53 protein-coding genes and 1 riboswitch (2 of these 54 running past the window's edge) are annotated in these 56,020 nt (G+C 71.9%); of the genes, 34 read left to right on the top strand and 19 right to left on the bottom strand.

Features of this window, described 5'->3' with window-relative positions:
• Positions 1-789, bottom strand: the 5' portion of a protein-coding gene (locus tag DMB42_RS30560; protein ID WP_125639201.1) for a cation:dicarboxylate symporter family transporter. The gene continues 534 nt to the left of window position 1, outside the view; only the first 789 of its 1,323 coding nucleotides appear in the window; the start codon lies at positions 787-789; its stop codon lies off the left edge, out of view.
• A gap of 107 nt (positions 790-896) precedes the next feature.
• Between DMB42_RS30560 and DMB42_RS30555 the strand changes: the two genes are divergently transcribed.
• The 5 genes from DMB42_RS30555 to DMB42_RS30535 all read left to right on the top strand — a co-directional run bounded on the left by DMB42_RS30555 (position 897) and on the right by DMB42_RS30535 (position 7,405).
• A complete protein-coding gene (locus DMB42_RS30555) occupies positions 897-2,390 on the top strand; it encodes an ATP-binding protein (RefSeq protein WP_125639200.1) in 1,494 nt (497 codons plus the stop codon).
• A complete protein-coding gene (locus tag DMB42_RS30550; RefSeq protein ID WP_125639197.1) occupies positions 2,387-3,070 on the top strand; it encodes a response regulator in 684 nt (227 codons plus the stop codon). The genes DMB42_RS30555 and DMB42_RS30550 overlap by 4 nt, the downstream gene beginning before the upstream one ends.
• 82 nt (positions 3,071-3,152) lie before the next feature.
• On the top strand, positions 3,153-5,180 hold the full coding sequence (locus DMB42_RS30545; protein WP_260478037.1) for an N-acetylneuraminate synthase family protein: 2,028 nt from the start codon (positions 3,153-3,155) through the stop codon (positions 5,178-5,180).
• A gap of 3 nt (positions 5,181-5,183) precedes the next feature.
• A complete protein-coding gene (locus DMB42_RS30540) occupies positions 5,184-6,170 on the top strand; it encodes a glycosyltransferase family 2 protein (protein WP_125639191.1) in 987 nt (328 codons plus the stop codon).
• Entirely contained in the window at positions 6,170-7,405 is a 1,236-nt protein-coding gene (locus tag DMB42_RS30535; RefSeq protein WP_125639188.1) for an alpha-2,8-polysialyltransferase family protein, read from the top strand. Before DMB42_RS30540 ends, DMB42_RS30535 begins: the two co-directional genes overlap by 1 nt.
• Here DMB42_RS30535 and DMB42_RS30530 read toward each other — a convergent pair.
• Both DMB42_RS30530 and DMB42_RS30525 read right to left on the bottom strand, forming a co-directional pair.
• Positions 7,389-8,555, bottom strand: coding sequence for a DUF6716 putative glycosyltransferase (locus DMB42_RS30530; RefSeq protein WP_125639185.1), 1,167 nt, complete (start codon positions 8,553-8,555; stop codon positions 7,389-7,391). The genes DMB42_RS30535 and DMB42_RS30530 overlap by 17 nt on opposite strands.
• The gene (locus DMB42_RS30525; protein ID WP_125639120.1) at positions 8,552-9,496 is read right to left on the bottom strand and encodes a hypothetical protein; all 945 of its coding nucleotides are present in this window, start codon (positions 9,494-9,496) and stop codon (positions 8,552-8,554) included. Before DMB42_RS30525 ends, DMB42_RS30530 begins: the two co-directional genes overlap by 4 nt.
• Before the next feature lie 97 nt (positions 9,497-9,593).
• On the opposite strand from DMB42_RS30525, the gene DMB42_RS30520 reads away from it, so the two are divergent.
• From DMB42_RS30520 to DMB42_RS30510, 3 genes are all read left to right on the top strand, one after another.
• Positions 9,594-10,415: an aldo/keto reductase gene (locus DMB42_RS30520; RefSeq protein WP_221762412.1), complete on the top strand. Its 822-nt coding sequence runs from the start codon at positions 9,594-9,596 to the stop codon at positions 10,413-10,415.
• Between the two features lie 19 nt (positions 10,416-10,434).
• A complete protein-coding gene (locus DMB42_RS30515) occupies positions 10,435-11,388 on the top strand; it encodes a Gfo/Idh/MocA family protein (RefSeq protein ID WP_125639114.1) in 954 nt (317 codons plus the stop codon).
• Positions 11,389-11,505: 117 nt separating this feature from the next.
• A riboswitch (cyclic di-AMP (ydaO/yuaA leader) is annotated at positions 11,506-11,643 on the top strand.
• A gap of 13 nt (positions 11,644-11,656) precedes the next feature.
• Entirely contained in the window at positions 11,657-12,352 is a 696-nt protein-coding gene (locus DMB42_RS30510) for a CHAP domain-containing protein (RefSeq protein WP_125639111.1), read from the top strand.
• 51 nt (positions 12,353-12,403) lie between these two features.
• On the opposite strand, the gene DMB42_RS30505 is transcribed toward DMB42_RS30510, so the two are convergent.
• Complete coding sequence (locus tag DMB42_RS30505; protein WP_185844934.1) at positions 12,404-13,222, bottom strand: class I SAM-dependent methyltransferase; 819 nt, start codon at positions 13,220-13,222, stop codon at positions 12,404-12,406.
• 168 nt (positions 13,223-13,390) lie between these two features.
• Here DMB42_RS30505 and DMB42_RS30500 point away from each other — a divergent pair, with 168 nt between their 5' ends.
• From DMB42_RS30500 to DMB42_RS30460, 9 genes are all read left to right on the top strand, one after another.
• Positions 13,391-13,819, top strand: coding sequence for a YciI family protein (locus tag DMB42_RS30500; protein WP_260478042.1), 429 nt, complete (start codon positions 13,391-13,393; stop codon positions 13,817-13,819).
• Between the two features lie 45 nt (positions 13,820-13,864).
• Complete coding sequence (locus DMB42_RS30495) at positions 13,865-15,103, top strand: RNA polymerase sigma factor (protein WP_125639331.1); 1,239 nt, start codon at positions 13,865-13,867, stop codon at positions 15,101-15,103.
• 342 nt (positions 15,104-15,445) lie between these two features.
• On the top strand, positions 15,446-16,786 hold the full coding sequence (locus DMB42_RS30490; protein ID WP_125639103.1) for an extracellular solute-binding protein: 1,341 nt from the start codon (positions 15,446-15,448) through the stop codon (positions 16,784-16,786).
• 55 nt (positions 16,787-16,841) lie between these two features.
• Positions 16,842-17,798 (top strand): carbohydrate ABC transporter permease, encoded by a 957-nt coding sequence (locus tag DMB42_RS30485; protein WP_125639101.1) that lies wholly within the window; start codon positions 16,842-16,844, stop codon positions 17,796-17,798.
• A gap of 20 nt (positions 17,799-17,818) precedes the next feature.
• Complete coding sequence (locus tag DMB42_RS30480) at positions 17,819-18,625, top strand: carbohydrate ABC transporter permease (protein ID WP_260478036.1); 807 nt, start codon at positions 17,819-17,821, stop codon at positions 18,623-18,625.
• A complete protein-coding gene (locus tag DMB42_RS30475; RefSeq protein WP_125639096.1) occupies positions 18,622-20,031 on the top strand; it encodes a GH1 family beta-glucosidase in 1,410 nt (469 codons plus the stop codon). The genes DMB42_RS30480 and DMB42_RS30475 overlap by 4 nt, the downstream gene beginning before the upstream one ends.
• Positions 20,012-21,010 (top strand): LacI family DNA-binding transcriptional regulator, encoded by a 999-nt coding sequence (locus DMB42_RS30470; protein ID WP_125639093.1) that lies wholly within the window; start codon positions 20,012-20,014, stop codon positions 21,008-21,010. The genes DMB42_RS30475 and DMB42_RS30470 overlap by 20 nt, the downstream gene beginning before the upstream one ends.
• Before the next feature lie 64 nt (positions 21,011-21,074).
• Positions 21,075-21,902, top strand: a complete 828-nt coding sequence (locus DMB42_RS30465; protein WP_260478035.1) for an aldose 1-epimerase family protein — start codon at positions 21,075-21,077, stop codon at positions 21,900-21,902.
• 17 nt (positions 21,903-21,919) lie between these two features.
• Positions 21,920-22,912: a phosphotransferase family protein gene (locus DMB42_RS30460; RefSeq protein ID WP_125639087.1), complete on the top strand. Its 993-nt coding sequence runs from the start codon at positions 21,920-21,922 to the stop codon at positions 22,910-22,912.
• Here the strand turns inward: DMB42_RS30460 and DMB42_RS30455 are convergent.
• Positions 22,859-25,099 (bottom strand): M64 family metallopeptidase, encoded by a 2,241-nt coding sequence (locus DMB42_RS30455; RefSeq protein WP_125639084.1) that lies wholly within the window; start codon positions 25,097-25,099, stop codon positions 22,859-22,861. The two genes, DMB42_RS30460 and DMB42_RS30455, sit on opposite strands and share 54 nt — an antisense overlap.
• Positions 25,100-25,176: 77 nt before the next feature.
• Here DMB42_RS30455 and DMB42_RS30450 point away from each other — a divergent pair, with 77 nt between their 5' ends.
• On the top strand, positions 25,177-26,124 hold the full coding sequence (locus DMB42_RS30450; RefSeq protein ID WP_125639081.1) for a LysR family transcriptional regulator: 948 nt from the start codon (positions 25,177-25,179) through the stop codon (positions 26,122-26,124).
• Positions 26,125-26,154: 30 nt separating this feature from the next.
• Here DMB42_RS30450 and DMB42_RS30445 read toward each other — a convergent pair whose 3' ends face one another.
• Positions 26,155-27,225, bottom strand: coding sequence for an anti-sigma factor (locus DMB42_RS30445; protein WP_125639078.1), 1,071 nt, complete (start codon positions 27,223-27,225; stop codon positions 26,155-26,157).
• A 119-nt stretch (positions 27,226-27,344) separates the two neighbouring features.
• Between DMB42_RS30445 and DMB42_RS30440 the strand changes: the two genes are divergently transcribed.
• The 3 genes from DMB42_RS30440 to DMB42_RS30430 all read left to right on the top strand — a co-directional run bounded on the left by DMB42_RS30440 (position 27,345) and on the right by DMB42_RS30430 (position 30,901).
• Positions 27,345-28,541 (top strand): FAD-dependent oxidoreductase, encoded by a 1,197-nt coding sequence (locus tag DMB42_RS30440; protein ID WP_125639075.1) that lies wholly within the window; start codon positions 27,345-27,347, stop codon positions 28,539-28,541.
• A gap of 68 nt (positions 28,542-28,609) precedes the next feature.
• Entirely contained in the window at positions 28,610-29,947 is a 1,338-nt protein-coding gene (locus tag DMB42_RS30435) for a class II 3-deoxy-7-phosphoheptulonate synthase (RefSeq protein WP_125639072.1), read from the top strand.
• Between the two features lie 186 nt (positions 29,948-30,133).
• A complete protein-coding gene (locus DMB42_RS30430; RefSeq protein WP_260478034.1) occupies positions 30,134-30,901 on the top strand; it encodes an SAM-dependent methyltransferase in 768 nt (255 codons plus the stop codon).
• A gap of 22 nt (positions 30,902-30,923) precedes the next feature.
• Here the strand turns inward: DMB42_RS30430 and DMB42_RS30425 are convergent, their stop codons facing one another.
• Complete coding sequence (locus DMB42_RS30425) at positions 30,924-31,775, bottom strand: LysR family transcriptional regulator (RefSeq protein ID WP_125639065.1); 852 nt, start codon at positions 31,773-31,775, stop codon at positions 30,924-30,926.
• Positions 31,776-31,801: 26 nt separating this feature from the next.
• Here DMB42_RS30425 and DMB42_RS30420 point away from each other — a divergent pair, with 26 nt between their 5' ends.
• On the top strand, positions 31,802-33,223 hold the full coding sequence (locus DMB42_RS30420; RefSeq protein WP_221762411.1) for an MFS transporter: 1,422 nt from the start codon (positions 31,802-31,804) through the stop codon (positions 33,221-33,223).
• Here the strand turns inward: DMB42_RS30420 and DMB42_RS30415 are convergent.
• Positions 33,189-33,563 carry a co-chaperone YbbN gene (locus DMB42_RS30415; RefSeq protein ID WP_125639062.1) on the bottom strand — a complete coding sequence of 125 codons (375 nt, stop codon included), beginning with the start codon at positions 33,561-33,563 and terminating at the stop codon, positions 33,189-33,191. The genes DMB42_RS30420 and DMB42_RS30415 overlap by 35 nt on opposite strands.
• A 153-nt stretch (positions 33,564-33,716) precedes the next feature.
• Positions 33,717-35,420 (bottom strand): ExeM/NucH family extracellular endonuclease, encoded by a 1,704-nt coding sequence (locus DMB42_RS30410; RefSeq protein WP_125639059.1) that lies wholly within the window; start codon positions 35,418-35,420, stop codon positions 33,717-33,719.
• A 174-nt stretch (positions 35,421-35,594) separates the two neighbouring features.
• Between DMB42_RS30410 and DMB42_RS30405 the strand changes: the two genes are divergently transcribed.
• Together DMB42_RS30405 and DMB42_RS30400 are read left to right on the top strand one after the other, a co-directional pair.
• Positions 35,595-36,896, top strand: a complete 1,302-nt coding sequence (locus DMB42_RS30405) for a pentapeptide repeat-containing protein (protein WP_185844933.1) — start codon at positions 35,595-35,597, stop codon at positions 36,894-36,896.
• Positions 36,897-36,978: 82 nt separating this feature from the next.
• Positions 36,979-38,127, top strand: a complete 1,149-nt coding sequence (locus DMB42_RS30400) for a hypothetical protein (protein WP_125639053.1) — start codon at positions 36,979-36,981, stop codon at positions 38,125-38,127.
• Positions 38,128-38,170: 43 nt separating this feature from the next.
• Here the strand turns inward: DMB42_RS30400 and DMB42_RS30395 are convergent, their stop codons facing one another.
• The 3 genes from DMB42_RS30395 to DMB42_RS30385 are packed head-to-tail and all read right to left on the bottom strand — an operon-like array spanning position 38,171 to position 39,271.
• Positions 38,171-38,602: an SRPBCC domain-containing protein gene (locus tag DMB42_RS30395; RefSeq protein ID WP_125639050.1), complete on the bottom strand. Its 432-nt coding sequence runs from the start codon at positions 38,600-38,602 to the stop codon at positions 38,171-38,173.
• Complete coding sequence (locus DMB42_RS30390) at positions 38,595-38,921, bottom strand: helix-turn-helix transcriptional regulator (protein ID WP_125639047.1); 327 nt, start codon at positions 38,919-38,921, stop codon at positions 38,595-38,597. Before DMB42_RS30390 ends, DMB42_RS30395 begins: the two co-directional genes overlap by 8 nt.
• Entirely contained in the window at positions 38,918-39,271 is a 354-nt protein-coding gene (locus DMB42_RS30385; protein WP_125639044.1) for a VOC family protein, read from the bottom strand. Before DMB42_RS30385 ends, DMB42_RS30390 begins: the two co-directional genes overlap by 4 nt.
• 105 nt (positions 39,272-39,376) lie before the next feature.
• Between DMB42_RS30385 and DMB42_RS30380 the strand changes: the two genes are divergently transcribed.
• Complete coding sequence (locus tag DMB42_RS30380; protein ID WP_125639041.1) at positions 39,377-40,036, top strand: permease prefix domain 1-containing protein; 660 nt, start codon at positions 39,377-39,379, stop codon at positions 40,034-40,036.
• A 35-nt stretch (positions 40,037-40,071) separates the two neighbouring features.
• On the opposite strand, the gene DMB42_RS30375 is transcribed toward DMB42_RS30380, so the two are convergent.
• Positions 40,072-40,407 (bottom strand): helix-turn-helix transcriptional regulator, encoded by a 336-nt coding sequence (locus DMB42_RS30375; protein WP_125639038.1) that lies wholly within the window; start codon positions 40,405-40,407, stop codon positions 40,072-40,074.
• Between the two features lie 89 nt (positions 40,408-40,496).
• On the opposite strand from DMB42_RS30375, the gene DMB42_RS30370 reads away from it, so the two are divergent.
• From DMB42_RS30370 to DMB42_RS30335, 8 genes are all read left to right on the top strand, one after another.
• On the top strand, positions 40,497-41,666 hold the full coding sequence (locus DMB42_RS30370; protein ID WP_125639035.1) for a cytochrome ubiquinol oxidase subunit I: 1,170 nt from the start codon (positions 40,497-40,499) through the stop codon (positions 41,664-41,666).
• Between the two features lie 10 nt (positions 41,667-41,676).
• The gene (locus DMB42_RS30365; RefSeq protein ID WP_125639032.1) at positions 41,677-42,441 is read left to right on the top strand and encodes a cytochrome d ubiquinol oxidase subunit II; all 765 of its coding nucleotides are present in this window, start codon (positions 41,677-41,679) and stop codon (positions 42,439-42,441) included.
• Positions 42,442-42,448: 7 nt separating this feature from the next.
• Positions 42,449-44,188 (top strand): thiol reductant ABC exporter subunit CydD, encoded by a 1,740-nt coding sequence (cydD, locus tag DMB42_RS30360; RefSeq protein ID WP_221762410.1) that lies wholly within the window; start codon positions 42,449-42,451, stop codon positions 44,186-44,188.
• Complete coding sequence (cydC, locus tag DMB42_RS30355; RefSeq protein ID WP_260478033.1) at positions 44,185-45,864, top strand: thiol reductant ABC exporter subunit CydC; 1,680 nt, start codon at positions 44,185-44,187, stop codon at positions 45,862-45,864. The genes cydD and cydC overlap by 4 nt, the downstream gene beginning before the upstream one ends.
• A gap of 83 nt (positions 45,865-45,947) precedes the next feature.
• Positions 45,948-46,568 (top strand): transporter, encoded by a 621-nt coding sequence (locus DMB42_RS30350; RefSeq protein WP_125639029.1) that lies wholly within the window; start codon positions 45,948-45,950, stop codon positions 46,566-46,568.
• Positions 46,565-46,888, top strand: coding sequence for a transcriptional regulator (locus DMB42_RS30345; protein ID WP_221762409.1), 324 nt, complete (start codon positions 46,565-46,567; stop codon positions 46,886-46,888). Before DMB42_RS30350 ends, DMB42_RS30345 begins: the two co-directional genes overlap by 4 nt.
• On the top strand, positions 46,885-47,766 hold the full coding sequence (locus DMB42_RS30340) for an ABC transporter ATP-binding protein (protein ID WP_125639026.1): 882 nt from the start codon (positions 46,885-46,887) through the stop codon (positions 47,764-47,766). The genes DMB42_RS30345 and DMB42_RS30340 overlap by 4 nt, the downstream gene beginning before the upstream one ends.
• A complete protein-coding gene (locus DMB42_RS30335; protein ID WP_125639023.1) occupies positions 47,759-48,499 on the top strand; it encodes an ABC transporter permease in 741 nt (246 codons plus the stop codon). Before DMB42_RS30340 ends, DMB42_RS30335 begins: the two co-directional genes overlap by 8 nt.
• Positions 48,500-48,581: 82 nt before the next feature.
• On the opposite strand, the gene DMB42_RS30330 is transcribed toward DMB42_RS30335, so the two are convergent.
• From DMB42_RS30330 to DMB42_RS30305, 6 genes are all read right to left on the bottom strand, one after another.
• A complete protein-coding gene (locus DMB42_RS30330; protein ID WP_125639020.1) occupies positions 48,582-49,820 on the bottom strand; it encodes a S1C family serine protease in 1,239 nt (412 codons plus the stop codon).
• Positions 49,821-50,645: 825 nt separating this feature from the next.
• Complete coding sequence (locus DMB42_RS30325; protein ID WP_125639017.1) at positions 50,646-52,181, bottom strand: AMP-binding protein; 1,536 nt, start codon at positions 52,179-52,181, stop codon at positions 50,646-50,648.
• Positions 52,182-52,309: 128 nt separating this feature from the next.
• The gene (locus DMB42_RS30320) at positions 52,310-53,137 is read right to left on the bottom strand and encodes a MetQ/NlpA family ABC transporter substrate-binding protein (RefSeq protein ID WP_125639014.1); all 828 of its coding nucleotides are present in this window, start codon (positions 53,135-53,137) and stop codon (positions 52,310-52,312) included.
• 9 nt (positions 53,138-53,146) lie between these two features.
• Entirely contained in the window at positions 53,147-53,803 is a 657-nt protein-coding gene (locus tag DMB42_RS30315; RefSeq protein WP_125639011.1) for a methionine ABC transporter permease, read from the bottom strand.
• On the bottom strand, positions 53,800-54,762 hold the full coding sequence (locus DMB42_RS30310; RefSeq protein ID WP_125639008.1) for a methionine ABC transporter ATP-binding protein: 963 nt from the start codon (positions 54,760-54,762) through the stop codon (positions 53,800-53,802). The genes DMB42_RS30315 and DMB42_RS30310 overlap by 4 nt, the downstream gene beginning before the upstream one ends.
• 296 nt (positions 54,763-55,058) lie before the next feature.
• Positions 55,059-55,856, bottom strand: coding sequence for an SAM-dependent methyltransferase (locus DMB42_RS30305; RefSeq protein ID WP_125639005.1), 798 nt, complete (start codon positions 55,854-55,856; stop codon positions 55,059-55,061).
• A gap of 39 nt (positions 55,857-55,895) precedes the next feature.
• Between DMB42_RS30305 and DMB42_RS30300 the strand changes: the two genes are divergently transcribed.
• On the top strand, positions 55,896-56,020 hold the beginning of the coding sequence (locus DMB42_RS30300) for a MarR family winged helix-turn-helix transcriptional regulator (protein WP_125639002.1). Its footprint extends 292 nt past the window's final position; the window shows 125 of its 417 coding nt (coding positions 1-125); its start codon is at positions 55,896-55,898; its stop codon lies beyond the right edge, outside the window.

Raw genomic sequence — 56,020 nt, 5'->3', positions numbered from 1 at the left:
CGACAGGATCAGCAGGAACTCCCGGCCGAGGTAGCGCAGCAGCGACCACAGGTTGATCCGGGCCACCAGCCACAGCAGCGCGCCCAGCACCACGCCCACGAACAGCAGGCAGGTGACGTAGAAGGCGATCATGATGATGGCCAGGCTCTTCAGCGCCTCGATCCCGGTGGCGCCGACGACGGCCGCGATCGCCCCGAACGCGCCCACCGGCGCCGCCCACATGACCATGGCGAGGATGCGGAACACGAGCCGCTGGACGTGCTCGACGCCGCGCAGGATCGGCGTGCCCCGCTCCCCCATCGCCTGCAGCGCGAACCCGGCCAGCAGCGCCACCAGCAGCGTCTGCAGGACCGAGCCCTCGGTGAAGGCCGAGACCAGGGTGACGGGGATGATGCCGAGCAGGAAGTCCACTCCGCCGGTGGCCTCGCCCTTGGCCGCCTCGGCCTCGGCGGCCTGTTTGGCGGCGTCGGTCAGGTGCAGGCCGGAGCCGGGGTCGATGACGTTGCCGACCAGCAGCCCGTTGACCAGGGCCACGGTGGACATCACCAGGAAGTAGCCGAGCGCCAGGCCGCCGACCTTGCCGACCTTGGCGGCCTGGCGTACCGAGCCGATGCCGAGCACGATCGTGCAGAAGATGATGGGGCTGATCAGCATCTTGATCAGGGCCACGAACCCGGTGCCGAGGGGCTTGAGCTCCTTGCCCGCGTCCGGCCAGACGAATCCGACCAGGATGCCGAGCAGGACCGCGCCGATGACGGCCAGGTACAGGTAACGAGTGCGATCACGCATGGGGGGTTCTCTCCACCGCTTTGGAAAAAGGGGCTGGCCGTGCGACTATGCGCCTCACTGTGACCCACGTCACGATTGAGTTCGTTTCGTTCACGCAAGGGGGCCTCATGCGCCGCTGGAGCCTGGCGGGCCAGATGCTGGTCCTGCAGTTGCTCGTGGTCGCGGTCGCCGTGACGGGCTGCGCGGTGCTCGCGCTCGTGCAGGCCCACCGCCTGCTCACCGAGGAGGCCGGTGCCACGGCCAGGGCCGTGGCGGTCGGTGTGGCGGCCGCGCCCGGCGTGGCGGCGGCCCTGGACGACCCGGAGCCGACGCTCGCGCTGCAGCCGTACGCCGAGCGCGTGCGCGAGCGGACGGGCGTCGACTTCGTCACCATCATGAAACCGGACGGCACCCGCTACACCCATCCGAACCCGGCCGAGATCGGCCGGCGCTTCCTCGGCCACACCGGGCGGGCGCTGGCCGGGGAGACCTTCATCGAGACCTACACCGGCACGCTCGGCCCCTCCAAGCGGGCCGTGACGCCCGTGTGGTCCGGCGGCCGGGTACGGGCCCTGGTCAGCGCGGGCATCACGATCGACCGGATCAGCGCCAGGCTGCGCGGGCAGCTCGTCTGGGGCGGCCTGATCGCCGCGCTCGCGCTCGGCCTGGGCGCGGCCGGGACGTGGCTGGTGACCGTACGGCTGCGCCGTCAGACCCACGGGCTCGGCCCGGTGGAGCTGGGCCGCATCCACGACCACCACGACGCCGTCCTGCACGCCGTACGGGAGGGACTGCTGCTGGTCGGCCTGGACGGCACGCTGACGCTCTGCAACGACGCCGCCGGGCAGCTCCTGGACCTGCCGCCGGACGCCGAGGGCCGGCACGTGGCCGAGCTGGGCCTGTCGGGGCTGCTGGAGGGCCATGAGGAACGCGTGCACCTGGCCGGCGACCGGGTGCTGGCCGTCAACAGCGCGGCCAGCAGGCTCGGCACGGTGGTGACCGTACGTGACCACACCGAGTTGCAGGCGCTGGCCGGGCAGCTCGACGCCGAGCGCGGCTTCGCCGACTCGCTGCGCTCGGCCGCGCACGAGGCCGCCAACCGGCTGCACACCGTGATCACGCTGGTCGAGCTGGGACGCACCGAGCAGGCGGTCGCGCTGGGCACGGCCGAACTGCGCGCGGCGCAGGAGCTGACCGACCGGGTGGTCGGCGCGGTACGCGAGCCGGTGCTGGCCGCGCTGCTGCTCGGCAAGAGCGCCGAGGCGGCCGAACGCGGCGGCGAGCTGCTGCTCACGCGCGACAGCGACCTGGACGACCTGGGCCTGGACCCGCGCGACCTGGTGACGATCGTCGGCAACCTGGTCGACAACGCCCTCGACGCGGCCACCAGGGTCGAGGTGCACCTGAGCGCGGGCGAGGAGGGGGTGGTGATCAGGGTGGCCGACGACGGGCCGGGGCTGACCGCGCCGGAGGCGTTCGCGAAGGGCTGGACCACCAAGGGCGACGGCCATGGGCTCGGGCTGGCGCTGGTCGGACAGGCGGTGCGACGGCTGGGCGGCACGATCGAGGTGGCCGGGTCGGCGTTCACGGTGCGGCTGCCGGTCCCGGAGCGGGTCCGATGAACCGGCCGGATGCGGCGGTGTCCGTGCTGATCGTGGAGGACGAGGAGATCACGGCCGAGGCCAACCGGGTCTACGTCGGGCGGGTGCCCGGCTTCGAGGTGGCCGGGGTGACGCGCTCCGGCGGCGAGGCGCTGCGGTTCCTGCGCGGGCGGCCGGTCGACCTCATCCTGCTCGACCTGTACCTGCCCGACATGCACGGCCTGGAGGTGTGCCGCGCGGTGCGGGCCGGCGGGCTGCTGTGCGACGTCATCGCCGTCACCTCCGCGCGCGACCTGGCGATGGTGCGCTCGGCGGTGTCGCTGGGCGTCTCCCAGTACCTTCTCAAGCCGTTCACCTACGCGACCCTGGCCGAGAAGCTGGCGCGTTACGCCCGGTTCAGGCAGGACACCGGCACGATCGTCGCGCAGGGCGACGTCGACCGGGTGCTCGGCACCCTGCGCGGCACCTCCGAGCTGCCCAAAGGGCTGGCCCGCGACACCCTCGACGCCGTCTCGGCGCGGCTGCGGGAACGGCCTGACGGCAGCTCCGCGCAGAACGTGGCCGAGGCGGTCGGGGTGTCCCGGGTGACCGCCCGCCGCTACCTGGAACACCTGGTGGAGCAGGGGATGGCGGTCCGCGTCCCGCAGTACGGCGGGGTGGGCCGGCCAGAGTTGCTCTACCGGATCCCCATGGAAAGTTAATGGCGGTGACGCTGCCCGTTCAATCCGGCCCTCTAGCTTCTGGGTGCGATCCGATGCACTGAGGAGAAGACACTTGCGAGTCTTGGCCGTTGTTCCCGCCCGCGGAGGTTCGGCGGGCGTACCCCTGAAGAACCTCGCCCTGGTCGGGGGCGTCCCGCTGGTCACCCGCGCGGTACGGGCGTGCCTGCGGGCCGAGCTCGTCGACCAGGTCGTGGTCAGCACCGACCACCCGCAGATCGCCGAGACCGCCCGCAAGGCGGGGGCGTCCGTGGTGGAGCGGCCCGAGGAGCTGAGCGGCGCGACCGCCTCCAGCGAGTCGGCCGTGCTGCACGCGCTCGACGCGCTCGGCGAGGACCCCGAGGTGGTCGTGCTCGTGCAGTGCACCAGCGCGTTCATCGACCCGGCCGACCTGTCGGCCGCCGTGCGCAAGGTCCTGGACGGCGAGGCCGACTCGGTCGTGTCCGGCCTGCCGACGCACGAGTTCCTGTGGACCGCCGCCGGCGCGGGCGTCAACCACGACCCCGCCGTACGGCAGCGCAGGCAGGACCGCGAGCCCGAGTTCCGCGAGAACGGCGCCTTCTACGTCATGCGCACCGCCGGCCTGCGCGAGCACGGCCACCGCTTCTTCGGCGAGGTCGCCGTGCAGCCGGTGCCGCCGCAGCACGCCATCGAGGTCGACAACCCCGAGGACCTGGAGCTGGTACGCGCCCTCGCGCCGTTCATCGACCGGCCCGAGCCGATCGACGTGGACGCGGTCATCACCGACTTCGACGGCGTGCACACCGACGACCGCGCCTACATCGACTCCGATGGCCGCGAGATGGTGCTGGTCAGCCGCTCGGACGGGATGGGCGTCGCGCTGCTGCGCCGCTCCGGGGTCAAGGTGCTGGTGATGTCCACCGAGCAGAACCCGGTCGTGGCCGCCCGCGCCCGCAAGCTGGGCGTGCCCGTCCTCCAGGGCCTGGCCGAGAAGCGCACGGTGCTGCGCGACTGGCTGACCATCGAGGGCCTGGACCCGGCGCGCGTGGCCTACGTCGGCAACGACGTCAACGACCTGGGCCCGATGGCCGAGGTCGGCTGGCCGATCGCCACCCCGGACGCGCACCCGCGCGTGCGCGCCGCCGCCCGCGTGGTGCTGACCAGGCCCGGCGGCTCCGGCGCGGTGCGCGAGCTGTGCGACCTGGTCGTGGCCGCCCGGCCCGAGGCGCCGGTCGCCGAGGCCAAGGTCCGGCCGCGGCTCGGCCCGGTCGCGATCGGCGACGTGCTGGTCGGCAACGGCGAGCCCGTGTACGTGATCGGCGAGATCGGCATCAACCACAACGGCGACCTCGACATCGCCCGCCGCCTGATCGACGTGGCGGCCGACGCGGGTTGCCAGGCGGTCAAGTTCCAGAAGCGCACCCCCGCGATCTGCGTGCCCGAGGAGCAGAAGGGCCAGATCAGGCAGACGCCGTGGGGCGAGATGACGTACCTGGAGTACAAGGAGCGCACCGAGTTCGGCCACGACGAGTACCGGCAGATCGCGAAGTACTGCGACGAGCGCGGGCTGCACTGGTTCGCCTCCCCCTGGGACGTGCCGTCGGTGGAGTTCCTGGAGAGCATGGACGTGCTCACCCACAAGATCGCCTCGGCCAGCGTCGCCGACCACCAGCTGCTGCGCGCCCTGGCCGCCACCGGCAAGCCGCTCATCCTGTCCACCGGCATGTCCACGCTGTCGGAGATCGACCAGGCGGTCGAGATCCTGGGCACCGACCGGCTGATCATGATGCACGCCACCTCCACGTACCCGCTGCCGCCGGAGGAGGCCAACCTGCGCACGATCACCACGCTGAAGGAGCGCTACGGCGTGCCCGTCGGCTACTCCGGGCACGAGCGCGGCCTGCAGATCTCCCTGGCCGCGGTCACCCTCGGCGCCGTGTGCGTGGAGCGGCACATCACGCTCGACCGCACCATGTGGGGCTCCGACCACGCCGCCTCCCTGGAGCCGTCCGGCCTTGAGCACCTGGTACGCGACATCCGCATCATCGAGCAGGCCATGGGAGACGGCGTCAAGCGCGTCTTCCCCGGCGAGGAGGCGCCCAAGGCCCGGCTGCGCCGGGTGACCGTCTGAGTCATGACGCCGACCACTCTCTCCGTCGTCGTGCCGGTGCGTGACGGTGAGCGCTTCATCGCCGACGCGCTCACCTCACTCGGCCGCAACGCCCGGCGCGACTTCGAGTTCATCGTCGTGGACGACGGTTCCGTGGACGCCACCCCGGACATCATCGCCGACTTCGCCCGCGACCTGCCCGGCCTGACCGTGCTGCGCAACCCCGCCCCCGTGGGACTGGCCGACGCCCGCAACACCGGGCTGTCGGCCGCCTCGGGGCGGTACGTCACGTTCATGGACGGCGACGACTGGCTGGCCCCCGGCTACCTGGCCGGGCTGGTGGCGGCCATCGACGGGCTCGGCTGCGACTTCGTCCGCGTCGACCACGTCCAGGTGGAGGGCCGCAAACGGGTGGTGCACCGGGCCCCGCTGTCGCGGCGCGGCGTGGTGCTCGACCCCCGCGGGGCGATCCTGCCCGCGGGGATGCGGACCATGGTGGACTACCCGTACGCGTGGGCCGGGGTCTACCGGCGTTCGCTGCGGGACCTGCTGCACTTCCCCGGCTCGCTGCACACCGCCGAGGACCGGCCGTGGATCTGGCGGCTGCACCGGGAGGCGGCCACGTTCGCGGTGGTGTCGCTGGCCGGGGTGTTCTACCGGCGCCTGGTGTCCGGCTCGCTGACGCAGGTCGGCGACGAGCGGCAACTGCACTTCTTCGACGCCTTCGAGCTGGTCCTGAAGGACCTGGAGCCGGAGTTCCTGCCCAAGGCGGCACGTAACTTCTGCGCGCTGCTCGCCCACCACCTGGAGCTGGCCGGCCGGTTCACGCCCGCGCTGCGCGCCCGCTTCGAGGAGCGCGGCGCGCAGATGGTCCGCGGCCTGCCCGCCGCGCTGGTGGCCGACGCGGTGTCGCGGATGGCCGTCGAGCGGGAGGCCGCGCTGCGGGCCCTGGTGCCCGACATTCCCCCCAGCCCCCACGTCCGGATCCGCCGGGATCGGGAGGACTCCTGATGAAGGTCTTCTACGCCTCGACGCTGTTCGGCGCGATGTCGCTGGCCGCGGCCATCGACGACGGCCGCTTCGGCGACGGCCGGCGCGTGCTCCTCGTGTCGAACAACGCGGCGATCCCCGAGGTGTCGGTGCCGCTCGACAACACGCCGGGCTTCGCCGTGCTGCGCTCGCGCTTCGACGAGGTGCACTCCTGGAACGACCTGATCGCGCCGCTGCACCCCTCCGACTGGCGGGCGCGGGTCATCGAGGTGCCGATGTTCGAGCGGCTGATCCGCTCGTACCTGGCCCTGGACGAGGTCGAGGAGCTGGTGCTGGAGTCGATCGCGGTGCCGCCCGCGCGGACGATCGCCGGCCTGGTGCGCGACTGCCCGATCACCGTCTACTCCGACGGGCTGATGAGCTACGGGCCGACCCGCGACCCGCTGCCGGCCGAGATCTCCCGCCGCATCGAGCGCCTGCTCCACCTGGACCTGGTGCCGGGCCTGACCCCGCTGCTGCTCAGCGAGTACGGCGTGCCGCCCGTCGTCCTGCCGGGCGAACGCTTCCTCTCGGTCGTACGCGAGGTGGCCTCCACCGCGCCCGACATGCTCGCCGGGCAGGCGGTCATCCTCGGCCAGTACCTGTCGGCCCTGGAGATCGTCACGCCGGAGGAGGAGGCCGAGCTGCACACCGCGATGCTGCGCGCGCTGGTCGCCCGAGGCCACACCAGCGTGGTGTTCAAGCCGCACCCGGCGGCCGGACGCCGGCACGCGCAACTGCTGCGCGCGGCGGCCGAGCCTCTGGGCGTACGGCTGACGGTCGCCGGGGAGAGCGTGCCCGCCGAGGTGTGCTTCGCGGCGCTGCGGCCCGAGCTGGTCGTGGGCTGCTTCTCCACCGGCCTGATGACCGCCCGCCGCTACTTCGACCTGCCGGTCGCCTCCTTCGGCGCGGACCTGGTGCTGGACCGGCTCACGCCGTACGAGAACAGCAACAGGATCCCGGCCACGATCGTGGACGCGCTGCTGCCCCGGCTGGGCGCCGACGGCGTGATCGACCAGCCACCGCGGACCGACCTGGCCGCGCTGGTACGGGCGGTCGGCTACTGCATGCAGGCCGACGCCTATCCGGAGCTGCGCCCGTCGGGCCTGGCCTTCGACGGGCGCTACTTCAAGCGCAAGCGCCTGGAGACGCTGGGGCTGGCCGAGCCGCCCTCGGCGCTCTCCAGGCTGCGCAGGAAGATCAGGTCAGCGATCTGAGGTAGCGGCGCACCCGCCGCTTGGCCCGGTAGCCCGCCCGCAACATCGTGGGCGGCACCTCGACGCGCAACCGGGCCCGGCGGCGGGCGGCGGCGTGCTCGGGCCCGTCCAGCAGCGAGCGGGCGGGCTCCCGTTCCCCGGCCGCGGCCAGGCCGGTCAGCAGCCGCGCCCAGTCGTCGCGGCCGGCCGGGTGGAAGTAGTTGGCCTCGCACCAGCCCGGCTCGGCCGTACGGAAGTCGCCCAGGGCCAGCTCGTCGAGGGTGCCGAGCAGGCCGCTGCCTTCGAACACCAGATTGATCATCTCGGCGTTGACGCCGAAGTCGCTCAGCACCAGCGACGGCACGCCCATGGCGATGGCCTCCAGCGCGGCCGTCGAGCTGACCGTGACGAACCCGGCCGCCCGCGAGAGCTGTTCGTGCATCGACCCGGCCGCGAAGGACAGCCGGCCCGGCTCGCCCATCTCGCGCCACAACCGCTGGTAGTGGTGGCGTTCGTTGTGGGTCTGCCGCTCGTGCTCCAGCGCGCGCAGCTTGACCACGACCTCCAGGCCGGGCCGGCGTGCGGCCAGCTCGGCCAGCGACAGCAGCACCCGCTCGCGCTCCTCGCGCGCCCGCGGCACCTTGGCCTGGGTGGCGAACACGATCCGGTCGCCGATGCCGGCCGCCGCGCCCGGCCGCAGGAACGGCAGCCGGGCCAGCCCGACCGCCCCTCCCCCGCCGAGCCGGGCGGCGATGCCGGAGAACTCGGCCACCTCGCGTTCGCTGTGCACCACGAACAGGTCGCAGCCGCTGCGGAACAACCACGCCTTCTCCGTCGCCGGCACCGAGATGCCCGGCAGCCCGCTGACGAACACCGGCCGCGGCCGCAGCCCGGCCAGCACGTCGGCCACCAGCACGTCCACGACCGGGCCGGTGCAGCCGACGAGGATCGCGTCGGGCCTGGTGCGCTCGGCCAGGCGGCGCAGCGACCGCGCCGACAACACCGGGGGCGCCGCGCGCCCGCCCACCGCCGCCGCGATCTGCTCCGCCGAGGGCGCGATCGGGGTACGCACCACCACCAGCTCCGTCTCGCAGCCCGCGGGCAGGTCGTCGAGCAGGCAGGCCGCCCACTTCAGATACGAGTCGGAGTCGGCTACCGCCAGCACCCTCACCTGGAAGCTCCTGTCAAATGCGATCGCAGGTCGGGGGCCGCCCTGCTGGTCCACCAATCGTCGGGCACCTCGACGGGCTCGACCTCGACACCGCGCGGGCCGAGCAGCACCCGCAGCGAGGTGATCGCGGTCGAGGGGAGGCTGAGCACCCGCTGCCCGGCGTCGAGGCCGCGCAGCGTCAGCTCGGCCGGCACGCCCGCGTCGTGCACGGTGATGCCGGGGCGCTCCCTGATCAGCGCGAGGTCGACGGGGTCCTCGCGGCGGTGCGGGTAGTAGGCCAGCGGCTCGCGGCCGGCCAGCTCGGTCAGCCAGCGCAGGTAATGGTCGCGGTGCACCAGGCCGTTGCGGACCAGGGAGGTGCCGAGGACGACCGTGCGCTCGGCGGGGCCGTGGACGCTGGGCGGCTGGGCGCGCAGCCAGGCGAAGTCGTGGCGTACGAGGTCGACGCCCGCCTCGCGGACGGCGGCGGCCAGCTCGTCGGGGACGGGCAGCGCGGTGAAGACCGACACGCGGCTCATCCGCAGCCGCAGCGCGGCGGCCAGGCCGAGCAGCGCGCGCGTCCGCGACGGCGTCGCCCGCGCCCGCAGCAGCGGCCGGTACGGCCCGGCGGCCAGCAGTTCGAGCAGCCTGAGCGTGGCCAGGCCGTCGTCCACGATGACGATGCGGCCGGGGTTGGAGGTCAGCCAGCGCATCTGGACCTTGCCGGAGAAGGCGTCGCCGACGGCCTGGACGCGGCGCGGCATGCCCTCGCGCGGCTCGTCCAGCACCAGGCCGGCGGGCAGGTCGAGGCGGCGCAGCTCCTTGCGGGTGGCCCGCAGCGGACGCAGCCCGGCGCGCGGCACGACGAGGGTCTGCGGACCGAGGAGCCCGGCATGGTGGGCCTCGACGGCGCACAGCATCTGGAGCGGAGACTCCACCCAGGCCGACGCCTGTCTGACCACTCTGTTTCCCCCAGCCGGTGGATGGCCTTGCACGACCCGCCTCAAGGTAGCCCGGCCTGCTTAAGCCGCAAGAAACGACACGTGAACAATGGAGGGTATGAACTCGCTGATGCTCAACACAGACGGTGTGCAGATCCCGCAGCTCGGCTTCGGCGTCTGGCAGGTCCCGGCCGACGAGGCCGAGCGGGCCGTCACGACCGCGCTGCGCGCCGGATACCGGCATATCGACACCGCCGCCGCCTACGAGAACGAGGAGGGCGTCGGCGGCGTCGTGCGCGCCGCCGGGATTCCCCGGGAGAAGGTGTTCGTCACCACCAAGCTGTGGAACGGCGACCACGGCCGGGCCGAGCAGGCCTTCGACGAGAGCCTGGCCCGGCTGGGCCTCGACTACGTAGATCTTTTCCTGATCCACTGGCCGGTGCCCCAGCAGGACAAGTACGTACAGGCGTGGCGCGCGATCGAGAAGATCTACCGGGACGGCCGGGCCAAGGCCATCGGGGTCTCCAACTTCACCGTCGCCACCCTGACCCGGCTGATGAACGAGACCGACATCACGCCCTCGATCAACCAGATCGAGCTGCACCCGTACTTCCAGCAGCGCGAGATGCGGGCCTTCCACGAGGCCAACGGCATCCTGACCGAGGCGTGGAGCCCGCTCGGGCAGGGCAAGGGACTGCTGGCCGACCCGGCGCTCGGCGTGTTGTCGGAGAAGTACGGCAGGACGCCCGCGCAGATCGTGTTGCGCTGGCACCTCCAGCTCGGCAACGTGGCGATCCCCAAGTCGGTCACCCCGGCGCGGATCGAGGAGAACCTCGACGTGTTCGGCTTCATCCTCGACGCCGAGGACATGGCGGCCCTCGGCGCGATGAACGCGGGGCGGCGCATCGGGCCCGACCCCGACTCGTTCAACCTGACCTGAGCGCTCTACGATCTCGGGCGTGCGAGATTTCACGTGGGGGATAGCGGCGACCGGCGGCATCGCGCGTACCGTGGGGGCGGCCATCGTGGCCGAGCCGGGCATGGGGGTGGCCGCCGTCGGCTCGCGGAGCCTGGTCAGGGCGCGGGCGCTGGCCCTGCCGCTGGGCGCCGAGTCGGCCTACGACTCCTACGAGGCCCTGTGCGCCGATCCGGCCGTCGACGCGGTCTACGTCGCCACCCCGCACGCCCAGCACCTGGAGGTGGCCGAGGCCGCCATCGCGGCGGGCAAGTCGGTGTTGTGCGAGAAGCCGCTGGCGGCCACTGTGGCCGACGCCGAGCGCATGGTGGCGCTGGCGCGCGCGGCCGGGGTCTTCCTCATGGAAGCCATGTGGATGCGCTTCAACCCGCTGATCCAGCGGGTGGCGGCCGATCCGCGCTTCGGTGAGATCCGTTCGGTGCGGGCCTCGTTCGGGTTCGCGCTGCCCTACGATCCCGCCCACCGGTTGTGGGCGCCGGAGCTGGGCGGCGGGGCCCTGCTCGACCTCGGGATCTACCCGTTCGGGCTGGCTCAGCTCCTGCTCGGCATGCCGGAGGGGCTGCGGGTGACCGGCTCGCTGGCGCCCAGCGGGGTCGACGCCGAGGCGGGCGGGGTGCTGCTCTACCCGGGCGGACGGCGGGCGCTGGTGGACGTGTCGCTGCTCGCGCACCACCCCAACGACGCGAGCGTGGTGGGCACGTCGATGCGGGCCGACATCCGGGCGCCGTTCTGGGCGCCGGAGCGGGTGTTGTTGTCGGGGCCGTCGATGGAGCCGGAGGAGCTGGTGCTCGATCCGGCGGACAACGGCTACGCCGGGGAGCTGCGCGAGGTGCGCGCCGCCACGGCCGAGGGCCGTACCGAGAGCACGATCATGCCGCTTGACGAATCCCTTGCCATGATGGGACTTCTGGCCGACGCGCGCGGACAACTCTCCTAGCTGGGCCTTTAGGCAGTTGCCACACTCTTGCCCGATGTATTACCTTGTGGGGCATCTCGTGGCAGACGTCCGGTTTGTCCGACTTTGTTCAACCATCGCACGACATTTCACAGGATCGTCCTGTGACCGCTGAATCCGCCTCCGGGCGGAACCGGGGACCCACGTCCTTTGGGGTGAATCGGCACTTCGGTGCCGTAGGGCAGCTTCCACGTCCGAACCCGTCAGCTAACCCGGTAAGCGGCATGGAAGCAAGGAGTTAATGCCCTCGATGGCCATACACCGTCTCTCCCGTGCCCCGAAGATCAACTACGCCCGCGCCCCGCTCGGCGTGACCGTCATCGCCTCCGCGCTCGGCGCCCACGCCACCGCCGCGAGCGCCGACACCACCGACCCGGCCGCCGCCTCCGCGCAGGCGGCCGTCGCGCCCGAGGCCGCCACCCAGGCCCGCATCCCCACCGAGACCCAGGTCAACGTGACCGCCGCCCAGGTGCTGGCCATGGCCAAGGCCCAGGTCGGCACCTCGGAGAACGCCTACGGCGGCGGCACCAAGTTCCAGAAGTGGTACGCCGACTCCCAGCGCGCCGACGAGACCGTCGCCCGCGACGGCGGCAGCCGCCAGGACTACATCAACGCCCCCTGGTGCTCGATGTTCGTCTCCTGGGTCGGCGAGGAGACCGGCGCCCGCCCGCAGGTCGGCTGGGACGCCTGGACCGTCGCCCACGCCAAGTGGTTCGCCGCCAACAAGCGCTGGGGCAGCCAGGCCAAGCCCGGCGCCGTGGTCTTCTTCTCCTGGAGCGGCAGCAAGAACCTGGGCGCCATCCAGCACGTCGGCTTCGTCGTCAAGGACAACCACGACGGCACGATCTCCACGATCGAGGGCAACACCGGCAACGGCAAGGTCGAGGAGCGCGTCCGTCCGAAGTCGCAGGTCGTCGGCTACGGCTACCCGCAGTACGCGGGCTGACCCCCGGCTTTCGAGCGCGTGTCCCCGTGGGGGACGCGCGCTCGCCGCGTCTCAGGGCCGCACCGCGAGCAGCGAGTACAGGATCGGCAGGTTCGTCCCGTCGACGGGGAACCGGTGGAGGCCGTCCGCGCCCGCGGCCAGCAGCCCGCGCGGGTCCATCTCGGTCGCGACGTGCTCGCCCAGCTCGGCCACCGTGAGCCCGGCCCGCGCCGCCGCGGTGACGATCTCCCCCACCGAGTACGGGTACTGCACCGACTCCTGGGCCTCGGTCACCACCCCGGCGTCGGCGTACGTGCCGGTCACCGTCTCCCGGTGGGCCTCGCCGCCGCCGTAGGGCCAGTCGGCGACCAGCGGGTCGACCGAGGCCACGGTCTGGTAGGCCGGATGCAGGTCGACCAGCACCAGCCGCCCGCCGGGCCGCAGCGCCATGGCCGCCCCGCGCATCCACGCGCCGAGGTCGCCGATCCAGCACAACACGCCGTACGTGGCCACCACCACGTCGAAGCCGCCGGCCAGCTCCTCGGGCAGCCGCTGCGTGTCGGCCTCCACGAAGGCCGCCGCCAGCCCGGCCCGCGCGGCCAGGTCGCGAGCCCGCGCGACCGCCACCGGGGAGAAGTCGACGCCGGTGACCCGCGCCCCGAGACGCGCCCAGTTCAGCGTGTCCATGCCGAAGTGGCACTGCAGGTGGAGCAGGTCCTGGCCGGCGACGTCGCCCGCCAGGCGGCGTTCGAGCGCGTAGAGGGTCTGGTGGCCGTCGCGGAAGGCGCCGACGTCGTAGAACCTGTCGGCGGCGGTGGAGCCGTGGATCCGGGCGCGTTCGTCCCACAGGGCTCGGTTGGGGGCGAGGACGTCCCCGGCGGGTTCGGACATGGGTCGAGAATGGCACATCCCGGGCCTGCCCTTCACCGGCCTTTCCCGTACCGTGCCCTGAGACGGGACGGCCCGCGTGTCGATCCGGCCGGCGCCCGTTCGACGCGCATACGGGACCGGCCCCCGGAGCGGGGGCCGTGCGACAGAAGGGACCGCAGCGTGAAATTCATGATCGTCGGCAAGGCGAATCCGGCGACCGAGGCCGGGGAACTGCCCAGCCAGGAGATCGTCGACAACATGCACGCCTACAACGAGGCGCTGGCCAAGGCGGGCGTGCTGCTGGCCGCCGAGGGGCTCTACCCCAGCTCGCAGGGCGCGCAGATCGCCTACAGCGCCGGCGGGGCGAGCGTGATCGACGGCCCGTTCGCCGAGGCCAAGGAGCTGATCGCCGGGTTCTGGCTGATCCAGGTGAAGTCCAGGGAGGAGGCCATCGAGTGGGCGCTGCGCCTGCCCGTGCCGGGTGGCCACGAGGGCATCGGGCTCGACGTGTGGCGGGTGCACGACCCCTCCGACCCGCCCGACGCGGGCTCCTCCGACCCGGCGGAGATCGAACGGGAGAGGGCCATGCGCCGGCGTCTGGGCGGACGGGAGCACTGACCTCCGCTTGCGGGCCGGGGCGCGGGCTGGTGTCATGGGCCGGTGATGGCTTCCGACACCCACCGGGCGATCGAGGCGGTCTGGCGGATCGAGGCGGCCCGGCTCATCGCCGGGCTCGCCGGGCTGGTCCGCGACGTCGGCCTCGCCGTGGAGCTGGCCCAGGACGCGCTGGTCGCGGCCCTGGAGCAGTGGCCGGAGTCCGGCGTGCCGCGCAACCCCGGCGCCTGGCTGATGACGGTGTCCAAGCGCCGGGCCATCGACCTGATCCGCCGCAACGAACGGATGGCGCGCAACCTGGCCGAGCTGGGCCACCGACTGGAGAGCGCCGGGGACGAGCCGCCCGAGGCCGACGAGATCGAGGACGACCTGCTGCGGCTGGTCTTCACCGCCTGCCATCCGGCGTTGTCGACGGAGGCGCGGGTGGCGCTGACGTTGCGGGTGCTCGGCGGGCTGAGCACCGGCGAGATCGCCCGCGCGTTCCTGATCCCCGAATCGACGGCGGCCCAGCGGATCGTGCGCGCCAAGCGCACCCTGGCCGAGCGGCGGGTGCCGTTCGAGGTGCCGCAGGGGGCGGAGCTGGCGGGGCGGTTGTCGTCCGTACTTGAGGTCATCTACCTGATCTTCAACGAGGGCTACTCGGCGACCGCGGGCGACGACTGGATGCGGCCCGCCCTGTGCGAGGACGCGCTGCGGCTGGGCCGGGTGCTGGCCGGGCTGATGCCCGCCGAGCCCGAGGTGCACGGGCTGGTCGCGCTCATGGAGATCCAGGCGTCCAGGGCGGCGGCGCGTGTGGGGCCGTCCGGCGAGCCGGTGCTGCTGCTGGAGCAGGACCGCAGCGTGTGGGACCGGCTGCTCATCGGCCGTGGGCTCGCGGCTCTGGCGCGGGCGGAGGGACTGGGCGGCGGCACGGGCGGCCCGTACGTGTTGCAGGCCGCCATCGCCGCCTGCCACGCCCGCGCGGTCGATCCCGGCGACACCGACTGGGTACGCATCGCGGCCCTGTACGAGTCGCTGGCCCGGCTGGCGCGCTCCCCCGTCGTCGAGCTCAACCGCGCGGTCGCGCTGTCGATGGCCTACGGACCGGCGGTCGGCCTGGAGCTGCTCGACCAGATCGTGGACGAGCCGTCGCTCAAGGGCTACCACCTGCTGCCGAGCGTCCGCGGCGACCTGCTGTTCAAGCTGGGCCGGCGCGGCGAGGCACGGGCCGAGTTCGAGCGGGCGGCCTCGATGACGCGCAACGCCCGCGAGCGGGCCCAGGTAGGCCAGCGCGCCGCCGCCTGCTGAGGCGGGCGGAAGGTTTGGAACGTGCCAGCAAACCGTCACACAGGGTGACAGCGGGGCGCAACCGGGAGCAAGGCCAGGCTGTCCGGGCGACATGCCCTTGATGCGGCACAAAAGATGTCTCTTGAGGTGGGAGCGCTCCCAAGCAGCCCTTTACACCCTTCATGCCGATAAATCCTGATTAGGGGCGGCAAATCGCACGGTTGGTAACGGTTCCGTTTCGGCGGATTGACGGACACAGCCGGTAAGTGCACCCTTTGTGGGAGCGCTCCCAAACACTCCCACCGCGGCGGAGCGCGTGCCGCGGTGCACCTCCCCACCATTAACCCGAGAAGGGGTCCCACCATGATGATCAGCAAGCGTCGCGGTCTGGCCGCGGCCTCAGCCCTGGCCGCGGCGGCGCTGACCGTCGCGTCGTGCGGCAGCGGCGGCGACACGCCGGCCGCCAGCAACGCCCCCGCCTCCTCCGCGGCCGCCGAGCCCGTCACGATCCGGGTGCAGACCTTCGGCGGCGGCTCCAACTTCGGCTACAAGAACGCCATCGAGAAGTGGAACGCCGAGCACAAGGACATCCAGATCAAGGAAGAGCACCTGACCGACCAGTTCGAGCAGCAGTACTGGCCGCAGATGATCCAGTGGTTGCAGTCCGGCAACGGCGCGGGCGACGTCATCGGCATCGACGAGGGCGGCATGGGCCTGGCCAAGGCGCACCCCGAGTGGTGGGCCGACCTGAAGGAGTACGGCCTTGAGGGCCGCAAGGCCGACTTCCCGGCCTGGAAGTGGGAGAACGGCGTCACGGCCGACGGCAAGATCTTCGGCCTCGGCACCGACATCGGCGGCATGAGCCTCTGCTACCGCGCGGACCTGTTCAAGAAGGCCGGGCTGCCCACGGACCGCGAGAAGGTCGCGGCGCTGTGGCCGACGTGGGACGACTTCATGAAGGTCGGCCAGCAGTTCCAGGCGAAGGTGAAGGACACCAAGTTCACCGACGGCACGAACACGCTCTACAACGTGGTGCTGTACCAGGAGGCGGCCAAGAACGGCAACGTCGCCTACTTCGACAAGGACAACAACCTCATCGTCGACAAGAACCCGGCGGTGAAGGCGGGCTTCGACTTCGCCTCGAAGCTCAGCCAGTCCGGCCTGACGGCCAAGCTGCGCAACTTCACCGACGAGTGGGCCGCGGGCACCCAGAAGGGCGCCTTCGCCACGGTCGGCTGCCCGTCCTGGATGCTCGGCGTGGTCTCCGGCAACGCCGGCGACGGCATGAAGGGCAAGTGGGACGTCGCCTCGGTGCCCGGCGGCGGCGGCAACTGGGGCGGCTCGTGGCTGGCCGTGCCCAAGCAGTCCAAGCACCCGAAGGAGGCCGCGCAGGTCGCCGACTACCTGACCGGCGCGCAGACCGAGGCGAGCATCTTCACCGACTTCGGCAACATGCCGAGCAACAGCAAGGCGCAGGCCGACACCGCCGTGCAGGGCGCGAAGAACGAGTTCTTCAGCGACGCCCCGATCGGTGAGATCTTCGCCAAGTCCGCGGAGAGCCTGCAGCCGGTCTTCCTGGGCGTGAAGCACGCGCAGGTCAAGAACGCGGTCGAGTCGGTCGTCCAGGGCATGGACGACGGCTCGGTCCCCTACGACAAGGCCTGGCAGCAGCTGGTCGACGACGCGGTGAAGGCCGCGGGCTGATCTTCCCCCGCCCGGCCCGCGAGCGCGGGCCGGGCTTGCCGCTGAAAGGTCTGTTATGAGCCTCGACACCCTTCCGCGGGCGGCGCGGAGCAATCGTCGCCGCGCCCGCCCGCCCGGCCGCCTGTGGCGTTCACGACTGGACGTCAAGGCCATGCCGTACGCCCTGGTGTCCCCGTACTTCCTGCTGTTCGCCGCCTTCGGGCTGTTCCCGCTGGCCTTCACGCTCTACTACTCGCTCTACGACTACGACCTGGCCGGCGACACCGAGTGGGCCGGGCTGGGCAACTACACCGCGCTGCTGACCGACGAGGACTTCTGGAACGCCGTCACCAACACCGTCGGCATCTTCCTGCTGGCCACGATCCCGCAGATGCTGATGGCGCTGTTCCTGGCCAACGCGCTGAACAAGAAGTTCCGCTGGCGCCTGCCGATCCGCATGAGCGTGCTGCTGCCGCTGGTCACCTCGGTGGTCGCGGTCGCGGTGGTGTTCACCCAGCTGTTCGCCCGCGACTGGGGCCTGGTCAACTGGGTCCTGGGCATGGTCGGCGTCGAGAAGACCAACTGGCGGGCCGAGCGCCTCCCGTCCTGGCTGGCCATCGCCGCGATGGTCGACTGGCGCTGGACGGGCTACAACGCCATCATCTTCCTGGCCGGCATGCAGACGATCCCCAAGGACCTGTACGAGGCGGCCGCCATCGACGGCGCCTCCCGGCGGCGGCAGTTCTGGCAGATCACCCTGCCGATGTTGCGCCCGACCATGATCTTCGTGGTGCTCAACTCCACGATCGGCGGCCTGACGCTGTTCTCCGAGCCGACCACCTTCTACAACGGCAACGTGGACGGCGGCTCGCAGGGCCAGTTCCAGACGGTGGCAATGTTCGTCGTCAAGCAGGGCTTCCGCGAGTTCGACTACGGCTACGCCGCGGCGGCCGCCTGGCTGCTGTTCCTGCTGATCCTCATCGGCGCGGCCGTCAACTTCCTGTTCGTCCGGCGGATCGGAGGCGCCAAGTGACCGGCTGGAAACCGACCGTCATGACACGGGTCATGCTGGGGCTGGCCATCTTCCTGTCGGCGTTCCCGCTGTACTGGATGCTGGTCATCGCCTCGCGCACGAACTCCGACGCCGTGTCGGTGCCGCCGAAGTTCCTGCCCGGCGGCAACCTGGGCGAGAACATCGTCGCGGTGCTCGAGAACGAGGACGCGCACTTCCTGCTCGGCCTGACCAACTCCTTCCTCACCGCGGCGATCGTGACCGTCTCGGTGGTGATCATCTCGACCCTGGCCGGGTTCGCCTTCGCCAGCCTGCAGTTCAAGGGCCGCAACATCCTGCTGCTGCTCGTGCTGCTGACGATGGCGGTGCCGCTCCAGCAGATGGGCGTGGTCCCGCTCTACCGCATGATGGTGAGCCTGGAGTGGACCGGCACGCTCAAGGCGATCATCCTGCCGTACCTGCTCAACGGGTTCGGCGTGTTCCTGATGACGCAGTACACCCGTCAGGCCGTGCCGAACGAACTGGTCGAGGCGGCCAGGGTCGACGGCGCGGCGACGTTGCGCATCTGGTGGAACGTCGTGCTGCCGGCCGTGCGTCCGGGCATGGCGGTGCTGGGCATCAACACCTTCATGCTCATGTGGAACGACTACATGTGGCCGCTGATCGTGCTGACCCCCGACAACCCGACCGTGCAGATCGCCATCAACTCTCTCAACGCGCGTTACTCCACCAGCTACTCGCTGATCTTCGCGGGTACCGCGCTGTCCATCATTCCGCTCATCGCGGTATTCGTCGCATTCGGCCGCCAGATCGTCGGCGGACTCATGGAAGGTGCGGTCAAGGCGTGACGACTCAAGAGGAACAGACTCGTGCCGGGCTGCGCTTCCCCGCCGGCTTCGCGTTCGGGGCGGCGACGTCGGCGTACCAGATCGAGGGCGCGGTCACCGAGGACGGGCGCGGCCCCTCCATCTGGGACACCTTCACCAAGACCCCGGGCCGGGTGCTCAACGGGCACCACGGCGACGTGGCCATGGACCACTACCACCGCTACCGGCAGGACGTCGCCATCATGGCGGACCTGGGCCTGACGGCCTACCGCTTCTCGGTGTCCTGGCCCCGGGTGCAGCCGACCGGCTCGGGCGCGGTCAACCAGAAGGGCCTGGACTTCTACAAGCGGCTGACCGACGAGCTCAGGCGGCACGACATCGACCCCTGGCTGACCCTCTACCACTGGGACCTGCCCCAGGAGCTGGAGGACAAGGGGGGCTGGCCCAACCGCGACACGGCCTACCGGTTCGCCGACTACGCCGCGATCGTGCACGAGGCGCTGAAGGACCACGTGCACACCTTCAGCACCGTCAACGAGCCATGGTGCGCCGCGTTCCTCGGCTACGCCTCGGGCGAGCACGCCCCGGGGCGGCGTGAGCCGCGCAACGCGATCAGGGGCGCGCATCACCTCAACCTCGCCCACGGCCTGGCCGTCCAGGCGATGGACGCCCGCCGCGTCGGCGGCTGCGTCAACCTGTACGCGATCTCCCCCGCGACCGGCAGCGAGGCGGACCTGGAGGCGGCCCGCCGCATCGACGGCCTGCAGAACAGGTTCTTCCTGGACGCGCTGCTGACCGGCCGCTACCCCGAGGACGTCCTGAACGACCTCCCGTTCGACGACGACCTCGTGCAGCCGGGCGACATGAAGATCGTCAACGCTCCGATCGACGTGCTGCTGGTGAACTACTACAGCCGTTTCACGGTCTCCGGCGAGCCCGGCGGCAAGGCGTCGGCGGCGGCGGCCCCCACGGACACGGCCTCGCCGTGGGTGGGCAGCGAGCACGTGTCGTTCGTCAACGGCGGCCGGCCGGTCACCGCGATGGGCTGGGAGATCGACGAGGGCGGCCTGGTCGAGGTCCTCACCCGGGTGGCGCGGGACTACCCGCCGATCCCGATGGTGGTCTCCGAGAACGGCGCCGCCTTCGACGACGTGCCGGCCGACGGCCGGATCCACGACGCCGAGCGGCGGGCGTACGTGGAGGCGCACCTCGGCGCGTGCCGGCAGGCGATCGACGCGGGAGTGCCCCTTCAGGGGTATTTCGCCTGGTCGCTGATGGACAACTTCGAATGGGCCTGGGGCTACGGCAAGCGTTTCGGCCTGGTCCACGTCGACTTCGAGACCCAGGAGCGGGTGCTCAAGGACAGCGCGCTCTGGTACTCGGAGATCATCCGGCAGAATAGGCGACATGAACCGACCGACTCTTGAGGCAGTCGCGGCTCGGGCCGGTGTGGGCCGGGGCACGGTGTCGAGAGTCATCAACGGCTCGCCCAACGTCAGCGCCAAGGCCCGCGAGGCCGTCGAGCTGGCCATCCGCGAGCTGGGCTACGTCCCCAACAGGGCGGCGCGTGCCCTTGTCACGCGCCGCACCGACACGGTGGCCCTGGTGGTGTCCGAGTCCCAGTTCCGGGTCTTCGACGAGCCCTACTTCGCGGGCACGATCCGCGGCATCGGCTCGGCGCTGGCCGAGACCGGGCTGCAGCTCATCCTGGCGATGGCGCGCTCCCCCGAGGAGCACGAGCGGCTGGAGACCTACCTGACGGGGCAGCACGTCGACGGCGTGCTGCTGCTGTCGCTGCACGGCGCCGACCCGCTGCCGGGCAGGCTTGAGGAGATGGGCGTGCCGACCGTGCTCGGCGGCAGGCCCGTCGGCCTCGACCCCTACAGCTACGTGGACATGGACAACAGGGCAGGGGCCCGGCAGGCGGTCAAGCACCTGCTGGGCCTCGGCCGTGCCGCGATCGCCACGATCGCCGGCCCCCAGGACATGGGCGTGGGCGTCGACCGTCTGGCCGGCTACCGCGACGCGCTGCTGCCCTCGGGCCTGCCGGAGATCGTGGCGTTCGGGGACTTCTCCGAGGAGAGCGGCGCCACCGCGATGCACGAGCTGCTGGAGAGCCGTCCCGACCTCGACGCGGTGTTCGCCGCCTCCGACCCGATGGCCCTGGGCGCGATGCGCGTGCTCAAGGCCGCGGGCAAGGCGATCCCGGGCGACGTCGCCGTGATCGGCTTCGACGACTCCAAGGCCGCGCTGCACGCCGACCCGCCGCTGACCACGGTCCACCAGCCGACCGAGGCCATGGGCCGCCAGATGGCCCAGCTCCTCGTGGCCCGCATCAACGGCGAGGAGCTGCGCCAGCCCGTGGTGATCCTCGACACGCACCTGGTTCGCCGGGAGTCCGCCTGACCATCCGTCTGACCAGGGGATATCCTGGCCCGGCCCGATCATGCCCGACGAAAGGACCTGCTCCGTGCCCCAGCTCGAAGGCGGCGGCTACACCGCGCAGATCAGCCCGCGCGGCGCCGCGCTCAGGATGCTCCGGCACGGCGGGCGTGACCTGGTGACGACCTGGCCCGAGCAGGGCCCGGTCCCCTACTTCGCGGGCACCGTCCTCGCTCCCTGGCCCAACCGGGTGGGCGGCGCCCGCTACACCTTCCAGGGGCACGAGCATCGGCTTGAGGTGACCGAGCCCGAACGCGGCCACGCGCTGCACGGCCTGGTCGCCGTCGTCGACTGGAAGGTCACCGAGGCCGGGCCCGATCGGGCGCGGCTGACGTACGAGATCGCCACGGCGCCCGGCTACCCGTTCGCGCTGGGCCTGTCGGTGGAGCACCGCCTCGGCGAGGGCGGCCTGACCACGACGGTCACGGCCCGCAACACCGGCGGGGCCGACGCCCCCTACGGCTGCGGGCCGCACCCGTGGCTGCTCGGCGAGGAGCTGGAGCTGCCCGCCGCCCGCTACCTGAGGACCGACGACCGGCTGCTGCCCGCCGGCCCGGCCGACGTCGCCGGCTCCCCGTACGACTTCAGGAAGCCGCGCCCGGTCCGCGACACCGTGATCGACCACGCCTTCACCGACCTCGACCGCGGCGAGGTGCGGGTGGGCGGCGTACGCATCTCCTGGGACGCGGCCGTGCTGCCCTGGGTGCAGGTCTGCACGAGCCGGCAGCTCGGCTACGAGGGCGTCGCGGTCGAGCCGATGACCTGCCCGCCCGACGCCTTCAACTCCGGCACCGACCTGGTCGTGCTGCGGCCGGGCGACGAACACGTGGCGAGCTGGACGATCAGCGCCGCCTGAACCCGGAAGGGGCCCGCGTGGACAGTAGGACCAAGCGCCGCTTATCGCCGGACGAGCTCGACGCGCTGGCCCGGCGGGCCGTGGGGGCGGGCGTCTTCACGGCCACCGAGCTGACCGACGGCTACGCCAACGCCGTGTGGCGGCTGACCCTGGAGGACGGCCGCGAGGTGGTGCTCAAGCTGTCGCCGTCGCCCGACCTCGACCAGCTCAGCTACGAACGCAACCTGCTGCGCATGGAGGCCGCCGCCTACGAGCTGGCCGCCGCGGCGGGCGTGCCGATGGCCGAGCTGCTGGTGGCCGGGTTCGACGATCCGGTGCTCGGCGGCGACTACCTGATGCTGACCGCGCTCGACGGCGTCTCCTGGAACGACGTCAAGCCCGAGGGCGAGCAGGCGCTGCGCCGGGAGCTCGGCCGCCATCTGGCCGCGTTCAACGCGGTGACCGGCGAGGTGTTCGGCTACCCGCACGCCGGGATCGTCGGCGCGACCTGGCGGGAGGCGTTCCTGGCCATGGCGGGCGCGCTGCTGGGCGACACCGAGCGTTACCCGGCGCCGCTGCCGCGCCCGGCGGCCGAGATCATGGCGGTGTTCGAGCGGGCCGCGCCGGTGCTGGACGAGGTGACGACGCCGTGCCTGGTGCACTTCGACGTGTGGGCGGGCAACGTCTTCCTCGACCTGACCGGCGAGCCTCGCATCCAGGCGATCATCGACCACGAGCGGGCGTTCTGGGGTGACCCGATCGCCGAGTTCGTTACCCCGACGATCTTCGGTGAGCTGCGCGAGGACGACCCGCTGCTGGCCGGCTACCGCGAGGTCACGCCGCTGGAGCTCACCCCCTCGGCCCGCGCCCGGCTCGACCTCTACCGCGCCTACCTCTACCTGATCCTGCTGGTCGAGAACGGACCCCGGCAGTACCCCGAGTCGGAGTACGCCAGGGTCCGCGATCTGGCCGTCAGCTCACTGGCGGAGGTCCTGGACCGCCTCGTACGGCTTGCCCTTGACGCCCGCTGAGAGCTTGCCGCACTGACCCGCGCCCGCGCCGGTGACCTGGTTCGGCACGCCGAGGTCGGCCGGCGCCGGGCTGTTGCCGGTGCAGGCGAGCGCGCCCTTGACCGTGGCGCCCGACAGGATCGGGGCGGTGTTGCCGGTGAGCACCACCGCGCCGCGCAGCTCGGCGCCCACGACGGTGAGCTGCCGCGCGCCCGTGACGCTGAGCGCGCCGTCCACCCGGGTCCTGATCAGGTGTACGGCGGCGGGCCCGGCCGCGGTGAGCGTGCCGCTGATCCGACCGCCGTCGGTCACGAGCGAGGCGCCCGCCTTGACCGTGACCGGTCCGGTGACCTGGGCGTCCTTCAGGCAGGTGACGCCGTCGGCGACGGTGAGCGGGCCCCGGTGCGCGCCGGTGACCGTGCGGTCGCAGGCGGGCGGCGGGGCGATGGTGGTGACGGTGAAGCTCTTGGCCTGCCCGTAGTTGCCGGCGGCGTCGATCGAGCGGTACTCGACCGTGTGCCGGCCGCGCGGCAGCTTGCCGTAGACGAGGGAGTCGATGACCGTACCCTCCTCGGTGAACGTCCAGGGCAGCTCGGAGGAGGTGGGCCAGCCGAAGTAGTTGAACCAGCCGTCGCCGTCCACCCGGGACTCCGAGACCACGTACCCGTCGCGGTCGTCGTCGCCGGTGAGCTTCATGGTGAAGGGGGCGTTGTAGACGTAGGTGTCGCCGGAGCGGGCGAGCGGTTCGGACAGCTCGTAGCCGGTGGCGGGCGCGGTGGCGTCCACCTGCCAGGTCAGCGTCGTGGACCCGAGCGTGGCGGTGAGGGTGTGCGAGCCGGCCGGCAGGTCGGCCGCACCCAGGTCGAAGTCCGTGCCGGTGCCCGCCTGCCGGCCGTCCACGGCCCAGGTGACGGCGGGGACGGTGGCCGCGGGGTGGGTGGTCTCGACGTAGGCGACGTCGGCGCGCCCGAGCGGGCGGTCCGTCGGCGTGGAGGACACGACGCCGGCCTCGACGCCGTCGGGCGGGGTGGTCAGCGTGGTGTCCACGGTCCAGGTACGCGACCTGGTCATGGCGGTCCGGATCGCCGGGTCGCGGACGAACGCGGTCGGGTCGGCGACCGTGGCCGTGACCGTGTGCGTGCCCGGCGCGAGGCCGAGGGTGCGCAGGTCGAGGGCGTCGGCGTCGCCCGCCAGATCCTTGCCGTCCACGGTCCAGGTGGTGGTCAGCGCGTGCCCGACCGGGCGCATCGGCTCGATCCAGAGCACCCGGTCGGCCCCGACGGGCGCGGACGTGGGCGCCGAGTCCTGGATCAGCGTCGTCTTGGCGGTGATGCGCTGGGTCATGACCTCGCGGCTGGGCTGGTCGAAGTAGTAGCCGAGGGTCTTCATCATGGAGTGACGGCTCGGCCGCCACACGCTGGCGGTGTAGTACATGCCGCCCTCGTAGCGGGCGATCGGGCCACCCGACTCGCTGTCCTCGCCCAGCCACCGCCACCACTTCCTGCGCTGGTCGAGCATCTGCTGCTCGGTCAGCAGGCTGTGGTGCGCGCTGGAGGGCTCGGACCCGGTGTAGGTGCCGCCGGGGACGCCGCGCTGGTAGTAGTCGTACTCGTCCTGGAGGCCGCCCAGGGAGTGGCCGAGCTCGTGCGGGCTGATCAGGGCGGACATGGAGTTGCTGCCGGAGGCGGTGGCGTAGCTGCCGCCCGCGCCGCCGTACGTGCCGCTGTTGGCCAGGGCGAGGATCTGCCGGTTGCCCGAGGCGGTGCCGGTGACCAGGTTCGCGAATCGGTTGGCGGCGGCGTTGTCCATGGTGATCAGGCGCTGGACGCTGCCCGGGTTGCAGCCGCCCCAGAAGCCCATGCTGAGCGGCGTCGTACGGCGGGGCGCGTCCAGGCCGGGGTCGCAGCTCACGCCGGACTCGCCGGAGACGATGTCGATCCGGTAGACGTTGATGTAGTTCCGGTAGGTCTTGAACGGCTCGATCGACCACATCACGTTGAGGTGCCGGTCCACGTCGGCCCGGAACTTCGCCTGGTCGGCCTCGGTGTAGCCGTCGCCCATGACGATCAGGTTGAACCGCTTGGCCGGAGCGCCGGTGACCTGGACCGGCGCGACCGTGGCCGTACCGGGCGCGGCGGCCGCGCTCGCGTGGGCGGATGGGACATATAAGACGGCGGCGGCCAGCACCAGGGCCGCGAATTTACGCATGTCATGCACTATCGGCCCCTTAGATCCGGCAGTCTCATCCCATAAGGGCATAACTCCGGAGTGATACCTTCAGCGGGATGCAGCTCGAACTGCGACATCTCCGGACACTCAGGGCCATTGCCGACCAGGGCAGCGTGACCAGGGCCGCGGCTGCGCTCGGCGTCTCGCAGCCCGCGCTGACCGCCCAGCTCGGCCGGATCGAACGCCTGCTCGGCGGCGCGGTCTTCACCCGGGACCACCGCGGGGTGGCGCCGACCGCGTTCGGGGAGTTCGTACTGGCCAGGGCGCGGGTGGTGCTGGCGGGGGTGGACGACCTGCTGGCGGCGGGGCCGTACGAGCTGGCCGGGCAGGCGATCCGGGTGGGCAGCTTCGAGAACCCCGTCGTCGTGCCCCTCGTCGCGAACCTGGCCGGCGCGCTGCCCGAGGCGCGCATCACGCTGCAGACCGAGCACTTCGTCCGGGTCCTGGTGGACATGGTGGCCAACGGGCGGCTCGACGTGGCGCTCGTGGCCGACTACCCCGACCACGAGCTGCGGCCCGGCCCGTCGATGGGGATGGGGGTGGTGGCGGTCGAGCCGGTGTTCGTGGCGCTGCCCGCCGCGCATCCGCTGGCCGGGCGTACGGAGGTGGAGCTGGCCGAGCTGGCCGGCGAGCCGTGGGTGTTGCCGCCGCCCGACGGGATGGGCTGGCCGGAGCACCTGCTGGAGGCGTGCGGGCGGGCCGGCTTCACGCCGCGCGGACGGTACCAGCTCGTCGAGGCCGGGGTACGGCGGGAGCTGATCGCGGCCGGGCACGCGGTGTCGGCCTGCCAGGCGCTCTACGACCCGGGCGAGCGGGTGGCGGTGTTGTCGCTGCGCGGGAACCCGCTGTGGATGCGGCAGGTGCTCATCTGGCGGTCGTCGTTCGCGGCGCACGCGCCGGCGCTGCTGGAGAGCGCGCGGGCCGCGCACGCCGCCGTCGCGTCCCGGAGCCCGGCCTACACCACCTGGACCACCCGCTACGGCCGCCCGCCCCTCCCCTCCTGACCCCGCCTCGTTCAGTCGGACCCGGCTCGTTCAGGTGGAGGGGAGGGCGGCGAGCAGGATCGGGATGGTCGTGGGGCTGGGCGAGCCCGTGGCGGGCTCGACGGTGAGCGCGATCCGGTCGTCCGCGCGGCCGGGCGCGGCCAGGACCGGCGCGGTGACCCCGCCCGGCGTCCGTTCCAGCAACCCGGCCGGACGCGCGCCGTCCGGGCCCAGCAGCCACAGCTCGTACCTTCTCGATCGGGGCAGTTCGGGCAGGCCCGAGGAGGTGAACACCATTCGTCCCCTGGCCCGGGAGACCACCAGGGTGCCGGTCCCGCCGGGGGTGGCCGGCTCGCGTACCGTCTCGGCGTCGGGGGCGGCGAGCACGGCCGTCAGGTCGGCCTGCCGTACGCGCAGCTCGGCCAGGTCCTGTCGGGCGCCGTAGGCGACCACCCCGAAGGCGCACGCCACCGCCACCGCCACAGCCACCACCCCAGCCGCCCCCCGCCCGGTTTTCACCACCCCGGCCATCCCCCGCACGCCTTTCACCACCTCCGCCGTTCCCTGCGCCCACCCGGTTGCTCCGGCCTCGGCAGCCGCCGCGCCGCGCCGCGCCGCGGCGCCCCGGGCCGTCCTCTTGCCCCGGCGCATCCGCTTGCCCTCGCCTGTGCCGGGCCTCCCCCTCCGCCTGCGCGCGCCCTCAACGGCCCCGGGCGGCAGGACCAGAGTCCCCGGCTCGCCCTCCGACACACCGCCCCCGGAGGTACCCGGTGCCGGGAGAACCGCGCCGGGCGGGTGCGGCGCGGCGGGAGCCGTCCCGACGGAGGGCGGCGCGTCGGGGAGGGGCGGGTGGGAGCGGGGGCTGCGAGGAGGGAGGAGGGGCGGTTGGGCGGGGGCAGGGGGCCGGTGGCGGGTGGCGGTGGCGAGGAGGCGAGGGCGGAGGGCTGGGGGTGGGGCTTCGGCCACGGCCTCGGCGAGCCTGGCGGCCGTCTCGCGCAGCCGCCGCACCTCCGCCGCGCACCCCTCGCACCCGCGCAGGTGCCTCTCGAACACCATCCACTCCCCGTACGGCAGCGCGTGCACGGCGTAGGCCCCGGAAAGGGGATGGAGGTCGTCGTCCATCGTCGACTCCCGCGGTGACAGGCGGCTCACGCCATTACTTCGGCCGTTCGGGCACCCCGGATGGCCCAGGCGCTTGCCCAATTCCGCAGATGTGCAACAATCTCATTGGGTGATGAATTATGACTTGTGTAATAGCCGGGGGTGGCCCGGCGGGCGCTGTGCTCGGACTCCTGCTGGCCAGGGCCGGCGTCGAGGTGACGCTGCTGGAGAAGCACGCCGACTTCCTGCGTGACTTCCGCGGCGACACGATCCATCCCTCCACCCTGCGCGTGCTCGACGAGCTCGGGCTGGTGGAGGCGTTCCTGAAACTGCCCCACCGCAAGACCCACGAGCTGAGGCTGGCGACCGACGTCGGCGACATCCGGCTCGCGAGCCTGCGCGACCTGCCGGGCGGTTACGACTACATCGCGTTCGTGCCCCAATGGGACTTCCTGAAGCTCGTCACGACGGCCGCGAGCGCCTACCCGAACTTCCGGCTGCTGATGAACGCCGAGGCCCACGACCTGATCCGCGAGGACGGCGTCGTACGCGGGGTGCGCTACCGCGACCCGTCCGGCGAGCACGAGCTCAGGGCGGACCTCACCGTGGCGGCCGACGGACGGCACTCGACGCTGCGGGCCGGCGCCGGCCTGGTGCCCCAGGACCTGGGCGCGCCGATGGACGTGGTCTGGTTCCGGCTGCCGCGGCACGACGACGACCCCGACGACACGTTCCTGCGCATCTCCAGCGGCCACATGATGGTGGCCATCAACCGGGAGACCTACTGGCAGCTCGCGTACCTGATCCCCAAGGGCGGGTTCGGGCGGCTGACCGAGCAGGGCATCGACGCGCTCAGGCAGCCGGTGGCCACGCTGCTGCCGTTCCTGCGGGATCGGGTCGGGGAGATCGACGGCTTCGACGACGTCAGCGTGCTCACGGTCGCGCTCAACCGGCTGCGCCGCTGGCACCGTCCGGGGTTCCTGTGCATCGGGGACGCGGCGCACGCCATGTCGCCGGTGTTCGGGGTGGGCATCAACCTGGCCGTGCAGGACGCGGTGGCCGCCGCCAACCTGCTGGCCGCGCCGCTCGCGGCGGGCGTGCCGATCCCGGAGTCCACGCTGCACCGGTTGCAGCGCCGGCGCATGCTGCCCACGCGGATCACGCAGGCGGCCCAGCGGCTGGTGCAGAACCGGGTGATCAGCCCGGCGCTGGGCCGCGGATTCAACGCCTCCCGGATGCCTCGGGACGTGACCAAAATTCCGCTGTTCAACCGGCTGCCGAGGCGTTTCATCGGCTTGGGAGTGCTGCCTGAGCATGTGAAGTCTCCCGAAGCCTGATAAATGCATTCTCACAACGTGGACAAGAGGGTCGGTGGGGCCGACCCGATGAAATACCCTCGTATCTCGTGAGCAGCAATCTCGTGGATCTCGATTCCTGGCGAGCACTTCCCGCGGCGCAGCAGCCCGACTGGCCCGACCGCGGCGAGCTCGACAAGGTCGTCGCCGAGCTCGGCGGCCTGCCTCCGCTGGTCTTCGCCGGTGAGTGCGACCAGCTCAAGCGGCAGCTGGCCGCCGTCTCGCGCGGCGAGGCGTTCGTCCTGCAGGGCGGCGACTGCGCCGAGACCTTCTCCGGCGCGACCGCCGACAACGTGCGCAACAAGCTCAAGACGTTGTTGCAGATGGCGATCGTGCTGACCTACGCGGCGAAGGTGCCGGTCGTGAAGATCGGGCGCGTGGCGGGCCAGTTCGCCAAGCCTCGGTCGAAGGGCACCGAGGTCCGTGACGACGTGGAGCTGCCGGCCTACCGGGGCGACATGGTCAACGGGTTCGAGTTCACCCCCGAGTCGCGTAATCCCGACCCGTGGCGGCTGCTCAAGGCGTACCACTCCTCGGCGGTGACGCTCAACCTGGCGCGGGCCTTCACCAAGGGCGGCTACGCCGACCTGCGCCAGGTGCACGCCTGGAACCAGGACTTCGTGGCCGAGTCGCCCGCCGGGCGCCGCTACGAGCAGCTCGCCAGGGAGATCGACCAGGCGCTGGCCTTCATGCGGGCCTGCGGGGCCGAGCCCGAGGAGTTCCACACGGTCGAGTTCTACTCCTCCCACGAGGCGCTCATCCTCGACTACGACCGGGCGCTCACCCGCATCGACTCCCGTACGGGCCTGCCGTACGACGTCTCGGCGCACATGGTCTGGATCGGCGAGCGCACCCGCCAGCTCGACGGCGCGCACGTCGACTTCTTCGCCGGCATCCGCAACCCGATCGGTGTCAAGCTCGGGCCGACGACCTCGCCCGAGGAGGCGCTCGCGCTGGTCCAGCGGCTCAATCCGGACAACGAGCCCGGCAGGCTCACCTTCATCACCCGGATGGGGGCGTCCAAGATCCGCGAGCACCTGCCCGCGCTGGTCAAGGAGGTCACCGCCTCCGGCGCGCAGGTGGCCTGGATCTGCGACCCGATGCACGGCAACACGTTCGAGGCGCCGAGCGGCCACAAGACGCGCCACTTCGACGACGTGCTCGACGAGGTGGCGGGCTTCTTCGAGGTGCACCGCGCGCTCGGCACGCACCCGGGCGGCATCCACATCGAGTTCACCGGCGACGACGTGACCGAGTGCGTGGGCGGCGGCCACGAGATCGTCGAGGGCGACCTCGGCACCCGCTACGAGACCGCGTGCGACCCGCGCCTCAACCGCGGCCAGTCCCTCGACCTCGCCTTCCGCGTGGCTGAGCTCTACCGGGGCTGAGCTCTACCGGGGCTGAGCTCTACCGGGGCTGAGCTTCTTCGGGGCTGTGCGCCACCGGCGGTGAGCCCTTCCGCGCGGCGCGTCCTTCGGGGCGCGCCGCGGCGGGAAGCAACCGAACGGAATTCCGGTGCGGGTGACCCCGGCAAGGCTATGATCTCCCGAAAGACCGAAATTTCGGGAGAAAACGTGGACACTGCCCCCGAGGGGGTCGACCCTAACGTCCCCAACGTCGCGCGGATGTACGACTACTACCTCGACGGCAAGGACAACTTCGCCGCCGACCGCGCGGCGGCGGAGCAGATCCTCAAGGTGTTCCCCAACACCAAGGAGGCGGCCCGCTCCAACCGGGCGTTCCTGCAGCGTGCCGTCCGGCACGTCGTGGACTCGGGCGTACGGCAGATCGTCGACCTCGGGGCCGGGCTGCCGACCCAGGGCAACACCCACGAGATCGCCCGCGAGGCGCGCGTGGTCTACGTGGACTACGACCCGGTGGTGTGCGTGCACGGCCGGGCGCTGCTGGCCCGGACGGCGGACGTCGACTTCCTCCAGGCCGACATCCGCGAGGTCGACGTCCTGCTGGACAAGCTGGGCGACCTGGTGGACCTCAGCCGGCCGGTCGCCTTCCTGATGCTGGCGATCCTGCACTTCATCCCCGACGAGCAGGCCGACCCCATCGTGGCCGGGCTGCGCGAGGCCAGTGTGCCCGGCAGCCACCTGGTGATCAGCCACGCCATCGACGCCAGGCCCGACACCACGCCGCAGGCCATGCGGGTCTACAACCAGGCCACGGCCGCGCTCAGCCTGAGGACCGACAAGGAGATCCTGCGCTTCTTCGACGGCTACGAGCTGGCCGCGCCCGGCCTGGTGTTCCCGCAGGACTGGCGGCCCACCGATCCGTCCGCCCTGACGAACGGCACCGACGTCGGCTACGTCGGCGTGGGCCGCAAGCCCTGACGCAAGCCCTGACAACCCGCGATCACGGCAGGGCCGCGAGGAGTTGCCTGATCCGCGGCGTCGGCGGCCCGGCCGGCACCGCGAGGTACGTGGCCACCTCCGGCTCGGCCAGTACGGCATAGGCCACCCCGCGCACCGGCGGCAGCTCGTCGAAGACCGGGTAGAACAACGTCCACGACGGCGGCCCGGCGGCCAGGTCGATGAGCGTGTCGTGCAGGCCGGTGAAGGCCGGGCCGCGCGGCGGGTCCACACCCGCCCGCGCCAGGGCCCCGGTGACCAGGTCGTGGAAGGGCGGGTTGCGCTCGCGGGGGGCGAGCCGTACGGGCAGGTCGCCGAGATCACCGAGGTTGAGCGGCCCGGCCGTGGCGAGCGGGTGGTCCGCGGGCAGCGCCACGACCAGCGGCTCGGTCCAGGCGGGGAAGAACTCCAGGCCGGGCGCGGCGTCCACGAGACGGACCAGGGCGGCGTCCAGGTCGCCCGAGCGCACCGCCGCCAGCCGTTCGGCCAGCCCTTGCTTGCTGAGCCGGACCCGCAGGCCGGGGTCGAGCCAGTTGAGCATCGGGTACAGGCGCGTGCCGGGCGCGGAGGACACGCCGAGGCGCAACGTGGCCTCGGCCAGGTGGCCGGTGACCGCGCGGCGGGCCCGGTCGGCGGCGGCGAGCACCTCGCGCGCCTCGGGCAGCAGCCCGACCGCCGCCTCCGTCAGCCGTACGTGCCGGGTCGAACGGTCGAACAGCCGCGCGCCCAGCTCCCGTTCCAGCCGGCTCACCTGCTGGCTGACCGCGGGCTGCACGATGTGCAGCCGCTCCGCGGCCCGGCCGAAGCCGCCCTCGTCGGCGACGGCGACGAAGTAGGCGAGCTGGCGCAGCTCCACTGGGTCTCCATTCATCATGATTCGTGATGGCTGTCCAGGAGAACGTCTCCTGGTTCGCCCGCTCTTCCCGCGATGGACTGGCCCGCATGAACGGGAGTGGATTCATCGGGATCAGGCTGGGCGCGTTGTTCGGCCCGGCCGTGTTCGGCGTCACGGCGGCCGGGGTCGCCCTGCCCGACGTCGCCGCCGACCTGGAGGCGCGTCCTGGCGCGGTGGTGTGGGTGCTGACCGCGCACGCGCTGGCGCTGGGGATCGGGACGGCGTTGTTCGGGCGATTGTCGGACGCTTGGGGGGTGCGCCGCACGCTGCTGCTCGGCTCGGCCGTGCTGGTGGCGGGGGCGCTGGCCTGCCTGGTGGCGCCGTCGCTGGGCGCGCTCGTGGCGGCGCGGGCGTTGCTGGCGGCCGGGTCGGGGGCGTTGTCGGCGGTCGCGCTGAGCCTGGCGGCCACCGCCGAGCCGGAGCGGCGTCCGGCGGTGCTGGCCTGGTTCGGCAGCGCGATGGCGGTCTTCTCGGCGGGCGCGACGCTGGCCGGCGGGCTGGTCACCCAGGCGCTGTCGTGGCGGCTCACGCTGGCGCTGCCCGCGCTGGCGCTGGTGGCGATGCCGTTCTGCCTGCCGCCGGCGCGCCGGGCGGGCTCGCGCGGGCGGGTGGACATCGTGGGGGCCGGGCTGCTGGCGGCGGCGGTGTCGGCGTTCCTGGTGCTGGTGCAGGCGGCGAACCTGGGCCTGACCTGGCCGGTCGCGGCGCTGGCCGGGGTGGTGGCGGCGCTCGCCGGGGCGGCGCTGGTCCGGCGCGGGCGGACGACCCCTGACGGGTTCGTCCCGCGCGACCTGCCCGCCGACCGCGTCTTCCGCAGGGCCGCCCTGGTCGGCGTCGGTGTGTACGGCGGCCTGTTCGCCACCATGTGGGCCGCCCCGCAACTCCTGGCCGGCGTGCACGGGTGGAGCGTGCTGACGATCGGCGCCTGGCTGCTGCCCGGGGCGCTGGTGGGCGTGGTGCTGGCCAGGGTCGCGGGCACCCGCGCCTGGCTGCTGCCCGCGGTGGCCGCGGTCTTCGCCGGCAGCCTGGTCACGGCCGGGATCGCCGGTGTGCTGGGCGACGGGCGGGCGGTCGCGGCGGTGGTGCTCGTGGTGGCCGCCTCGCTCGGGTTCCCGGCGTTCTCGCTGGCTCAGGTGGTGATCACGGCCCGGATGTCGGCGAGTTTCCCGGTGGAGCGGCGCGGCGGCGCGATGGGCCTGCTGAACCTGACGTTCTTCGTCGGCGGCGGGATCGGGCTCGGTGTGGCGGGGGCGTTGTCACGCGGGCTGGGGCTGCCCGGCACGCTCGTGGTGATCGCGGCGTTCCCGCTGGTCGCCGCGCTGGCGGGGGTCGCGGGACGCGAAGGCCCCGCCGTGCCGGCGGGGCCCGCCAGGGTCAGGACTGCTCGGCGTTCTTCAGCTCCTCGCTGAGCTCGGACCTGATCGCGTCCATGTCGAGGGCCCGGACCTGACGGATGAGGTCTTCGAGCGCCGGGCTCGGGATCGCACCGGCCTGGGCGAAGACGACGATGCCGTCGCGGATCGCCATCAGCGTGGGGATCGAGGTGATGTCGAAGCCCTGGGCGAGCGCCTGCTCCGCATCGGTGTCGATCTTGCCGAAGGTGATGTCCTCGTGTTTGTCGGAGGCCGCCTCGAAGATCGGCCCGAACTTCTTGCAGGGCGGGCACCACGTCGCCCAGAAGTCGAGCAGCACGATGCCCTTGTCGGCGATGTCGTTGAAGTTCTTCTCTGTTACTTCGATGGTCGCCACAAGTGGCTCCTCGCTCTTCGGTGAAATTGCAACCGTGTCAACCACGTACCCGTCATCAGCATTCCATGCCCTGGGCGCCCTCAAGCCCTGTCCGGCAGGCGATTCTGGAACGCCCGAAGGCGCGGCCGGAAGGCCGCGCCTTCGGGCCGGAGGTCAGTGACCGCCGGGCAGGGTCAGGCCGATGACCACAGGGTCGTGGTCGGAGGAGCGGTAGGCGTCCGGCTGGTAGAGGCCGGGCGGGTTGAACTCGGTGTTGTAGTCGCGGATGCGCGGCTCGTCGGAGTTGATGTGCCAGATGGTGGTGCTGGTGACCCGCTTGAGCAGCTGCTTTCCGGCGAAGGCGTGGTCGAGTTCGCCGGCCAGGCCGTCGAACAGGTAGCTGTAGCGCTGCCGCTCGGGCACGAACCGCTTGGTGAGGCTGGTCAGGCCGCCGGCCTCCAGCGTGTCGATCGGGTCCTCCTCGCCGTAGGCGTTGAGGTCGCCGAGCACGAGCGGGTTGGGCAGGTCCTGGTCGCCGATGACGTCCAGCAGGGTCTGGGCCTGCTTGACGCGGGTGGGGTTCCAGCAGCTCTGGCCGTCGCCCTGGTCGGCGTCGGGGGCGTCGGCCGGGCAGCTGCCCTTCGACTTGAGGTGGTTGACGATCATGGTGAACGGCTGGCCGCCGCCCTTCCTGCGGAAGGTCTGGATCAGCGGCGGGCGGCTGAAGACGGGGTCCTGGGAGGCCTTCGTCTCGCCGACCGGGGTGAGCTTGCCCGGCTTGTAGATCAGGCCGACCTGGATGAGGTCCGTGCCGGGGTAGGGGTGGGTGAGGGCCGCGTACGTGCCGGCGCCGACCTCGGCGTTGAGCGCGTCCACGAGCGCCTGCAGCGCAGTCTGGCCGTTGTTCTCGACCTCCATGAGGGCGACCGCGTCGGCGTCCAGGCCCTTCAGCGCGGCGACCAGCTTGGTGAGCTGCCGCTGCTGCTCGTTGGCGTTGCTCGCGCCGCGCGAGCCGATCGTGGTGAACCAGTTCAGGGTGTTGAACGAGGCCACCTTCACGTTGCCGACCACCGGGAACGGGCGCGGCGTGCGCGGGTTGGCGTCCAGGTAGGCGATCGGCCGGGTGGGCTGGAGGCGGTACTCGCCGAAGCCGTACCCGAGGACGCCGGTGATGCCGGCGGCGACGGTGCCCGCGCGCGTGACGGGCGGCAGGGTGGCCGGGTTCTCCCGGTTGGAGCCGTCGTCGATGAGCAGCGAACGGCGCAGGTCCTGGACGGGGTCCACGCCGGGCCGGTCGGTGGGCTGGTAGAGCCGCCCGTGCGCCGACACCGTGACCTCGCCGAAGCGGCCCAGGTTGTAGTTGTCGTCCACGGTGAGCGGCTGCGGGAAGGTGAGCAACATGTTCTCGACGGGCTCCAGCCCGTCCGCGGACCCGGCGGGCGGCAGCGTGTACGGCTGCGCCGCGACGTTCCCGGTGCCGCAGACGTCCACGGCGGTGACCGGGGACAACTCGGTCCAGCCGTTGTACTCGACGGCCTTCCCGGTGACCAGGACGCGGTCGCCGACCTTGACGTCCTTGAAGGACTCGCGGGCGAAGACGAACAGGCCCTCGGAGGTGCTCGGGTCGTCGTCCGGGTTCGGGTCCTGGAGGAAGAAGCCGCTGAGCTGGTCGGTCCGCTGGAAGTCGCCGGTCACGACCCCTTCGACCCGTACGGTCTGGCCGGCCAGGGGGCTGGCCGCGCCGCTGCCCTGCACCTCGGCGACGCGGCGGTCGGCCGGGGTGTCACAGGGCGCCGCCGCCGTCTCGGCGATGGCCGGGGTGGCGGTCAGGGTGCCCGCCACGAGGGCGGCGAGTGCTGCTCGGGATAAAACGCGCATGACCGGCACTTTAGAGGGATTATTGACCGCATATTTCCACACAAAAGTGGATAGAACATTAAATCATCGAACCTTGACATCCGCGCGCGCGGGTATGACCAGTGCATGGACTGGGTCACCTGCGCGTTTTCTGCTGCCTGCCCCGGAATCGCCCAACAGCCGTCCGGCGTGTGCATGGCACACCTGCCGGCCGAGGATCTGCCCGCCGTCCTCACCCGGCTGTCCCCCGGCAGGCTGCTCGACCTCCGCGGCACGACCGTCACCGCCGACCTGCTGTCGCGGGTCCTGGAGGCGACGGGCTGCAGACCGGGCCGTACCCGGCTCGACCGGGTCAGGTTCACCGGCGACGTCCGGCTGTCGGGCGTGACGTTCGCCGGTGACGTGTCGCTCGACGGGGCCAGGTTCGAACGGCTGGCCTCGTTCTTCGGGGCGCTCTTCGAGGGGAACGTGTCGCTGGCGGGGGCCAGGTTCACCCGCGAGCTGTCCTTCCACGGCGTACGCGCCCGGGGGCACGTCTCGCTCGACCGGGCCGTGATGTCCCGCGACGCGCTGTTCGGCCAGGCCGTCTTCGAGCGCGGGTTGTCGTGCGAGGGCGCCCGCTTCGACGGGTACGCCACCTTCGACGACGCGCGTATGGGCACGGGTGGCACGTTCCGGGGGGCCAGGTTCGGCCGTACCGTCTCCTTCCGCAAGGTGCGCGGGCAGGCCGGGTTCGAGTACGCGCACTTCGCCGGTGACGCGTACCTGTCGGCCACCGGAAGGCTCTCGGTCGCGCGGGCCCGCGCGGACGGCCTGCTCGACGTGACCGTCGCGCGCTGCGGCGTGGACCTGCGGCGGGTCGAGGTGACGGCGGCCACCACGGTGCGGCTGACCGACTCCAGCGCCGACCTGGAGGGCGCCGTGCTGCACGGGCCCGCGTCGGTGACCGGCAAGGGCCTGTCGATGCTGAGCTCCCTGCGCCAGGTGGACGCAGAAAGCCTCACGCTGACCGGCCTCGACCTGTCGGGATGCGGCTTCTCCGGGCTCACCCACCCGGCCGGGGTACGGGTCAGGAACTGCACGTTCGCGCTCACGCCGCGCGGCGTGCGGGTCAGCCTGCGCCACCCGATGGTGCGCTGGTTCTCCCGGCGCAGCGCGCTGGCCGACGAGCGCGCCCTGCGCGGCTGGGACGACTCCGGCGGCTCGGCCACCACCCCCGACCGGCTGGCCGCCCTCTACGCCGAGCTCCGTGGCCGGGTGGAGGACCGCGACACCTCGGCGGACTTCGCCTTCGCCGCCATGGAGATGCGCCGCCAGGCCGGTGAGCACTGGTGGTTGTCCCTGTCGTGGCTGTTGTGGGGGTACGGGATGCGGCTCGGGCGGGCGGTCGCCTGGTTCACGCTGCTGGCGGCGCTGACGGTGGCGGCGGTCTTGTGGAGCTCCGCCTCCCACGCCGGCGGCCAGGCCGACCAGCACAACCCGGCCATCCACCAGTAGCCGCACCGGCCTCGGGGTTCGTGGCTCCGGGGCCGGAAATGTGGTGGCGGGTGGCGGAGCGGGCTCGCTAAAGTCGCGGCCGATGCGTACTGATCGCGTGCCGTTGCTCTGGTTGTCGGGGCCCACGGGCGTCGGGAAGTCCTCGCTCGGCTGGGAGATCTTCGATCGGCTCGGCCGTAGCGGGGTCAAGGCGGCGTTCGTCGACGCCGACCAGATCAGCCTGTGCCATCCCGAGCCGGAGGCCGGCACCCACCGCGTCCGGGCGCGCAACCTGGCGGCCCTGTGGCCCGGGTTCCGGCGCGAGGGGATGCGGTGCCTGGTGCTGGCGGGGTTCGTGGACACGCCGGAGGAGGTGCGCGAGTACACCGCGCTGCTGCCCGGCGCGGCGTTCACCGTGTGCCGGCTGCGGGTCCCGTCCGAGGAGCTGCGAGAACGGTTCCTGGGGCGGGGGTGGCGTCCTGACCTGGTGGAGGCGGCCGTGGCCGAGGCCGCGGCGCAGGAGGGCAGCCGGTACGCCGACCTGTGCGTGGACACCGGCGGCCGTACGGTGGCGGAGGCGGCCCGGCTGGTGCTCGGACGGCTCGGCGCCGCGTTCGGAACCGCCGCGCCCGCCCCCGGACGCGTGCCCGTCGTTCAGGGCGGTGGTGTCGCCGACGCCGGGCGGGCGCGGGTGCCTCTGTTGTGGTTCTCGGGTGCGACGGCGTCCGGGAAGTCGACGGTCGGTTACGAGGTGTTCAGCCGTATCCACCGGTCGGGCGTACGGGCCGCCTACGTCGATCTCCGGCAGATCGCCGCGCTGCGCCCGTCCGGCGCGGACGAGGGCCGCCGGCTCAAGGCCAGCGGGCTCGCCGCGCTGTGGGCCGGTTACCGGGCGGACGGGGCCGCGTACCTGGTCGTCTCGGGCGAGGCGGACTCCGACGAGACGGTCCGCGCGTACGCCCGCCTGCTCCCGGATCTGGCGCCGACCGTCTTCCGGCTGCACGCCTCCCCGTCCACGCTGCTCGAACGGGTCCTGCTGCGCGGCCGGGGCGGCGGGCCCGCGACGCCCGGCGACGAGCTGAGAGGGCTGGGGCGGGACGCCCTGCGCGCCGTGGCGGCGAGCGCCACGCGCGAGGCCGCGGCCCTCGACCGGGCGGGAGCGGGCGACCTGCGCGTGGACACCGACGACCGGCCACCGCCCGAGCTGGCCGCACAAGTGCTGTCCCACCTCGGCCTCCCGACCGACACCTGACCCCGCCCGCCCCGTGGCGCGCCGGGCCGGGCCAGGGCGCGGGTCAGAGGGATTCGGCGAGGGTGGCGATGGTGGTGAAGTGGCGGGGCCAGCCGCCGCCCATGATCTTGCGGGAGAGCTGCTGCACGGGGTCGTCGGGATCGAAGCCCTCGTGGTCGAGGAACAGCCGGGTCCCCCGCCCCTCCGGCACCAGCCGCCAGGTGACCGTCCAGTCGGCCTGTTTGCGGTCGCTCCAGCTGATCCGCAGCAGTTTCTCCGCCTCGAACTCCAGCACCTCGCAGTGGACCACCCCGTCGAACCCCACCGCCTTCTTCGGCTGCGTGGTGAACGTGAACCGGTGCCCCACCTCCAGCCGGAAGTCGTTGGGCATCAGCCAGCGGGCCATCAGCTCCGGATCGGTCAGCGCCCGCCACACCTTGGCCGGCGGGTGCGCGAGGAACTCGTCCAGCCGGATCGCACTCCGGTCCTCAGCCATCGTCCTCCTCCATCTCGTCCAGCAGCGAGGAGAGTCCGGCCAGCTTCTCGCGCCAGAACCTCTCGTACGGGGTGAGCCAGTCGCGGATCTCCATGAGCGGCTCCGCCTCCAGGTGGTAGTGGCGTTCCCGGCCCTTGCGGGCCTCGGCCACCAGCCCGGCGTCCCTGAGCACCTTGAGATGCTCGGAGACGCTGGGCCGGCTCATGTCGAACCGCTCGGCCAGCCGCCCGGCAAGCTGGGGCCCCTCCTGGAGCAGCAGCCGCAGCAGCTCGCGCCTGGCCGGGCTGGCCAGCGCGGTGAAGACGTGGTCGGCGGTCATGCCTGGCTGACCACGTACCCGTTGCCGAACGGGTCCTGGAAGAGGAGCTGGCGGCCCCACGCCTCCTCGCTCGGCCCTTCGTGGGCGACCTCGTTCGCGGCGAGCCGGGCGGCCAGCGCGTCGAGGTCGGGCGCGGACACGACGAGGCCGCCGATCGGGGCCATGCCGGGGAACCAGGAGGCCAGCAGCAGCGTGGTCGCCGCCCCCTTGGGCGCGACGGTGAGCCAGCGGCCCATCGGGAACGGGTTGTCGGTGCGTACCTCGAAGTCGAGCACTCCGGTGTAGAAGTCGAGCGCCCGCGCCTGGTCGGCGACGGGCACGGTGACAGCGAGGATCCCAGAAATCAGCATGTCAGCCACTATACGTAGGATTTTTCCGACACATCAAGTCGCCGGGCGAAATATCGGGGATATCCCCGATAGGCCGCGGGCGGCGTTCTCCGTAGACTGGGGATCATGCGTATCGACGACTACGTGGCCGACCTCGATCGCGCACTGGCCGGGCCGTCGGGCCCCAAACGCGATCTGGTCGTCGAAGCGCGGGACAGCCTGTCCGACACCGCCGACGCCCTGGAGGCCGACGGCCTCGAACGCGCCGAGGCCGAACGGCTGGCGGTCGCGGAGTTCGGCCCGGTCGCCGAGATCGCGCCGAGCTACCAGACCGAGCTCACCGCCGTGGCCGGCCGCCGGCTCGGACTGCTGCTGTTCATCAGCGTCCCGCTGACCGCGCTCATGTGGTCGGTGGTGTGGCGCGTCTACCCCACCGACCCGTCGGTCTGGGCGGGCCGGCCCGCCTGGTACCACGTGGTCTCGCGGCTGCTCGACATCTGCCAGCTCGCGACCGGCCTCTACGGCGGCGTCGCCCTGCTGGCGCTGGGCCGGGGCGCCCGCTGGATCCGCCGCCCGCGCCTGGTCACCCGGTCGCTGGGCGTCGTCGTGTGGGGCATGTTGCCGATCGCGGGCGCCATGAGCCTGGCGCTGTCCTACGGCCCCTCCGGGCCGGGCACGATGACCAGCTACCTGCCCGCGTTCCTGGCCAATCTGGTCACGACCGCGTTCTGGGGCCTGCAGATCTACGGCGCGACCCGCTGCCTGCGGGTCACCCGCGCCCGCTGACCCGTCACTGACCCGTCAGCCCTGAGGCCCGCACGTCACCCTGAGGCGCGCGCCTCGGCCTGGAGCACGCTGCCGATCACGTTGGTGAACTCCCGCCAGGCCGACCGCTCCCCTTCGAGCTGCTTCCTGCCCGAGTCGGTCAGCCGGTACGTGCGCCGCTTGCGCCCGCCCACCGTCGCCCACTCGCTGGCCAGGTAGCCGATGCGCTCCAGCCGCCGCAGCGCCGGATAGACGGTGCCGGTGGGCACGCTCAGCGCACCCCCGCTGCGCTCCTGGAGCGCCTCGATGATCGCGTAGCCGTGCAGCGGCTCCCGCTCCAGCACCGAGAGCAGCAACGCGTCCATGTGCCCGCGCAGCGCGTCTGGATTCATGCCCTAGATCCTAGACAACCGGTTCGCATGTAGCCAGTCTACATGTAGGCTGCCTATATGTAGGTAGACACAACAACGGAGTCGATGGAATGGACGTACTCGAACTCGCCCGCACGCAGTTCGCCGTGACGGGAAGCCTGCACTTCCTGTTCGTCGTGCTCACGCTCGGGCTGGCGCCGATCGTGGCGCTCATGCACACCCGCCACGTCATCTCGGGCAGCGCGCTGCACGGAGGCATGACCCGGTTCTGGGGGCAGGTCTACGTCATCAACTACGCCCTGGGCATCGTCACCGGACTGGTGATGGAGTTCCAGTTCGGGTTGTCGTGGAGCGGGCTGTCCGACTATGCCGGAGACGTGTTCGGCGCGCCGCTGGCCATGGAGACGCTGGTGGCCTTCTTCCTGGAGTCCACGTTCCTCGGACTGTGGATCTTCGGCTGGGGGCGCCTGCCCAAGTGGCTGCACCTGGCCTGCATCTGGCTGGTGACGCTGACCGCGTACGCCAGCGCGTTCTTCATCATGGTCGCCAACTCCTTCCTGCAGAACCCGGCGGGCTCGGTGGTCAGGAACGGCCGGCTGGAGCTGGTCGACTTCGGCGCCCTGCTGACCAACAAGGCGCTGGTCTTCTCCTTCCCCCACGTCATCGGCGCGGGCCTGCTCACCGGCGCGGCGCTGCTGGCCGGGGCGAGCGCGTACCGGCTGCGGCGCCGTACGGAAGACACGCTGTTCTTCGGCAAGTCGCTGCGCACGGGGGTCGGCGTGGCGGCTCTCGGCGCCTTCCTGGCCATGGGCTTCGGATACGCGCAGTTCGGCGGCATCCAGGAGGGCAAGTTCGACGACGGCAGCGGAGGGGCGGTGCCGCTCGGTCTCATGATCGAGATCGGCCAGCTCCTGGCGTTCGTGCTGCTGTTCCTGATCCTGCCGATCATCTACTGGCTGCCGCGCTGGCGCTGGACGCATCCGGTGCTGATGATCATGACGCCGCTGCCGTTCGTGCTGGCGATCCTGGGCTGGATGGCCAGGGAGATCGGCCGCCAGCCGTGGATGGTGTGGCACAAGCTCACCGTGGCCGACGCGCTGACGCCGGGGCTGACCTCGGGCATGGTCACGGCCTCGCTGATCGGGTTCGCCGCCGTGCTGGGGCTGCTCGCGGTCGTCGACTACGTCCTCATCGCCCGGGTGATCCGGCGGGGCCCGTACGGCCTCGACCTCGGGGCGTCCCCCGCCGGCGCCGAGCCCGCCCCGGCGCTGAGCCACTAGGAGTGCTGACATGGAAGTGATCTGGTTCCTGTTCTTCGCGGTGCTGCTGACCGGGTATTTCGCCCTGGAGGGCTTCGACCTCGGCGTCGGCCTGCTGCTGCCGGTGCTGGGCAGGACACGCGAGAGCCGCGACCGCATGGTGGCCGCGATGGCGCCGTTCGTGCTGGCCAACGAGGTGTGGCTGGTGGCGGTGGCCGGAACGCTGTTCGGGGTGTACCCGCGCCTGGAGGGCGAGGTGCTGTTCGGGCTCTACCCGCTGGTCGTGGCCATGCTGCTGAGCTGGATCGTGCGCGACGCCGGGCTGTGGTTCCGGCGCCGGCTGGACGGCGGCGGCTGGCGCGGGTTCTGGGACGCGCTGATCGCGTTCGGGTCGCTGGGGTTGTCGTTCGGATGGGGGATGACGCTGTACGCCGCCGCCACCGGGTTCACGTCCTCGCCGGTGAATCCGGTCGGGGTGCTGCTGGGCGTGCTGGTGACCCTGCTGTTCGCCTTCCACGGGTGGACGTTCCTGGCCTGGCGCACGCCGGGCGCCTTCGGGGCCGTACGGTCGGGGCGGGCGTTGCTGCTCTCGGGCCTGGTCTCGGCGCTGCCGGCGGCCGGGCTGCTCGTGGGGGCGATGCCGTACCTGCTGGAGCACAGCGCTCCGGCGGCTACGTTGAATGTGCTCAGTGTCATGGCGTTGCCGTTCGCGCCGGTCATGCTGGGCGCGCAAGTATGGGTATGGCGGACTTTCCGGCCAGGTAAGGGCGCCGTCCCACTCCCCTCGTTCTTCTGAAGGCCACGTGCACAAGGATCTCCTGCGGCTCATGCGGGCCGAGCGCTCGGTACGCCGCCACCTGACCGTCACCATGGTGGCGGCCGTACTGGCCGGGCTGCTCGTGCTCGCGCAGGCCGAGTTGCTCGCCGGCGTGCTGTCCGGCCGGTTCACCGCCGACGCGCTGGGCGCGCTCGCCGCCGTGGTGGGCGTACGGGCGCTGCTCGCCTGGACGCAGGGCGTCTTCGCCGGGCGCACGGCGACGGGCGTGAAGTCCGCGCTGCGCCACCGGCTGCTGGCCCGCCTGGGCGAGCTGGGCCCGTCCAGGCTGACCGGTCACCGGTCGGGCGAGCTGGTCACCCTGACCGGCCGGGGCCTGGACGGCCTGGACGCCTACCTGACCGGCTACCTGCCCTCGATCGCCGTGGCGGCGGTCGTGCCGGTGGCGGTGCTGGTCCGGCTGTTCACCGCCGATCTGGGGAGCGCGGTGATCGTGCTGATCACGCTGCCGCTGATCCCGGTCTTCGGCGCGCTGGTCGGCATGACGACCAAGACCGTGACCGAGCGGCAGTTCCACGCGCTGTCGCGGCTCGGCGGGCACTTCCTCGACGTCGTGCGCGGGCTGCCGACGCTGCGCGCCTTCGGGCGGGCCCGCTACCAGGCGACGGTCATCCGGCAGGTCGCCGACGCCCACCGGAGCGCGACCATGCGCACGTTGCGGGTGGCGTTCCTGTCGTCGCTGGTGCTGGAGTTGTGCGCGTCGTTGTCGCTGGCGCTGGTGGCGGTGCCCATCGGGCTGCGGCTGCTCGGCGGGTCGCTGGACCTGACGACGGCGCTGCTGGTGCTGCTGCTGGCGCCGGAGGCGTACCTGCCGCTGCGGGCCATGGGGACCCGCTTCCACGCCTCCATGGAGGGGGTGGCCGCCGCCGACGCGGCCTTCTCCGTCCTGGACGGCGAGGCCGGGGACGCCCCCGGCGCCGCGCGCCCGTACGAGGGCCACGGCGCCCCCGAGATCCGCCTGGAGAACGTGACCGTCCGCTACCCCGGCAGGGACGAGGCCGCCCTGGAGGACGTCACCCTCACCATCGCCCCCGGCGAACGGGTGGCGCTGGTCGGCGAGAGCGGCGGCGGCAAGAGCACGCTGCTCAACCTCGTCCTCGGCTTCGTACGCCCGCAGGAGGGGCGCGTCCTGGTCGACGGCACGGACCTGCGCGAACTGGACCTGGAGAGCTGGCGCGCCGCCCTGGCGTACGTGCCGCAGCGGCCCCACCTGTTCACCACGTCCGTGGCCGACAACATCCGGCTCGGCGCGCCCGGGGCCACCGAGGAGCAGGTCAGGAAGGCGGCGGCGGACGCGCACGCCGACTTCGTGGACGGCCTGCCCGAGGGCTTCGGCACCGTGGTCGGCGAGCGCGGCGCGAACCTGTCGGCGGGCCAGCGGCAGCGGGTCGCGCTGGCGCGCGCCTTCTGCCGCCCGGACGCCACGGCGCTGCTGCTGGACGAGCCCACCGCCCGCCTCGACGGACGCAGCGAGGCCGCCGTCGTGGCCGCCACCGCGGACCTGGCACGGGAACGCACCGCCGTCATCGTCGCGCACCGGCCCGCCATGATCGACCTGGCCGACCGGGTCGTACGGGTGCACGAGGGCCGCATCGTCGCCGACACCACCCGCGACCGGCCACCCGCCGACCCGGCCGAACCGGACAGCGGCGGCACTATGAGGGAGCCGCAGAGCGTGGCCTCCCTTCCTGAGGGGAGCGGGCGATGAACCGGCGCATGGGCACGCGGCTGGCCTGGGCGGTGCTGGCCGGCGCCGCCGCCGACCTGGCCGGGCTGGGGCTCATCGCGACCGCCGCCTGGCTGATCACCAGGGCCGCGCAGCAGCCGTCCCTGGCCGCGCTGAGCGTGGCCATCGTGGCGACCAGGGCGTTCGCGACGGGCAAGGGCGTCTTCCGCTACGCCGAGCGGCTCACCGGGCACGACGTGGCCCTGCGTGCCCAGGCGGGCACCCGCGAACGGCTCTACGAGGCGCTGATCCCGCCCCAGCGTCCCCGCCACGGCGGCGCCGACCTGCTCAGCCGCATGGTGGACGACACCGAGGCCGTCCAGGACCTGCTGGTGCGCGCGCTGCTCCCGGCCGCCGCCGCCCTCCTGACCGGACTGGCCGCGGTCGTCATCGGGCTGACCGTGCTGCCGGTGACGGCACTCGTACTGCTGGCCGGGCTCGTGGTGGCGGGTGTGCTGCTGCCCGCCGCGACCGCCGCCGCCGCGCGCCGCTGGTCGGCGCGGATCGCCCCGGCCAGGGCCGCGCTGGCGGCCCGCGTGGCCGACCTCGTGCACGGCTCGGCCGACCTGGCCGCCTACGGCGCGGGCGAGCGGGCCCTGACCGGCGCGCTGGCCGCCGACGAGACGCTGGCCGCGCTGGAGCGCCGCCAGTCGCGCGTGCACGCCGCCGCCCTGGCGGCCGGCACGCTGACGCAGGGCCTGACGGTGGCGGCCATCGTGCTGCTCGCCCAGGGGGCGAGCGCGGGCTCGGTCGCCACGGCGGTGCTCGCGCTGACCGCGCTGGTGTCGTTCGAGCCGGTGCTGCCGCTGGCGGCGGCGGGCGAGCGCATGGCCGGAATCACCGCGGCGATCCGGCGGCTGCGCGAGGTGCGCGCCGCCACCCCGGCCGTCGCCGAGCCCGCCGCGCCCGCGCCCGTGCCCTCCGCTCCCCTGACGGTCGAGGTCGACGGCCTCGTCGTACGGCACCCCGGCGCCGCCAGGCCGGCCCTCGACGGCGTCTCCCTGCGTCTGACGCCCGGCCGCCGGGTCGCGATCGTGGGCCCGAGCGGCGCGGGCAAGAGCACGCTGCTGGCCGCGCTGATGCGCCTGGCCGAGCCGGAGTCGGGCAACATCCGCGTCAACGGCGCCGACCTGCGTGACCTGTCGGGCGACGACGTCCGCACCCTGATGACCGGCCTGACCCAGGACCCGTACATCTTCCGCACCACCCTGCGCGACAACCTCCGTCTGGCCGGGCCGGAGGCCGACGACGAACGGCTGGGCGCGGCCGTACGGGAGGCCAGGCTCGGCCCGTGGGTCGAGCGCACCGGCTGGGACGCCGAGCTCGGCGAGGATGGCAGGACCGTCTCCGGCGGCCAGCTCCAGCGCCTGGCCCTGGCCAGGGCGCTGCTGTACGACCCGCCCGTCCTCCTGCTGGACGAGCCCGCCGAGGCGCTGGACGAGGAGACCGCCGACCGCCTGATGGCCGACCTGCTGGACGTCATCAGGGACCGCACCACCGTGCTGGTGACCCACCGGCTCAAGGGCCTGGAGTCGGTCGACGAGGTCGTGGTGCTCGACGAGGGCCGCGTTGTCCAGCGGGGCCGCCACGACGAGCTCGTGGCCGTGCCGGGCTACTACCGCGATCTGTGGGAGTCCGAGGCCCTCACCAGGCGGTAAGCGTCTGTCGATCGACCACTCCATGGGTTTGCTTTGCCATCAGGTTTACGATACAAACCTATTTGCGAGTAAGAGGAGTTGGCATGGTTGAGGATGATCACGCGCGTACCCCCGAGGAGACGCTGCGGCTCATCGAGCAGCAGCGCACCGCCACGGTCAAGCGGCTGCACGGCGACCCTCTGCTGCTCTACACGCCCTGGGGTGTGGCGTGGGCCCTCGGCTTCGCGGCGCTGTTCCTGCACTACGGCCTCGACGGCGTCCCCTACGCGCCGATCTCCAGCGCGCAGGCCCTGACGGTCTTGTTCGCGGGCATGTCGCTGGCCGGGGCGATCGCCGTCTTCGGCATGGTGAAGATGGGCGCGCAGGTCCGCGGCGAGACCTCGGCCAAGGGCATGATGTACGGCTACGCCTGGTCCGCGGGCATCGTCTCCATGACGGTGATCGCCATCCGGATCAGCCCCCAGCTCCCGGCCGGCGAGAGCGGCCTGCTGTGGGGCGGCGGCTTCATGATGCTGGTCGCGCTGCTCTACATGGCCGGCGGCGCGATCTGGACGTACTGGCCGATGTTCTTCGTCGGCGTGTGGACGGCGGTCGTCAACGGGGTGGGCGTCATGCTCGGGGCCGGCTGGCACGCGCTGCTGACGGCCGTGCTCACCGGCGGCGGCTACATCGCGGCCGGCATCGTGCTGCGGCGGCGGATGTGAGCCCCGACGGCGCCGTGCCAGAGCTCGACCCGGTGATCCACGCGCAGGCCAGGCTGCGGGTGGTCGCCACGCTCAACACCCTCGGCGAGCGCGACGAGATCGCGTTCCCGTCGCTGAAGGACCTGCTCGGGATGACGGCCGGCAACCTCTCGGTGCACCTGACCAAGCTGGAGGACGCCGGTTACGTCCGCATCACCAAGACGCACAAGGGCCGCACCCCCGTCACGTACGTGGCGCTCACCCGGCGCGGACGCCTGGCATTCGAGGACTACACCAAGGCGATCCGCGCCTTGCTCGACAACGCTGGAGGAACCTCATGACGGCCCTCGCCAGAACGGTGGAGGTCACCCGCCGCTACGGGGACGTGCTCGCGCTCGATCACGTCTCGCTCGACATCCGGGCGGGCGAGCTGGTCGGCCTGCTCGGCCCGAACGGGGCGGGCAAGTCCACCCTGATCAACCTGTTCGTCGGGCTGCGCCGCCCGACCTCCGGCACGGTCGAGCTGCTCGGCGGCTCGCCGCAGAATCCTGTGGTACGCCGCGGCATCGGCGTGACCCCGCAGGAGACCGGTCTGCCGGACTCGCTGAAGGTCGGCGAGATCACCGACTTCGTGCGCGCCCACTTCCCCGACGCGCTCGGCAAGGACGAGCTGCTCGACCGCTTCGGCCTGAGCGAGCTGGTCAAGCGCCAGGTCGGCAGCCTGTCCGGCGGTCAGAAGCGGCGCCTGGCCGTGGCGCTGGCCTTCGTCGGCCGGCCGCGCCTGGTGTTCCTGGACGAGCCCACGACCGGACTCGACGTCGAGGCCAGGCGCACCCTCTGGGACGGCATCCAGGCCTTCCACAACGAGGGCGGCACGGTCGTCCTGACCAGCCATTACCTGGAGGAGATCGAGGCGCTGGCCCAGCGCGTGGTGGTCGTCGGCCAAGGACGGGTGCTGGCCGACGACACCGTGCGCGCCGTACGCGACATGGTGGGGGTACGGCGCGTCTCGCTCGACGCCGGCGACCTGCCCGATCTGCCCGGCGTGCTCAGCACCGAACGCCAGGACGGCCGCGTCAGCCTGCTGACCACCGACCCCGACCGGCTGGTGGTGGAGCTCGTGCGCAGCGGCACGCCGTTCTCGGGCCTGGAGGTCAGGCCGACCACGCTGGAGGAGGCCTTCCTCACCATCACCGCGAAGGAGAACGCGCATGTCTAGCCTGATCCTGGCCCACACCCGGCTACGGCTCGTCGAGCAGTTCAGGGTGCCCATCGGGATCCTGGCCAGCTCGCTGTTCCCGGCGATCTCGATGCTGGCGTTCGTGGTGCCGTTCGCGGGCGAGGACCCGGCGGCGGCGACGTCGGCGACGGGGTCGCTGATGTTCTTCGGCGCCATGTCGTCGGCGGTGATCGGGCTGAGCGCCACCGTCTCGCAGGACCGCGAGCAGCCGTGGGACCCCTACACCCGTACGCTGCCCGCCGGGCCGTTCCCGCGCCTGGCCGGGCGGATGATCTCGACCGTGGTGCTCATGCTGCTGTCGGTGGTGCCGGTGCTGGTGGTGGGGGCACTGCTGACCGAGGCGGTCATCACGCCCGGGCGGCTGGTCCTCGGGCTGCTGGCGCTGATCGCCGGGGGTGTGCCGTTCATGCTGATCGGGCTGTTCATCGGCCTGACGCTGCCGTCGAAGGCGGCGCTCGCGGTGGCCCAGATCGTGTTCTTCCCCGTGGCCATCGTGGGCGGGCTGATCCTGCCGCCGCAGATCATGCCGGACATCGTCGAGAGCATCTCCCCGTACGTGCCCTCCAGGGGCGCGGCCGAGCTGATCTGGGCGGCGATCTCGGACGTGCGCCCGGATCCGGTGGCGCTGATCATGCTCGGCGTGTGGACGGTGATCGCGGCGGCCGCCGCCACGTGGGCCTACCGCCACGACGAAGGCCGCCGGTTCGCCTGAGGGTTCTCCTGATGGGGGGGTGTGCCGCCGAGTCCGCAGCGATCTCAACGGCACACCCGTCTCCGGGAGGGGGTCCTTGTGTTTACTTCTTCTCTTGGAGGGTGACGGTGGCCTCGGCCGACTGACCGTCCCTCATATATGTGATCTTGACCTGTTGGCCCGGTTTGAAACCTCTGACCTGTCCAACAACCGTATCGCCTGAGTCAACCGGCGTGTCGCCGATCTTGGTGATGAGGTCGCCTTCCTTCAGTCCGGCCTTGGCCGCCGGGCTGCCCGCGGTCACCTGCCTGATCAGGGCGCCGGGCACGTCGCCGGTGGCGTCGGTGACGCTCACGCCGAGGAAGGCGTGGCTGACCTTGCCGTTCTTGATGAGCTGCTCGGCGACCTGCTTGGCGGTGTTGACGGGGATCGCGAACCCGACGCCGCCCCCGGCCGCGTCGGAGGCGATGGCGGTGTTGATGCCGACGAGCTGGCCGGCCGCGTTCACCAGCGCGCCGCCGGAGTTGCCGGGGTTGATCGCGGCGTCGGTCTGGATGACGTCGCCGATCGTCGTGCCCTGCACCGGGCTCTGCTGCTGCTCGCCGCCGAAGCCGGGCGGCAGCTGCTGACGCTGCTCGCCGCCGAGGTTGAGCGTACGGTTCAGGGCGCTGATGATGCCCCTGGTGACCGAGCCGTCCAGGCCGAGCGGGCTGCCGATGGCCAGTACGTCGTCGCCGACCTTGAGCTGGTCGCTGTCGCCGAGGTCGGCCTTGGTCAGCCCCGAGACGTCCTGCGCCCTGATGACCGCGAGGTCGGTGGGCGGGTCGGTGCCGACGACGGTGGCCTTGGCCGTCTTGCCGTCGCTGAACTTGACGGTCATCTGACCGCCGCCCTGCGCCGCGCCGACCACCACGTGGTTGTTGGTGAGGATGAGGCCGTCCTCGGAGAGCACGACGCCCGACCCCTCACCCGTCTGCCCCTGGATCATGACCACCGACGGCTGCACCCGCTCGGCCACCTCGGCGGTGGAGAGCTGGTTGGAGGCCTGCCGCAACTTCGGGCTCGGCGCGCTGACCACCTGCTGCGGCTGGGGCTGGAACGCGGTGGCGACGGCGGCTCCCACGACCCCGCCGCCGATGGCCATCGCGGCCAGGGCGAGCCCGGCCACGGCCTTCTGCCCGGTGGTCAGGCGCGGCTTGACGGGGGCGGACGGCGGAGGAGGAGGCTGCGGCTGCTCCATGGCGATCGTGTCCCGACGGGGGAAGCCCCCGGCGGCCGGAGGCGTGGCGCCGAACTGGCTCCACCCACCGGTGCCCTGCTCGTGAGGCTCGTTCGCGTTCATCTGTCATCTCCCTCAAGTCCCTATGGCTCAAGGGTGCCAAGACCGGCGTAAGCACTGGTTAAGGCGTTGATCGGAACTCTGTGAGACGGCTCACTCACACCTTATCTCCGCTGCTCACAGAGGCAGTCACCCGCATGCAAAAAGCTCGAAATCCCTTCGAGCCGTTTGCATGCGGGTGATTGGCGGTTCAACACGACGATCCTCTACGGGTCATCGTCGCGATCGATGAAGCCAGGTGGCGAGCACCAGCGCCACGAGAGGGCTGGCCCCCACGGTGAACTGTCACTTTTCGCTGCGATGACGCGTGAGGCCGACTAGCCGGTGACGTTCCGCCTCTGCCTGCGGGTAGATACCAAGTACCAGCCCCACACATTTGCGGAGAACGTCAGAGCGCCGAGGCCGATCCGCAGCCATGGCTGGGTCTCACCGGACACTCCGATCAGCACCATCGCAGCGAGGAAGCAGAACGATCCGGCAGCGGAGATCGCGGCCGGAACCATCCAGCCGTTCCGGGTGGAGGCAGGTCCTGGTGCGGACGCGGCGCCGGAGGTCTTCGTCACAAGCCCATTCTTCAGCTTTCCGCGGCCCTGCGTGAAGGCTCCATCGATCACGACCCGGGCGCGCCGCCCTCGTAGCATTCCCACCATGCGAACGATCACAACGGCGACACCGGCCAGTACCCCATGGAGCTCCTGCTGCCCGAGCTGGCCAGACCGTTCGAACTCCTGCTCGCGGGAGTGGGCCTCATGGTCGCCGCGCTGGTGACCGAGCGGCTGAGCCGGCACTGACCCGGCGCCGCCGGCGGCCGGCGCCGTTCGACAGCCTTCAGGTGCGGGTGGGCCAGTATTCGTCTCTGAGGAGACGCTTGTAGAGCTTGCCCGTGGGGTGGCGTGGGAGCTCGTCGCGGAAGTCGACCGACTTCGGGCACTTGTAGTGCGCCAGCCGCTCCCGGCAGTACGCGATCAGCTCCGCCTCCAGCCCCGGCCCCGCCTCGGCCGCCGTCATCGGCTGGACCACGGCCTTGACCTGCTCCCCCATCTCCTCGTCCGGCACCCCGAACACGGCCACGTCGGCCACCTTGGGATGCACCGCCAGTACGTTCTCCGCCTCCTGCGGGTAGATGTTCACCCCACCCGAGATGATCATGTACGAGCGGCGGTCCGTGAGGTACAGGAAACCGTCGGCGTCGAGGTAGCCGATGTCGCCGAGGGTGGTCCAGCCGCGGCCCTTCGGGTCCTGTGCCGAGCGGGTCTTGCCGGGGTCGCCGTGGTACTCGAAGCGGGCGCCGTTCTCGAAGTAGACCGTGCCGTGCTCGCCGGGCGGCAGGTCCTCGCCCTCCTCGTCGCAGATGTGCACGACGCCGAGCAGCGAGCGGCCGACCGTGCCCTTGTGCTCCAGCCAGTCCCGGGAGCCGACGTAGAGGAAGCCGTTGCCCTCGGTGCCCGCGTAGTACTCGTGGACGATCGGCCCCCACCAGTCGATCATCTGCTCCTTGACCGGTACGGGACAGGGCGCGGCGGCGTGGATGGCGCAGGTCAGCGAGGACAGGTCGTACTTCTTACGGGTTTCCTCGGGCAGTTTGAGCATCTTGATGAACATCGTCGGCACGAGCTGCGAGTGCGTCACCCCGTACCGCTCGACCAGCCGCAGGTACTCCTCGGGGTCGAAGCGTTCCATCACCACCACCGTCGCGCCGAGCCGCTGGAAGGACAGGCAGTAGCGCAGCGGGGCGGCGTGGTAGAGCGGCGCGGGCGAGAGGTAGACGCTGTCCGCGGACGGCGCGAACAGCCCCTGGATGAGCTTGACCAGCGTGTTCGACTCGGTGAGCGGGGCCAGCGAGGCGGCCACCTTGACGCCCTTCGGACGGCCGGTCGTGCCGGAGGAGTAGAGCATGTCGGCGCCCTGGCACTCGTCGGCGATCGGGGTGACCGGGCAGCCGGCCACGCTCTCCTCGTAGGAGGTGAAGCCCTCGGCGACGCCGTCGAGCATGAGCCGCAGCTCCACGCGCGGCGTGGCGCCGGTGATCGAGGTGGCCACCTCGGCCAGGTCCGCGCTGGAGATGAACGCCCGGGCGCCGCAGTTGTCCACGATGTAGGCCAGCTCGTCGGTGTGCAGCCGGGAGCTGATCGGCGTGTAGTACAGGCCCGCGCGGTGCGCGGCCCAGGCGATGGCCAGGAAGAGCGGGTGGTTGGCGAGCATGAAGGCGACGTGGTCGCCCGGTGCGAGCCCGGCCGCGCGGAAGGCGTGGGCCAGGCGGTTGGACTGCTCCTCCAGCTCGCGGTAGGTGATGACCTGCCCGGAGCCCGCCATGATCACAGCGGGCTTGTCGGGGGTGACGGCTGCGATGGCTCCCGGGTACATGACCAGAACAGTATTCGGTCGCCTGGCGGCGGCGCTAGGGCGCGCCGAAGCCGCGGTCCCGGCGCCGGGACCGCGGCTTCAGTGACGTACCGGAGGCACGCCTCCGTGGTGGATCAACCGTGGCAGGATCACTCCGCGGGGATGACCGAACCCTCGTACTTCTGCTTGATGAAGTCCTTGACCTTCTGGTCCTGCAGCAGCTTGCCGAGGGTGACGACGGCGGCGTCCTTCTCGTGGCCGGTCTGCACGACCAGGCCGTTGACGTACGGGTTGCCCTCGGTCTTCTCCAGCACCAGCGCCTGGCCGGAGGGCTTGAGCCCGGCCTCGATCGCGTAGTTGCCGTTGATCACCGCGGCGTCCACGTCGTCGAGCGAGCGCGGAAGCTGGGCCGCCTCAAGGGGCTTGAACTGGAGCTTCTTCGGGTTGTCGGTGACGTCGCGCTCGGTGGCCGCGGTGCCCGCGCCGTCCTTGAGCTTGACCAGGCCGTTGTCGGCGAGCAGCTTGAGCGCGCGGCCGAGGTTCGTGGCGTCGTTCGGCAGCGCGACCGTCGCCCCTTCGGCCAGCGCCGGCAGCGAGGTGATCTTCTTGGAGTACAGGCCGAGCGGCTCCAGGTGCACCGGGGTGACGAAGCTCAGCTTGGTGCCCTTGGAGGCGTTGAAGTCGTCCAGGTAGGGCTTGTGCTGGAAGAAGTTCGCGCCCAGCTGGCCCTCGTCGAGCTGCACGTTCGGCTGGACGTAGTCGGTGAACTCGACGATCTCCAGGTTCAGCCCGGCGGCCTGGGCCAGGTTGTCCTTGACGAACTTCAGGATCTCGCCGTGCGGGACGGGGCTCGCGCCCACCTTCAGCACGGTGTCGGCCGACTCGGCCGCGGGGGTCGGGGTAGCGGACTGCGACGTACCGCATGCGGCGAGCAACAGGGACAGCGCAGCAGCACCCAATATCGAACGAATTTTCATGATTTTTCCTTACTTATGTGAAATGCGCCGAGCGACCCAGTCGCCCAGACTCTGCAGAATTTGCACGATGACGATGAGCAGGACGACGGTCACGATCATCACGAGCGTCTCGAACCGCTGGTAGCCGTACCGCACGGCCAGGTCGCCGAGCCCGCCTCCGCCGACGGTGCCCGCCATGGCCGAGTACCCGATGAGCGCGACGATCGTGACGGTCAGTCCCGACACGAGGCCGGGCAGCGCCTCGGGCAGCAGGACCTTGCGCACGATGGCGGTCCGGCTGGCCCCCATGGCCTGCGCCGCCTGTACGACGTCCGTACCGACCTCGCGCAGCGCCGTCTCGACCAGCCGCGCGAAGAACGGCACGGCCCCCACGGTCAGCGGCACCACCACGGCGGCGGTCCCGATCGTGGTCCCGATCACGAGCCGGGTGAACGGGATGATCGCGATCATCAGCACGATGAACGGCAACGACCGCCCGATGTTGACGACGATCCCGAGCACGGACTTCAGCGCCGGCAACGGACGCAGCCCGCCCCGGTCGAAGGCCACGAGCGCCACGCCGAGCGGCAGCCCGAACAGCACGGTGAACAGCGTGGCCCAGCCCACCATCTGCGCGGTCTCCCACGTGGCCGGCCACAGCAGCGGAACGATCTCTTCCCAGGTCATGCGGCCTCCCCCGCGACTTCGACGAGCAGCCCCGACTCCCGCAGGTACGACAGCGCCGAGGACGACTCCGCGCCGGTCAGCGCCACGCGCAGGCGGCCGACCGAGCCGCCGGCCAGGTCCTCGATCGAGCCGCCGAGGATGTTGACGTCCACGTCGAACTTGCGCGCCATCTCCGAGACCAGCGGGCGGCCCGGGTCGCCGGTGAAGGTGAGCGTGACCGAGCCGGCCGGGGCGGGCTCGGGCAGCGGGAAGATCTCCCTGGTCAGGCGGGAGCCGGGGGTCCTGATGAGGTCGGCGATGGCGCCCGACTCCTCGATGCGGCCGCGCGCCATGATGGCGACCGAGTCGCAGACGCTCTTGACGACGTTCATCTCGTGGGTGATGAGCAGGATCGTCAGGCCGAGCTCGGCGTTGAGCCGCTGGAGCAGGGCCAGGATCGACTGGGTGGTGGCCGGGTCGAGCGCGGAGGTGGCCTCGTCGGACAGCAGCACCGACGGGTTGCCCGCCAGCGCCCTGGCGATGCCGACACGCTGCTTCTGGCCGCCGGAGAGCTGGTGGGGGCGGTCGCCGCCGCGTCCCGACAGGCCGACGAGGTCGAGCAGTTCGGCCACGCGCCGCTGCCGTTCGGCCCTGGGCACGCCCATGACCTCCAGCGGGAAGGCGACGTTGCCGGCGACCGTGCGCGAGGACAGCAGCGCGAAGTGCTGGTGGATCATGCCGATGCGCTGCCTGGCGCGGTTCAGCTCGCGGCCCGGCAGCGCGGTCAGGTCCTGCCCGGCGACGGTGACCGTGCCTGCGGTCGGGCGTTCGAGCAGGTTGACGCAGCGCAGCAGCGTGCTCTTGCCGGCGCCGCTCTGGCCGAGCACGCCGTAGATCTCGCCCTCGCGCACGTGCAGGTCGACGCCGTCGAGCGCGACGGTCTGGCCGTACTGCTTGCGCAGGCCGGAAGCCTGGATCACGGAAATTCCCCACGACTGAGAGCGGCCGGTACGCGGCCGCTTCTTGACACGAACATCACCGTCGGAGCGGTGGGATCTAGTGGCTGCCCGGAGGGAACGGCAGGTGAGTCAGCCTGCGCAGCACGAAGCAAGGTGTGTGGATCATGGTGACCTTCGAGGAGAACGGGCGGGATCTGGTCTCTAACGGGCCGGCATTCGCCCCATACGCATGCGACAACACATGGCGTCCCGGTGGGCGCGGTGGTCGTTCGCGTATGCCTCGTTCACGCCGGTGCTAACGCCGCCTTTCCATACTCCTATTCCGGGGAATCGGGGTGATCTGCGTCACCTCGTACCGCGGTGAGGAAACCGCCGCCCTGGGCCGGGCGGCCGTACCGGGCGGCGAGGGCGGACAGCTCGACGACGTCGGCCCGCCAGCCGCGGGTGGTCAGCCAGGCGACGGCGTCCTCGCCGAGGCCGCCCTTCCACAGGGTGGCGACGCGGCGCAACGCGGGCATCGTGCGCGCCCGCTCGATGAGCGCGGCGGCCGCGGCCCGGTCGTGCTCGAAGGCGAGCCTGCTGCCCGCCGCCGACAGCGCGCCGATCTCGCCGAGCAGCCGCCCGGCCTCGGCCGCGCTCAGGTAGATCAGCAGCCCCTCGACCAGCCAGGCCGTGGGCCGCGCCGGGTCGAACCCGGCCGCGCGCAACCTGCCCGGCCAGTCCTCGCGCAGGTCCACCGGCACCGGGACGCGCTCGCACCGCGCCGTCGCGCCCAGCTCCCGCAGCACGCCGTCCTTGAACGCCAGCAGCTCGGGCTGGTCGAGCTCGAACAGCCGGACCCCGGCCGGCCAGGCGAGCCGGTAGGCCCGGCTGTCGAGCCCGGCCGCCGGCAACACCACCTGGTCGCAGCCCGACTCCCGTAGGTAGTCGTCGAAGAACCTGGTCCTGAACGCCAGGTGGTCGCCGAAGACGCCGGCCGCCCCGCTCCCTTGCCCGGCGCCCGCCGCCGCCACGAAAGCGCCCGCGTACGGGTCGTCGAACAGCCGGTCGGGCCGCTCGCTCTCGCGCGCCCGTAACCAGGCCGCGCCCACCGCCGTCCTCGCCACTCCATTCATATCTTCAACGATACATCTCCAGCGATAAGATTGGCGACCATGAACGTGGCACGGATGCGAAGGCTCGGACGGCGGCTCGTGGAGCTGTCGAAGGCGGCGGCCGGCGAGACCAAGGGCCCGCCCCTGACCCCCGGCGAGGAGGCCGTCTTCGAGGACGTGCTGCG

The organism is Nonomuraea sp. WAC 01424 (assembly GCF_003947315.1).
GTDB classification, from domain to species: Bacteria; Actinomycetota; Actinomycetes; order Streptosporangiales; family Streptosporangiaceae; genus Nonomuraea; species Nonomuraea spiralis.
The sequence above is the reverse complement of the archived record's forward strand: the minus strand, read 5'-3'. Positions and strand labels throughout refer to the sequence as shown.

Excerpts from the sequence above, each read along its gene's own strand:
- DMB42_RS30485 (WP_125639101.1), top strand. The coding sequence starts at position 16,842 with ATGAGCCTCGACACCCTTCCGCGGGCGGCGCGGAGCAATCGTCGCCGC.
- DMB42_RS30455 (WP_125639084.1), bottom strand. The coding sequence starts at position 25,099 with ATGCGTAAATTCGCGGCCCTGGTGCTGGCCGCCGCCGTCTTATATGTC.
- DMB42_RS30315 (WP_125639011.1), bottom strand. The coding sequence starts at position 53,803 with ATGACCTGGGAAGAGATCGTTCCGCTGCTGTGGCCGGCCACGTGGGAG.
- DMB42_RS30520 (WP_221762412.1), top strand. The coding sequence starts at position 9,594 with ATGAACTCGCTGATGCTCAACACAGACGGTGTGCAGATCCCGCAGCTC.
- DMB42_RS30375 (WP_125639038.1), bottom strand. The coding sequence starts at position 40,407 with ATGAATCCAGACGCGCTGCGCGGGCACATGGACGCGTTGCTGCTCTCG.
- DMB42_RS30420 (WP_221762411.1), top strand. The coding sequence starts at position 31,802 with ATGGCTGTCCAGGAGAACGTCTCCTGGTTCGCCCGCTCTTCCCGCGAT.
- DMB42_RS30385 (WP_125639044.1), bottom strand. The coding sequence starts at position 39,271 with ATGCTGATTTCTGGGATCCTCGCTGTCACCGTGCCCGTCGCCGACCAG.
- DMB42_RS30305 (WP_125639005.1), bottom strand. The coding sequence starts at position 55,856 with ATGAATGGAGTGGCGAGGACGGCGGTGGGCGCGGCCTGGTTACGGGCG.
- DMB42_RS30495 (WP_125639331.1), top strand. The coding sequence starts at position 13,865 with ATGGCTTCCGACACCCACCGGGCGATCGAGGCGGTCTGGCGGATCGAG.
- DMB42_RS30500 (WP_260478042.1), top strand. The coding sequence starts at position 13,391 with ATGATCGTCGGCAAGGCGAATCCGGCGACCGAGGCCGGGGAACTGCCC.
- DMB42_RS30445 (WP_125639078.1), bottom strand. The coding sequence starts at position 27,225 with ATGGACGACGACCTCCATCCCCTTTCCGGGGCCTACGCCGTGCACGCG.
- DMB42_RS30350 (WP_125639029.1), top strand. The coding sequence starts at position 45,948 with ATGGTTGAGGATGATCACGCGCGTACCCCCGAGGAGACGCTGCGGCTC.
- DMB42_RS30405 (WP_185844933.1), top strand. The coding sequence starts at position 35,595 with ATGGCACACCTGCCGGCCGAGGATCTGCCCGCCGTCCTCACCCGGCTG.
- DMB42_RS30325 (WP_125639017.1), bottom strand. The coding sequence starts at position 52,181 with ATGTACCCGGGAGCCATCGCAGCCGTCACCCCCGACAAGCCCGCTGTG.
- DMB42_RS30370 (WP_125639035.1), top strand. The coding sequence starts at position 40,497 with ATGGACGTACTCGAACTCGCCCGCACGCAGTTCGCCGTGACGGGAAGC.
- DMB42_RS30440 (WP_125639075.1), top strand. The coding sequence starts at position 27,345 with ATGACTTGTGTAATAGCCGGGGGTGGCCCGGCGGGCGCTGTGCTCGGA.
- DMB42_RS30410 (WP_125639059.1), bottom strand. The coding sequence starts at position 35,420 with ATGCGCGTTTTATCCCGAGCAGCACTCGCCGCCCTCGTGGCGGGCACC.
- DMB42_RS30395 (WP_125639050.1), bottom strand. The coding sequence starts at position 38,602 with ATGGCTGAGGACCGGAGTGCGATCCGGCTGGACGAGTTCCTCGCGCAC.
- DMB42_RS30340 (WP_125639026.1), top strand. The coding sequence starts at position 46,885 with ATGACGGCCCTCGCCAGAACGGTGGAGGTCACCCGCCGCTACGGGGAC.
- DMB42_RS30380 (WP_125639041.1), top strand. The coding sequence starts at position 39,377 with ATGCGTATCGACGACTACGTGGCCGACCTCGATCGCGCACTGGCCGGG.
- DMB42_RS30450 (WP_125639081.1), top strand. The coding sequence starts at position 25,177 with ATGCAGCTCGAACTGCGACATCTCCGGACACTCAGGGCCATTGCCGAC.
- DMB42_RS30490 (WP_125639103.1), top strand. The coding sequence starts at position 15,446 with ATGATGATCAGCAAGCGTCGCGGTCTGGCCGCGGCCTCAGCCCTGGCC.
- DMB42_RS30330 (WP_125639020.1), bottom strand. The coding sequence starts at position 49,820 with ATGAACGCGAACGAGCCTCACGAGCAGGGCACCGGTGGGTGGAGCCAG.
- DMB42_RS30320 (WP_125639014.1), bottom strand. The coding sequence starts at position 53,137 with ATGAAAATTCGTTCGATATTGGGTGCTGCTGCGCTGTCCCTGTTGCTC.
- DMB42_RS30510 (WP_125639111.1), top strand. The coding sequence starts at position 11,657 with ATGGCCATACACCGTCTCTCCCGTGCCCCGAAGATCAACTACGCCCGC.
- DMB42_RS30550 (WP_125639197.1), top strand. The coding sequence starts at position 2,387 with ATGAACCGGCCGGATGCGGCGGTGTCCGTGCTGATCGTGGAGGACGAG.
- DMB42_RS30480 (WP_260478036.1), top strand. The coding sequence starts at position 17,819 with ATGACACGGGTCATGCTGGGGCTGGCCATCTTCCTGTCGGCGTTCCCG.
- DMB42_RS30390 (WP_125639047.1), bottom strand. The coding sequence starts at position 38,921 with ATGACCGCCGACCACGTCTTCACCGCGCTGGCCAGCCCGGCCAGGCGC.
- DMB42_RS30470 (WP_125639093.1), top strand. The coding sequence starts at position 20,012 with ATGAACCGACCGACTCTTGAGGCAGTCGCGGCTCGGGCCGGTGTGGGC.
- DMB42_RS30505 (WP_185844934.1), bottom strand. The coding sequence starts at position 13,222 with ATGTCCGAACCCGCCGGGGACGTCCTCGCCCCCAACCGAGCCCTGTGG.
- DMB42_RS30535 (WP_125639188.1), top strand. The coding sequence starts at position 6,170 with ATGAAGGTCTTCTACGCCTCGACGCTGTTCGGCGCGATGTCGCTGGCC.
- DMB42_RS30555 (WP_125639200.1), top strand. The coding sequence starts at position 897 with ATGCGCCGCTGGAGCCTGGCGGGCCAGATGCTGGTCCTGCAGTTGCTC.
- cydC (WP_260478033.1), top strand. The coding sequence starts at position 44,185 with ATGAACCGGCGCATGGGCACGCGGCTGGCCTGGGCGGTGCTGGCCGGC.
- DMB42_RS30400 (WP_125639053.1), top strand. The coding sequence starts at position 36,979 with ATGCGTACTGATCGCGTGCCGTTGCTCTGGTTGTCGGGGCCCACGGGC.
- DMB42_RS30335 (WP_125639023.1), top strand. The coding sequence starts at position 47,759 with ATGTCTAGCCTGATCCTGGCCCACACCCGGCTACGGCTCGTCGAGCAG.
- DMB42_RS30540 (WP_125639191.1), top strand. The coding sequence starts at position 5,184 with ATGACGCCGACCACTCTCTCCGTCGTCGTGCCGGTGCGTGACGGTGAG.
- DMB42_RS30365 (WP_125639032.1), top strand. The coding sequence starts at position 41,677 with ATGGAAGTGATCTGGTTCCTGTTCTTCGCGGTGCTGCTGACCGGGTAT.